48 protein-coding genes and 2 pseudogenes (1 of these 50 running past the window's edge) are annotated in these 47,451 nt (G+C 71.4%); 33 read left to right on the forward strand and 17 right to left on the reverse strand.

All coding sequences use genetic code 11. From position 1 onward, the window contains the following. From AB0K14_RS31185 to AB0K14_RS31195, 3 genes are all read left to right on the forward strand, one after another. On the forward strand, window positions 1–931 hold the 3' portion of the coding sequence (locus AB0K14_RS31185; RefSeq protein ID WP_360456777.1) for a S8 family serine peptidase. Its footprint begins 2,306 nt before the window's first position; the window shows 931 of its 3,237 coding nt (coding positions 2,307–3,237); the start codon falls outside the window, past its left edge; the stop codon is at window positions 929–931. Between the two features lie 160 nt (window positions 932–1,091). After that, a complete protein-coding gene (locus AB0K14_RS31190; protein WP_360456780.1) occupies window positions 1,092–4,322 on the forward strand; it encodes a S8 family serine peptidase in 3,231 nt (1,076 codons plus the stop codon). Window positions 4,323–4,581: 259 nt separating this feature from the next. Then, entirely contained in the window at window positions 4,582–7,839 is a 3,258-nt protein-coding gene (locus AB0K14_RS31195; RefSeq protein WP_360456783.1) for a S8 family serine peptidase, read from the forward strand. Window positions 7,840–7,887: 48 nt separating this feature from the next. Here the strand turns inward: AB0K14_RS31195 and AB0K14_RS31200 are convergent, their stop codons facing one another. After that, window positions 7,888–8,508, reverse strand: coding sequence for a YbaB/EbfC family nucleoid-associated protein (locus tag AB0K14_RS31200; protein WP_360456786.1), 621 nt, complete (start codon window positions 8,506–8,508; stop codon window positions 7,888–7,890). Between the two features lie 128 nt (window positions 8,509–8,636). Between AB0K14_RS31200 and AB0K14_RS31205 the strand changes: the two genes are divergently transcribed. Genes AB0K14_RS31205 through AB0K14_RS31215 form a run of 3 tightly spaced genes read left to right on the forward strand, consistent with a single transcriptional unit; the run spans window position 8,637 to window position 10,407 of the window. Beyond that, window positions 8,637–8,987 carry a hypothetical protein gene (locus AB0K14_RS31205; protein WP_360456789.1) on the forward strand — a complete coding sequence of 117 codons (351 nt, stop codon included), beginning with the start codon at window positions 8,637–8,639 and terminating at the stop codon, window positions 8,985–8,987. After that, window positions 8,984–9,808 (forward strand): WXG100 family type VII secretion target, encoded by an 825-nt coding sequence (locus AB0K14_RS31210; RefSeq protein ID WP_360456791.1) that lies wholly within the window; start codon window positions 8,984–8,986, stop codon window positions 9,806–9,808. The genes AB0K14_RS31205 and AB0K14_RS31210 overlap by 4 nt, the downstream gene beginning before the upstream one ends. Further along, window positions 9,808–10,407, forward strand: a complete 600-nt coding sequence (locus AB0K14_RS31215) for a hypothetical protein (protein ID WP_360456794.1) — start codon at window positions 9,808–9,810, stop codon at window positions 10,405–10,407. The genes AB0K14_RS31210 and AB0K14_RS31215 overlap by 1 nt, the downstream gene beginning before the upstream one ends. Here the strand turns inward: AB0K14_RS31215 and hemQ are convergent. From hemQ to hemE, 3 genes are read right to left on the reverse strand one after another with little or no spacing between them, the layout of a single operon-like run. Then, window positions 10,391–11,083, reverse strand: a complete 693-nt coding sequence (gene hemQ / locus AB0K14_RS31220; RefSeq protein ID WP_360456796.1) for a hydrogen peroxide-dependent heme synthase — start codon at window positions 11,081–11,083, stop codon at window positions 10,391–10,393. The two genes, AB0K14_RS31215 and hemQ, sit on opposite strands and share 17 nt — an antisense overlap. A gap of 30 nt (window positions 11,084–11,113) precedes the next feature. Beyond that, window positions 11,114–12,553 (reverse strand): protoporphyrinogen oxidase, encoded by a 1,440-nt coding sequence (gene hemG / locus AB0K14_RS31225; RefSeq protein WP_360456799.1) that lies wholly within the window; start codon window positions 12,551–12,553, stop codon window positions 11,114–11,116. Continuing rightward, window positions 12,550–13,602 (reverse strand): uroporphyrinogen decarboxylase, encoded by a 1,053-nt coding sequence (gene hemE, locus AB0K14_RS31230; protein WP_360456802.1) that lies wholly within the window; start codon window positions 13,600–13,602, stop codon window positions 12,550–12,552. The genes hemG and hemE overlap by 4 nt, the downstream gene beginning before the upstream one ends. A gap of 97 nt (window positions 13,603–13,699) precedes the next feature. Here hemE and AB0K14_RS31235 point away from each other — a divergent pair, with 97 nt between their 5' ends. Continuing rightward, window positions 13,700–14,236: a DUF3000 domain-containing protein gene (locus tag AB0K14_RS31235; RefSeq protein ID WP_360456805.1), complete on the forward strand. Its 537-nt coding sequence runs from the start codon at window positions 13,700–13,702 to the stop codon at window positions 14,234–14,236. Window positions 14,237–14,278: 42 nt separating this feature from the next. Here AB0K14_RS31235 and AB0K14_RS31240 read toward each other — a convergent pair whose 3' ends face one another. Continuing rightward, a complete protein-coding gene (locus AB0K14_RS31240; protein ID WP_360456808.1) occupies window positions 14,279–15,442 on the reverse strand; it encodes a dipeptidase in 1,164 nt (387 codons plus the stop codon). A 317-nt stretch (window positions 15,443–15,759) separates the two neighbouring features. Here AB0K14_RS31240 and AB0K14_RS31245 point away from each other — a divergent pair, with 317 nt between their 5' ends. Together AB0K14_RS31245 and AB0K14_RS31250 are read left to right on the forward strand one after the other, a co-directional pair. Continuing rightward, window positions 15,760–16,413: a response regulator transcription factor gene (locus AB0K14_RS31245; protein WP_181320591.1), complete on the forward strand. Its 654-nt coding sequence runs from the start codon at window positions 15,760–15,762 to the stop codon at window positions 16,411–16,413. Between the two features lie 67 nt (window positions 16,414–16,480). Then, the gene (locus tag AB0K14_RS31250; protein WP_360456810.1) at window positions 16,481–17,725 is read left to right on the forward strand and encodes a ribonuclease D; all 1,245 of its coding nucleotides are present in this window, start codon (window positions 16,481–16,483) and stop codon (window positions 17,723–17,725) included. 221 nt (window positions 17,726–17,946) lie between these two features. Here AB0K14_RS31250 and AB0K14_RS31255 read toward each other — a convergent pair whose 3' ends face one another. Continuing rightward, window positions 17,947–18,591 (reverse strand): MerR family transcriptional regulator, encoded by a 645-nt coding sequence (locus AB0K14_RS31255; protein ID WP_360464582.1) that lies wholly within the window; start codon window positions 18,589–18,591, stop codon window positions 17,947–17,949. 88 nt (window positions 18,592–18,679) lie between these two features. On the opposite strand from AB0K14_RS31255, the gene AB0K14_RS31260 reads away from it, so the two are divergent. The 7 genes from AB0K14_RS31260 to AB0K14_RS31290 all read left to right on the forward strand — a co-directional run bounded on the left by AB0K14_RS31260 (window position 18,680) and on the right by AB0K14_RS31290 (window position 25,440). Next, window positions 18,680–19,576: a hypothetical protein gene (locus AB0K14_RS31260; protein ID WP_360464585.1), complete on the forward strand. Its 897-nt coding sequence runs from the start codon at window positions 18,680–18,682 to the stop codon at window positions 19,574–19,576. Further along, window positions 19,573–20,022 carry an ABA4-like family protein gene (locus AB0K14_RS31265; protein WP_360464588.1) on the forward strand — a complete coding sequence of 150 codons (450 nt, stop codon included), beginning with the start codon at window positions 19,573–19,575 and terminating at the stop codon, window positions 20,020–20,022. The genes AB0K14_RS31260 and AB0K14_RS31265 overlap by 4 nt, the downstream gene beginning before the upstream one ends. Before the next feature lie 84 nt (window positions 20,023–20,106). Then, window positions 20,107–21,327 (forward strand): thiolase family protein, encoded by a 1,221-nt coding sequence (locus AB0K14_RS31270; protein WP_360464591.1) that lies wholly within the window; start codon window positions 20,107–20,109, stop codon window positions 21,325–21,327. After that, the gene (locus AB0K14_RS31275; protein ID WP_360464594.1) at window positions 21,324–23,435 is read left to right on the forward strand and encodes a 3-hydroxyacyl-CoA dehydrogenase NAD-binding domain-containing protein; all 2,112 of its coding nucleotides are present in this window, start codon (window positions 21,324–21,326) and stop codon (window positions 23,433–23,435) included. The genes AB0K14_RS31270 and AB0K14_RS31275 overlap by 4 nt, the downstream gene beginning before the upstream one ends. A gap of 127 nt (window positions 23,436–23,562) precedes the next feature. Further along, window positions 23,563–24,261, forward strand: coding sequence for a hypothetical protein (locus AB0K14_RS31280; protein WP_360464598.1), 699 nt, complete (start codon window positions 23,563–23,565; stop codon window positions 24,259–24,261). Continuing rightward, window positions 24,258–24,587, forward strand: a complete 330-nt coding sequence (locus tag AB0K14_RS31285; protein WP_360464601.1) for a hypothetical protein — start codon at window positions 24,258–24,260, stop codon at window positions 24,585–24,587. The genes AB0K14_RS31280 and AB0K14_RS31285 overlap by 4 nt, the downstream gene beginning before the upstream one ends. A 274-nt stretch (window positions 24,588–24,861) precedes the next feature. Continuing rightward, on the forward strand, window positions 24,862–25,440 hold the full coding sequence (locus AB0K14_RS31290) for a choice-of-anchor C family protein (RefSeq protein ID WP_360464604.1): 579 nt from the start codon (window positions 24,862–24,864) through the stop codon (window positions 25,438–25,440). 70 nt (window positions 25,441–25,510) lie between these two features. Here AB0K14_RS31290 and AB0K14_RS31295 read toward each other — a convergent pair whose 3' ends face one another. Next, window positions 25,511–26,785: a pentapeptide repeat-containing protein gene (locus AB0K14_RS31295; protein ID WP_360464606.1), complete on the reverse strand. Its 1,275-nt coding sequence runs from the start codon at window positions 26,783–26,785 to the stop codon at window positions 25,511–25,513. 729 nt (window positions 26,786–27,514) lie between these two features. Between AB0K14_RS31295 and AB0K14_RS31300 the strand changes: the two genes are divergently transcribed. From AB0K14_RS31300 to AB0K14_RS31335, 8 genes and pseudogenes are all read left to right on the forward strand, one after another. Further along, window positions 27,515–28,072: a hypothetical protein gene (locus AB0K14_RS31300; RefSeq protein WP_364339548.1), complete on the forward strand. Its 558-nt coding sequence runs from the start codon at window positions 27,515–27,517 to the stop codon at window positions 28,070–28,072. After that, a complete protein-coding gene (locus AB0K14_RS31305) occupies window positions 28,069–28,395 on the forward strand; it encodes a hypothetical protein (protein ID WP_360464612.1) in 327 nt (108 codons plus the stop codon). The genes AB0K14_RS31300 and AB0K14_RS31305 overlap by 4 nt, the downstream gene beginning before the upstream one ends. Then, window positions 28,392–29,156, forward strand: a complete 765-nt coding sequence (locus tag AB0K14_RS31310) for a hypothetical protein (protein WP_360464615.1) — start codon at window positions 28,392–28,394, stop codon at window positions 29,154–29,156. The genes AB0K14_RS31305 and AB0K14_RS31310 overlap by 4 nt, the downstream gene beginning before the upstream one ends. Before the next feature lie 35 nt (window positions 29,157–29,191). Next, on the forward strand, window positions 29,192–30,247 hold the full coding sequence (locus AB0K14_RS31315; RefSeq protein ID WP_360464618.1) for a hypothetical protein: 1,056 nt from the start codon (window positions 29,192–29,194) through the stop codon (window positions 30,245–30,247). A 168-nt stretch (window positions 30,248–30,415) separates the two neighbouring features. Then, complete coding sequence (locus AB0K14_RS31320) at window positions 30,416–30,766, forward strand: BREX system ATP-binding domain-containing protein (protein ID WP_360464671.1); 351 nt, start codon at window positions 30,416–30,418, stop codon at window positions 30,764–30,766. After that, window positions 30,763–31,155, forward strand: a pseudogene (locus AB0K14_RS31325) (DEAD/DEAH box helicase); the annotation flags it as partial. The gene AB0K14_RS31320 and the pseudogene AB0K14_RS31325, both read left to right, overlap by 4 nt. 445 nt (window positions 31,156–31,600) lie before the next feature. Further along, window positions 31,601–33,478, forward strand: coding sequence for a DUF2075 domain-containing protein (locus AB0K14_RS31330; protein WP_360464620.1), 1,878 nt, complete (start codon window positions 31,601–31,603; stop codon window positions 33,476–33,478). Between the two features lie 179 nt (window positions 33,479–33,657). Beyond that, window positions 33,658–34,053, forward strand: coding sequence for a hypothetical protein (locus AB0K14_RS31335; RefSeq protein ID WP_360464623.1), 396 nt, complete (start codon window positions 33,658–33,660; stop codon window positions 34,051–34,053). On the opposite strand, the gene AB0K14_RS31340 is transcribed toward AB0K14_RS31335, so the two are convergent. The 4 genes from AB0K14_RS31340 to AB0K14_RS31355 are packed head-to-tail and all read right to left on the reverse strand — an operon-like array spanning window position 34,050 to window position 36,329. Beyond that, window positions 34,050–34,274 carry a hypothetical protein gene (locus tag AB0K14_RS31340; protein ID WP_360464625.1) on the reverse strand — a complete coding sequence of 75 codons (225 nt, stop codon included), beginning with the start codon at window positions 34,272–34,274 and terminating at the stop codon, window positions 34,050–34,052. The two genes, AB0K14_RS31335 and AB0K14_RS31340, sit on opposite strands and share 4 nt — an antisense overlap. Window positions 34,275–34,283: 9 nt before the next feature. Then, window positions 34,284–35,561 carry a hypothetical protein gene (locus AB0K14_RS31345; RefSeq protein ID WP_360464628.1) on the reverse strand — a complete coding sequence of 426 codons (1,278 nt, stop codon included), beginning with the start codon at window positions 35,559–35,561 and terminating at the stop codon, window positions 34,284–34,286. Then, a complete protein-coding gene (locus AB0K14_RS31350) occupies window positions 35,558–35,860 on the reverse strand; it encodes a type VII secretion target (protein ID WP_360464630.1) in 303 nt (100 codons plus the stop codon). Before AB0K14_RS31350 ends, AB0K14_RS31345 begins: the two co-directional genes overlap by 4 nt. Window positions 35,861–35,870: 10 nt before the next feature. Next, window positions 35,871–36,329: a YbaB/EbfC family nucleoid-associated protein gene (locus AB0K14_RS31355; protein WP_360464633.1), complete on the reverse strand. Its 459-nt coding sequence runs from the start codon at window positions 36,327–36,329 to the stop codon at window positions 35,871–35,873. A 125-nt stretch (window positions 36,330–36,454) separates the two neighbouring features. Here AB0K14_RS31355 and AB0K14_RS31360 point away from each other — a divergent pair, with 125 nt between their 5' ends. Beyond that, entirely contained in the window at window positions 36,455–37,192 is a 738-nt protein-coding gene (locus AB0K14_RS31360; RefSeq protein WP_360464674.1) for a DUF72 domain-containing protein, read from the forward strand. Here the strand turns inward: AB0K14_RS31360 and AB0K14_RS31365 are convergent. Both AB0K14_RS31365 and AB0K14_RS31370 read right to left on the reverse strand, forming a co-directional pair. Beyond that, complete coding sequence (locus AB0K14_RS31365; RefSeq protein WP_360464636.1) at window positions 37,185–37,922, reverse strand: arylamine N-acetyltransferase; 738 nt, start codon at window positions 37,920–37,922, stop codon at window positions 37,185–37,187. The genes AB0K14_RS31360 and AB0K14_RS31365 overlap by 8 nt on opposite strands. Window positions 37,923–37,955: 33 nt before the next feature. Further along, on the reverse strand, window positions 37,956–38,096 hold the full coding sequence (locus AB0K14_RS31370) for a hypothetical protein (protein ID WP_360464639.1): 141 nt from the start codon (window positions 38,094–38,096) through the stop codon (window positions 37,956–37,958). Between the two features lie 146 nt (window positions 38,097–38,242). Between AB0K14_RS31370 and AB0K14_RS31375 the strand changes: the two genes are divergently transcribed. From AB0K14_RS31375 to AB0K14_RS31385, 3 genes are all read left to right on the forward strand, one after another. Further along, complete coding sequence (locus AB0K14_RS31375) at window positions 38,243–39,094, forward strand: DUF72 domain-containing protein (RefSeq protein WP_360464642.1); 852 nt, start codon at window positions 38,243–38,245, stop codon at window positions 39,092–39,094. 67 nt (window positions 39,095–39,161) lie between these two features. Continuing rightward, complete coding sequence (locus AB0K14_RS31380; protein WP_360464645.1) at window positions 39,162–39,539, forward strand: peptidase inhibitor family I36 protein; 378 nt, start codon at window positions 39,162–39,164, stop codon at window positions 39,537–39,539. A 111-nt stretch (window positions 39,540–39,650) separates the two neighbouring features. Next, the gene (locus tag AB0K14_RS31385) at window positions 39,651–40,193 is read left to right on the forward strand and encodes a hypothetical protein (protein ID WP_360464648.1); all 543 of its coding nucleotides are present in this window, start codon (window positions 39,651–39,653) and stop codon (window positions 40,191–40,193) included. A 28-nt stretch (window positions 40,194–40,221) separates the two neighbouring features. On the opposite strand, the gene AB0K14_RS31390 is transcribed toward AB0K14_RS31385, so the two are convergent. Together AB0K14_RS31390 and AB0K14_RS31395 are read right to left on the reverse strand one after the other, a co-directional pair. Continuing rightward, window positions 40,222–41,421 carry a SpoIIE family protein phosphatase gene (locus tag AB0K14_RS31390; RefSeq protein ID WP_360464678.1) on the reverse strand — a complete coding sequence of 400 codons (1,200 nt, stop codon included), beginning with the start codon at window positions 41,419–41,421 and terminating at the stop codon, window positions 40,222–40,224. After that, a complete protein-coding gene (locus AB0K14_RS31395) occupies window positions 41,421–42,224 on the reverse strand; it encodes an alpha/beta hydrolase (protein WP_360464651.1) in 804 nt (267 codons plus the stop codon). The genes AB0K14_RS31390 and AB0K14_RS31395 overlap by 1 nt, the downstream gene beginning before the upstream one ends. Between AB0K14_RS31395 and AB0K14_RS31400 the strand changes: the two genes are divergently transcribed. From AB0K14_RS31400 to AB0K14_RS31410, 3 genes are all read left to right on the forward strand, one after another. After that, window positions 42,202–42,921 carry a DUF3558 domain-containing protein gene (locus tag AB0K14_RS31400; protein ID WP_360464653.1) on the forward strand — a complete coding sequence of 240 codons (720 nt, stop codon included), beginning with the start codon at window positions 42,202–42,204 and terminating at the stop codon, window positions 42,919–42,921. The genes AB0K14_RS31395 and AB0K14_RS31400 overlap by 23 nt on opposite strands. An 87-nt stretch (window positions 42,922–43,008) precedes the next feature. Beyond that, window positions 43,009–43,653, forward strand: a complete 645-nt coding sequence (locus AB0K14_RS31405) for a hypothetical protein (RefSeq protein ID WP_360464656.1) — start codon at window positions 43,009–43,011, stop codon at window positions 43,651–43,653. A gap of 23 nt (window positions 43,654–43,676) precedes the next feature. Next, window positions 43,677–44,747, forward strand: coding sequence for an XRE family transcriptional regulator (locus AB0K14_RS31410; protein WP_360464659.1), 1,071 nt, complete (start codon window positions 43,677–43,679; stop codon window positions 44,745–44,747). A 10-nt stretch (window positions 44,748–44,757) separates the two neighbouring features. On the opposite strand, the gene AB0K14_RS31415 is transcribed toward AB0K14_RS31410, so the two are convergent. Next, window positions 44,758–45,558 (reverse strand): NAD(P)H-binding protein, encoded by an 801-nt coding sequence (locus tag AB0K14_RS31415; RefSeq protein WP_360464662.1) that lies wholly within the window; start codon window positions 45,556–45,558, stop codon window positions 44,758–44,760. Window positions 45,559–45,629: 71 nt separating this feature from the next. Here AB0K14_RS31415 and AB0K14_RS31420 point away from each other — a divergent pair, with 71 nt between their 5' ends. Together AB0K14_RS31420 and AB0K14_RS31425 are read left to right on the forward strand one after the other, a co-directional pair. Next, window positions 45,630–46,583, forward strand: a complete 954-nt coding sequence (locus AB0K14_RS31420; protein ID WP_360464665.1) for an AraC family transcriptional regulator — start codon at window positions 45,630–45,632, stop codon at window positions 46,581–46,583. Continuing rightward, a pseudogene (locus tag AB0K14_RS31425) lies at window positions 46,580–46,885 on the forward strand (nucleotide pyrophosphohydrolase); the annotation flags it as partial. The gene AB0K14_RS31420 and the pseudogene AB0K14_RS31425, both read left to right, overlap by 4 nt. Before the next feature lie 118 nt (window positions 46,886–47,003). Here AB0K14_RS31425 and AB0K14_RS31430 read toward each other — a convergent pair. Next, window positions 47,004–47,186 (reverse strand): hypothetical protein, encoded by a 183-nt coding sequence (locus AB0K14_RS31430; RefSeq protein WP_360464668.1) that lies wholly within the window; start codon window positions 47,184–47,186, stop codon window positions 47,004–47,006. Between the last annotated feature and the right edge of the window lie 265 nt (window positions 47,187–47,451).

Genomic DNA, 47,451 nt, shown 5'->3' on the forward strand with positions numbered 1-47,451 from the left:
CGCCAAGCGGGACCTCATCGAGGTGCGGTCGGAGTTCGGACCCGGACCGGCGGGCAAGTCCTACGGCTTCGCCGGCTTCCCCGTGCTGCACAACGCCGTGGGCAGTCTCGGCGTGGACGTCCCGGTGACCTCGCCGGGCAGGTCCCTCGACTACGCCACCACCTCGTCGGGCGTGGGATGGCTGTGGTCGCTCGCGCAGTTCCAGGACGGCGCGATCGAAGCCGTGCTCGACACCCCGCTGCGCACCCTCCAGCAGGGGCGCACGTACCGGGAGCGGTTCAACTTCCCGGTGTTCGGACCGGGGCTGCCCGAGAGCCCGTTCCCGTACCTGTCCCGGACCGGCGACGTGGTCGAGTTCGCCCTGCCGCTGTTCGGCGACCGGGACGGCAACTTCGGAGGGTCGCTGACGTCGTCGGCGCGGACCACGTTGTCGCGCAACGGAACCGTGGTCGGCGAGACGGCGGAGGCGGCCCGGGGCCGGTTCCCGGTGCCGCCGGGCGCGGCGAACTTCCGCGTCGAGACCGAGGCCGTGCGGGCACCGGGCGTCTCGGAGTTCTCCACCGCGATCAGCGGCGCGTGGACGTTCCGCTCGGACACCGCGCCGGGTGAGCGGCGGGCGCCACTGCCGTTGACCGCGGTCCGGTTCACCCCCGCGCTCGACGCGAACGGCGCCGCGCCGGCGGGCCGGCTGCTGCGGGTGCCGCTCGTGGTCGAGCAGCAGGAGGGCGCGGCCAACGGCCGGGTCGACCGGATCCGGGTCGAGGTGTCCTTCGACGACGGCAAGACGTGGTCGACGGCGCCGTTGGTGGGGCGCACCGCGTTCGTGCGCAACCCCGGCACCGCCGGGCACGCCTCGCTGCGCGTCAAGGGCTCCGACCGCAACGGCAACACGTTCGAGCAGACCGTGATCCGCGCGTACAGGATCCGCTAGCCGGAGAGGGGGCATTCGCACTCGCGAATGCCCCCTTTCGGATAGCTTCGAAGTCGTTGGGGGGCTTCGACAATTCCGGCACACCGCCGCGGCCGCGAGTCGGCGGCGCCTTCCGACCGCGCTCTCCACCGCGCACAACCGGATTCGGGAGGTATCTGTGTTGACCGCGAGATCACGACGAACCGCCTCGGCCGCCCTGGTCGCGGCCGGGTTCGTCGCCACCACGGCCACGGGGGCGGCCGGCGCGTCGCCCGACCCGGCGCGCCACCACGCCGTCGGATCGACCCTCACCCTGATCACGGGTGACCGGGTCGTGCTCGACGGCGCGGCGGTCGTGTCGGTCCAGGCCGGTCCCGGCCGCGACCGGATCGGCTTCCACACGTTCCACCGGGACGGCCGGTTGCACGTCGTGCCGCGCGACGCCGCCCAGCCGCTGGCGAACGGCAAGCTGGACCTGCGCCTGTTCGACGTCACCGCGCTGGTGGAGGCGGGCTACGACGACGCGCGGCGCGACACCGTGCCGCTGATCATCGCCGGCGACCAGCCGCGCGCCGGCGTCCAGGTCACCCGGGCCCTGCCCGCCGTCGGCGCGGTGGCCGCGCAGGCCCCGAAGTCCGACGCCGCCGCGACGTTCCACGCGCTGGTGGCCAACCCGGGCGTGGAGAAGGTCTGGCTGGACGGCGTCCGCAAGCCGAACCTGGACCGCTCGGTCGCCCAAATCGGGGCGCCCACCGCGTGGCAGGCCGGCTACACGGGCACGGGCGTCAAGGTCGCCGTGCTGGACAGCGGCGTCGACCAGGCCCACCCCGACCTCGTCGGCCGGGAGGTGGCGGAGCACAACTTCACCGACGACCCCGACGCCACCGACCGGATCGGTCACGGCACGCACGTCGCCGCGACCATCGCGAGCAACGGCCCCGAGTACAGGGGAGTCGCGCCCGACGCGGGGATCCTCGACGGCAAGGTCTGCTCCTTCAGCTGCTCCGAGTCCTGGATCCTCGGCGGCATGCAGTGGGCCGTCGACCAGGGCGCCGACGTGGTCAACGTCAGCCTCGGCGGCACCGACACGCCGGGTCTCGACCCGCTCGAAGAGGCCGTGAACACGCTGTCCGCCCAGAGCGGCACGCTGTTCGTGATCGCCGCGGGCAACTCCGGCCGATCCGCGAGCGTCGGCTCGCCGGGCAGCGCGGACGCCGCGCTCACCGTGGGCGCGGTCGACCGGGACGACAGCATCGCGCCCTTCTCCAGCCGCGGCCCACGCTCGGGCGACGGGGCCGTCAAGCCCGACGTCACCGCACCGGGCGTGGAGATCGTCGCCGCGAAGGCCGCCCACGGCCAGATCGGCACGCCGGTCGGTGACGGCCACGTCGCGGTGTCCGGCACCTCCATGGCCACCCCGCACGTCGCGGGCGCGGCGGCGTTGATCGCCCAACAACACCCCGACTGGACGGGCGCGCAGATCAAGGCCGTGCTCATGGCGTCGGCCAAGCACAACCCCGCCCTCACCGCGTTCGACCAGGGCACCGGCCGCGTCGACCTCACCAAGGCCATCACCACCACGGTCACCGCCGACCCGCCGTCACTCGCGCTCGGCCGCCAGTCGTGGCCGCACAGCGACGACACCCCGATCACCAAGGACATCACCTACCGCAACACCGGCGCGGACGCGGTGACGTTCGACGTGTCGGTCGACGTCAAGGGCCCGGACGGCAACCCCGCACCCGCGGGCATGTTCACCGTCTCCCCCGCGACCGTCACCGTCCCGGCGGGCGGCGAGGCCAAGGCCACCGTCACCGCGGACACCGAGGTCGGCGCGGTCGACGGCATGTTCGCCGGCGCGGTGCTCGCGGGCGACGTGCTGCGCACGCCGGTGAGCGTCGACCGCGAGGTCGAGAGCTACGACGTGACCGCCACGTTCCTGGACGCGAACGGCCAGGCGCCCACGCGGTACAGCGGGATCGTGATCGGCCTGGACAACGACACGTTCACGTTCCTGACCGACACGGACAACACCGTCACCACCCGCCTGCCCAAGGGCGAGTACATCGCCTACGGCGAGGTCACCACCGGCGACCCGCAGGACGGTCGGGTCGCCATCCTCTCGCAGCCCGGTCTCAGCGTGACCGGCCCGGCGGCACTGCCGTTCGACGCCCGCGCCACCAAGCCGCTCAAGGTCACCACGCCCGACCCGCACCCGACGCCGGTGCTCGCCGAGGTGCGGGTCACCCGCACCCACCGGGACGCGCGGGCCGGGGCGGGCTCGCTGTTCATCGGCGGGTTCACCGACGGCGCCACGATCGGCGGCCTCGGTCCGGCGCTGCCCGACGACCAACTCGACGTCATCGTCTCGACCCAGACGATCGGCACGCCCGTCGGCACGACCGCCGTCCACTACCGGTTCGCGTGGCTCGAACGCGGCCGGGTGCCCACCGGCTTCGTCCGCGCGCCCACCAAGGGTCAGCTCGCCGAGGTGCGGACGAAGTTCGGCCCCACACCGGCGGGCCACCGGTACAGCCACGGCGCCGGGCCCACCGCACCCGACGGGTCCAACCCGCTGGGCGCGCTGTTCGAGGTGCCGGAGGGCGGCGACGCGGTCGACTACCTCACCGGTGACGACTTCAGCTGGCACTGGTTGGCCTCGCAGCACGACGCCGCGGGCAGGTCCGTGGCCGACTACTCGATCGACGACACCACCTACCGCAACGGCCGCACGCACCACGAGCGGTTCGGCTTCCCGGTGTTCGGCCCCGGCCTGCCCCCGTCCCGGTACGACTACCTGGCCAGGCTCGGCGACCGGCTCGTGGTGCAGGTGCCACTGCTCAACGACGCGGAGAACCACCTGGGCGGTGCCGCGGCCGAATCGTCGCGCACCGCGCTCTACCGGGACGGGCAGAAGATCGGCGAGGTCGCGCAACCGGGCGGCCAGTTCGCCGTGCCCGCGGGTGAGGCCGGCTACCGGGTCGAGGTGGACTACGTCCGCGCGCCCGGCGTCTCCGACCTGACGTCCCGGGTGACCGGCTCGTGGACGTTCCGCTCCGGCACCGTGCCCGGTGAGCAGGCCCGCAGGCTGCCGCTGTCGGTGGTGCGGTTCACGCCGCGTCTCGACGCCGACGGCAGTACGCCCGCCGGCCGGCTGCTGCGCATCCCGCTCACCGTGGACCAGCAGCAGGGCGCGGACAACGGCCGCGTCCGCAAGGTCGAGGTCGACGTCTCGTTCGACGACGGCAAGACCTGGTCGAAGGCCCCGGTCATCGGCGGCGCCGCGCTCGTGCGCAACGCCGACCGGGCGGGCTACGCCTCGTTGCGCGCCAAGGGTTCCGACAGCAAGGGCAACACGTTCGAGCACACGGTGGTCCGCGCCTACAAGATCGACGCAGGCAAGATCGGCTGAGCGGTCATCGACAGAGAGGGGGCATTCGCTCGAACGTATGCCCCCCTCTCCCGGATTACAACGGTGAGTAATCACCCACTGGCCTGTTCGGGTGGCCAATTCCCCACTAAGAGACGCTGACCTCACCCTGACGGGTGGATAGCGTCGAAGTCGTTGGGGGGCTTCACTGTTCCGGTCACCACGCCGCCACCGGGGGTCAGCGGCGCCTTCCGACTGCGCGCTTTTCCTGCGCGACAACCAGATTCGGGAGGTATCTGTGTTGACGTCGAGATCACGAAGGCGCGGGACGCGGTGGGCAGCCGCCGTCCTCGCGACCGGACTAGCGGCAGGCACGGCAACGGGGGTTGCCGCCGCTGCGCCGGACCAGCAGGGCCGGGCCGGTGGGCACGCCGGCCACGGCGCGACCGTCACCCTGATCACGGGTGACCGCGTCGTGCTCAACGGCGCGACGTTCGGCTCGTTCCAGGCCGGTCCCGGCCGCGAACGGGTCGGCTTCCACACGTTCCACCGGGACGGCAACCTGCACGTCGTCCCGCGCGACGCGCTCGGCGCGGTCGCCAAGGACAAGCTCGACCTGCGCCTGTTCGACGTGACCGGGCTGGTCGAGTCCGGTTACGACGACGCCAAGCGCGACACCGTGCCGCTGATCGTCACGCAGCGGGGCGACGCCCGGGTGCGGGCCGCCGGCACGCACGTCACCCGCGAGCTGCCGACCGTCGGCGCGGTGGCGGCGCGGACCGCCAAGTCCGAGGCGGGCACGGCGTTCCAGGCCCTGGTGGCCGACCCGGGCGTGGAGAAGGTGTGGCTGGACGGCCTGCGCCAACCGTCGCTGGACCGCTCCACCGCGCAGATCGGCGCGCCCACCGCCTGGCAGGCCGGGTACACCGGCAAGGGCGTGAAGGTCGCCGTCCTCGACGGCGGCGTCGACGGCGCGCACCCCGACCTCGCGGGCAAGGAGGTCGCCGAGCAGAACTTCACCGAGGACCCCGACGCCACCGACGTCGACGGCCACGGCACGCACGTCGCCGCGACCGTCGCCAGCAACGGCGCCAAGTACAAGGGCGTCGCGCCGGACGCGCAGATCCTCGACGGCAAGGTGTGCGTCCTCTACGGCTGCGCGGAGTCCTGGATCCTCGGCGGCATGCAGTGGGCCGTCGACCAGGGCGCCGACGTGGTCAACCTGAGCCTCGGCGGCGGCGACCGGCCCGAGCTCGACCCGCTGGAAGAGGCGGTCAACACGCTGTCCGCCCAGAGCGGCACGCTGTTCGTCATCGCCGCGGGCAACTCCGGCCGCCCCGGCACGATCGGCTCGCCCGGCAGCGCGGATGCCGCGCTGACCGTCGGCGCGGTCGAGCGCGACGACAGCATCGCGTACTTCTCCAGCCGCGGCCCGCGCGTCGGCGACAGCGCGGTCAAGCCCGACGTGACCGCGCCCGGCGTGGACATCGTCGCCGCGAAGGCCGCCACCGGCAGCATCGGCACGCCCGTGGGCGAGCACCACGTGGCGCTGTCCGGGACGTCCATGGCCACCCCGCACGTCGCGGGCGCGGCCGCGTTGGTCGCCCAGCAACACCCCGACTGGACGGGCGCGCAGATCAAGGCCGCGCTCATGGCGTCGGCCAAGAGCAACCCGGCGCTCACCTCGTTCGACCAGGGCGCGGGTCGCGTCGACCTGGGCGAGGCCATCACCACCTCGGTCACGTCCGAGCCCGCCAGCCTGGCCATGGGCCGCCAGCTGTGGCCGCACACCGACGACACCCCGGTCACCAAGGAGCTGACCTACCGCAACGGCGGGACCGAGCCGGTCACGTTCCCGGTGTCGGTCGAGGCCAAGGGCCCGGACGGCAAGCCCGCGCCCGCGGGCATGTTCACCGTCACCCCGGCCACCGTCACCGTGCCGGCGGGCGGCGAGGCGAAGGTGACCGTCACCGCCGACACCAAGGTCGGCACGGCGGACGGCGCGTTCTCCGGCGCCGTGGTGGCCGGTGACGTGCTGCGCACCCCGGTGAGCGTGGACCGCGAGGTCGAGAGCTACGACATCACCGCCACGTTCCTCGACGACCAGGGCGGGGCGCCCACGTTCTACACGGGCGTGGTGATGGGCGTGGACAACGACACGTTCACGTTCCTGGAGGACACCGACAACACCGTGACCACCCGCCTGCCCAAGGGCGAGTACATGGTCTACGCCAACGTGGTGAGCGGCGACGAGACCGCGGGCCGGATCGCCGTGCTGCCGCAGCCGTCGCTCTCGATCACCGGGAACGCCGCGCTCACGTTCGACGCCCGCACCGCCAAGCCGGTCGACATCACCGCGCCCGATCCGGGTGCGGTGGCGATGATCGGCGACATCGGCCTCGACCGCGTCTTCGAGGGCAGGCCGATCGGGTTCGGGGTCGCGTTCCTCGACGGGTTCACCGACAACGTGACGCTCGGCCACGTCGGCCCGGCGCTGCCCGACGACGAGCTCGAAGTCACGATCGGCGCCCAGTACCAGGGCACGCCGGTCGGCGACACGCCGGTGAACTTCCGGTTCGCGTGGATCGAGCACGGCAAGGCGCCCACCGGCTTCGTCCGCGCGCCCGCCAAGCGCGAGCTGGCCGAGGTGCGGTCGGCGTTCGGCCCCGGCCCGGCCGCCGACGAGTTCGCCTTCGGCGGCAACGCCATCGGCCCCAACGGCTCCGGCGGCTGGGCGGTGCTGTTCCCGGTGAAGGCGGGCGGCGCCTCGGTCGACTACGTGAACACCGCCGACATCAAGTGGGGCTGGCGGCTCATCCAGATCCGGGGCGAGTTCGAGATCGTCGCGAACTACTTCTCACCCGACCGCGCCTACCGCCCCGGTGCGCGCGCCACGGAGCGGTTCAACTTCCCGGTGTTCGGCCCCGGCCTGCCCGCGTCCCGGTACGAGTACCTGGCCCGGTTCGGCAACCAGATCCTGGTGGAGGTGCCGCTGCTCAACGACGCCTCGAACAACCTGGGCGGCTCGGCCTACGAGTCCGGGCGCACCGCGTTGTACCGCAACGGGCAGAAGGTCGGCGAGCTCACGCAACCGGGCGGGGTGTTCACCGTGCCCGCGGGTGACGCCGGGTACAAGGTCGAGGTCGACTTCGTCCGCGCGCCGGGCATCACCGACCTGACGTCCCGGGTCTTCGGCTCGTGGACGTTCCGCTCGGACACCGCACCCGATGGCGAGATCCGCAAGCTGCCGATCTCGGTGGTGCGGTTCACGCCGCGTCTCGACGCCGACGGCGGCACGCCCGCCGGCCGGCTGCTGCGCATCCCGCTCACCGTGGACCAGCAGCAGGGCGCGGACAACGGCCGCGTCCGCAAGGTCGAGGTCGACGTCTCGTTCGACGACGGCAAGACCTGGTCGAAGGCTCCGGTCATCGGCGGCGCCGCGCTCGTGCGCAACGCCGGCGAGCCGGGCGGCTACGCCTCGCTGCGGGCCAAGGGTTCCGACAGCAAGGGCAACACGTTCGAGCACACGGTGATCCGGGCCTACCGGCTCACCAAGTAACGGCGGTCGGAGGAGGGGCGTCCGGGACCGGGCGCCCCTCCTCCCCCGTCACCACGAGTCCTTGCGGAAGATGGAGCCGCCCTCGTCCGGGTCGTCGTCCACGGGCGGGCGGCGCGCGGGCGGCGGAGGCGGTGGCGGTTGGGGACGGCCCGTCGGAGGGGGCTGCGGCGGCTGCTGCGGCTGAGGCGGGTAGTTCCGCACCGGCTGCTGGAACGTCTGCGGCGGCTGCTCGTACTGCGGCGGCTGCTGGTGCGGCGGCTGCTGGTGCGGCGGCGGCGCGCCCTGGCCGGCCGGCGCGGCCGGCACCCCCGGACCGCCCGGCAGCACGGGCGGCGTCGGACCCGGGCTCAGTTGGCTCGGGTCGATCGAGCTGTCCTCCAGCAGCGGCGCCGCGAGCGCCCGCACCTGCTCGGACGCGGCGGCCGAGGCCTGGAAGACCAGGTTCAGCAGGTTCGCCGCCAGCTCACGGCCGTTGCGCAGCGCCCGGTCCTCGATGCGCAGGTCGACCAGCTGACCGGTCGCCGTCACGGTCGCGGTCAACAACCCGTCACCGGACTTCCTGGTCACCCGCAACCCGGCCAACTGGCCCTGCAGTTCGTCGGCCTGCTGCTGCTTCTGCTCGGCGAGCTGGGTGATCCGTGCCAGCTTCTGCTCGAGATCTTCTCGCATCGCGCCCTCGATCCGCTGTACTACTGTCTGCCGCAGGCTAGTGCACCGAACGGCGGCGCAATTCGGGATCGGGCGGAACCGCGGGGGGTTCGCGACCGTCGGAGTGGTCGGTATTGGGAGGTGGCGCGATGACGGCGAAGTTCGACGTCAGGCTCGACGGCATCCTGGAGTTCGCGGGTTCGTCGGTCCGCCGCGGCGACCGGTTCGACCAGGTCATGGCCGAACTGGAGGCCGCGAAGGTCGGCCGTGAGGCGTTCGGCAAGATGCCGTCCAGCGGCGACATCCACGCGTCCTACGAGGAACGCGTGACCTCGACCATGAACGATCTGAAGGAATGCGCCGAGGCGATGCGGGACATCGCCGAATCGGTGCGCGACACGGCCGAGGACTACCAGAACGTGGACACCGGAATCGGAGAGTTCCTCACAGATATCGTCCAGGGCCTCGAAGGGCTGACGATTCCGAAGGTGGGCGGATGAGTCCCAGCACGACCGTCGAGGTCAACAACAAGATCGAGACTTTCCTGAACGGCTGCCCCGGCCCGATCCAGGGCATCATCCGGCCGTTGCTGACGCCGTTCCTGGAGGCCATCGACTGGGTCGCGGGCGACCCGGACGACCTGATCCGCGCGGCCGACGCGTGGGAGAAGGCCGCCACCGACATTCGCTCGATCGTGTCGGACGAGGCGAGCGCCCGGCAGACCGTCTCCGGTGTGTGGCAGGGCCCGGCCGCGGACAAGTTCAACGGCCGGCTGACCGAGATCGAGGAGCAGGTCGACCAGCTCGCCCAGAACGTGCAGGACACGTCCGGGATGCTGGTGGAGGCCGCCAAGGGCTGCGTCGACTCGGCGAACCTGATCATCGACCTCGTCATCGACCTGATCATGATGCTGGTGACCGACCTGCTGGTGAGCCTGGCCGCGTCGGTGATCAGCTTCGGCGCGTCGCTGGCCGCCGGTGCCGCCGCGGCCGCCGCCAAGGCCGCCGCCACCCTCGGCAAGGTCTTCAAGATCGTGAAGAAGCTGGCCGACCTGCTGATGAAGCTGTCGAACATGCTGCGCAAGCTCGCCGAGGCGGCCAAGGCCTACAAGCAGGGCCTGAAGGCGATCAAGGCGCTGAAGAAGGCCGCCGGCACGTTCAGCAAGGAAGGCATCGCGCTCGGCGTGGCGAAGTCGATCTACACCGCGCCGGTGCGCATCCCGCTGGGCCAGGTGCTGGGCGAGTCGGTGCCGGGCGGACCGGCGGGTGGCCTGTTCAACATGGGCAAGGACGTCTACGACTACGCCACCGACGACGACTGATGCCGCTGGTCGACGACCTGAAGTCGTGGGGTGACGACGCGCGTCGCGCGTTGGACCCCGGTGAGGCGCTGCTCGCGCTCACGTCCGCCGCCGTGGCCTACGGCGCGCGCGGCGGCGCCGAGCCGGACTTCTGGACCACGCCCGCGGGCCGTGCCGTCGACCGGGTCGCCCGGGCCGTGCCGGAGCCCAAGGGCTGGGTCGGCAGGGCGTTGGCCGGCGTCGGCGGGGTCGCGTTCGCGTCGCCGTCGGTGGACCTGCCCGCCGACTTCCCGGAGAGCTGGATCGGCGGGCGCACCTGCTTCGGCCCGGCCGGTTCACAGGCCAGGCAGCTCGAAGCGGTCCTCACCGGGCACAGCTTCCTCGCCGTGACGCCCCGGCGGTTGGTCGCCCTGGTCAACCGGGACGACCGGATGACCGTGACGTGGGCGATGCCGCGCAACCTCCTGGTGGCCGCCGAACGCCGTCCCCGGCTGCTCGCGCGGGGACGGTTCGGCCTGGTCTTCCGAGACGGCTCGTGGATCGTGCTCGGCACGTTCGGCGCGCACGTCGGCAGCCATCACGCCAAGCGGGTCGTCGCCGCCCTCACGGCAGGTTCGTGACCAGCTCCGCGGCCGGGACCCTCGTGCCGGTGTAGAACGGGATCTCCTCGCGCACGTGGCGGCGGGCCTCGGTGCCGCGCAGGTGGCGCATCAGGTCCACGATGCGGTGCAGCTCGTCGGCCTCGAAGGCGAGCATCCACTCGTAGTCGCCCAGCGCGAACGACGCGACCGTGTTCGCCCGCACGTCCGGGTAGTCCCGCGCTTCCTTGCCGTGGTCGGCGAGCATGCGGCGGCGGTCCTCCTCCGGCAGCAGGTACCACTCGTAGGACCGCACGAACGGGTACACGCACACGAACTTGCGGGCTTCCTCGCCCGCCAGGAACGCCGGGATGTGGCTGCGGTTGAACTCCGCGGGCCGGTGCAGCGCGACCTGGCTCCACACCGGGGTGGACACGCGGCCCACGGCGGTGCGGCGGAACCCGGTGTAGGCCTGCTGGACCTGCTCGATCTCCTCGGCGTGCCACCAGATCATGTAGTCGGCGTCCGCGCGCAGGCCCGCGACGTCGTACACGCCGCGCACCACGACGCCCTTGGCCTCCAGGCCGTCCAGGTACTCCTGCGCCTCGGACGCGGCCGGACCGCGGTCGTCGGGCAGGCGACCGGGCTCCACCCGGAAGACCGACCACATGGTGTAGCGGATGGTGTCGTTGAGTTCGTTGTAGTTCAGGCGGGCCATGGCTCCGATTCTCTCACTGCGCTCGCCCGACTACCCCGGCGGACGCTGTGTCGAATCTCCTCCGCCGAGCACGTGGGCGGCGACGCGCGCGGCCGCGGCGTCCGCTGTCGCGATGCACGCGGGGATGCCGACTCCGTGCAGCGTCGCGCCCGCGACCGCCAGGCCGGGCGCCTCGGCGACCGCGTCCTCGATGCCGCGCACGACGTCCAGGTGGCCGACGCCGTACTGCGGCAGGCCGCCGCCCCAGCGGGTGACCGCGGTGTCGATCGGCTCGGCCGTGACGCCGGTCAGCCGGCGCAGGTCGTGCCGGACCGCCGCGACCAGCTCGTCGTCGTCGCGCTGCAACAGGTGCGCCTCGCCGTGCCTGCCGACGCTGCCGCGCACGAGCACCGGCTCACCGGCCAGGTGCGCCCACTTGCGGCTGGAGAAGGTGAACGCCTTGGCGGTGAACGGCCCGCCGTCGGCGGCGCGCTCCCCCTCGGCCAGCAGCACGCCGGACCGCTCGGGCAGCTCGGTGCCGGGCGGCAGGGCCAGCGCCACCACCGCCATCGACGCCAGCTCGACCTCGGCGTAGCGGCGGGACGCGGCGGGCGCCACGTCGGCCAGCAGTTTGCGCGCGGCGGGCGCGGGCACGGCCAGCACCACGCCGTCCACGTCCAGGTGCCGCGGCTCGGCGGCGGAGCCGATCTCCAGCCGCCAGCCGTGCTCGCGGCGGATCAGGGCGCGCACCGGCAGGCCGAGCCTGATCTCGGCGGCGGCCGCCTCGGCCAGCCGTGCCACCAACGTCGACAGGCCGTCGCGCAGAGTGCCGAAGACCGGCGGTCGAGGGACCCCCGGTCGGGGTGGCGCGGGCACGGTGGTCGCGGCGGCGGCCAGCAGCGAGCCCACCCCGGAGTCCAGGGCGGTGGCCAGTTGCGGCATGGTCGCGCGCAGGCCGAGCACGTCGGTGCGGCCCGCGTAGACGCCGCCGAGCAGCGGCCCGACCAGCCGGTCGCCCACCTCGGGGCCGAACCGCTCGCGCAGCAGGGCGCCCACGGACACGTCCGCGCCGTCCAGCCGGATCGGCGGCAGGGCCGGTTCGGCGGCGACCCGGCGCAGGCCCTCGTGCGACAACACCCGGCGCACGGCCTCGACCGATGCGGGGACACCCATCAGGGTGTGCGCGGGGATGGGCCGGGTGTCGCCGGCGGCGTGGATGCTCGCCGCGGCCTTCGTCGGGTGGACCAGCCGGTCGGTCAGGCCCAGTTCGGCGATCAGCCCGGTGGCCTCGGGGCGGCGGTGCAGGAACGCCTCCGCGCCCACGTCGTAGGCGCGCCCGCCGACCTCGGCGGTGCGCAGCTTGCCGCCCAGCACGCCGGACTGCTCGACCACGGTGATCTCGGCGTGCGGCCCGAGCAGCCTGCGCAGCCGGTGTGCGGCGACGAGGCCGGAGATCCCGCCGCCGACCACCGCCACTCGCCGCGTGCTCATCCGACCCGGTGCACCATCTCGACGGCCCGGGTGATGACGTCCGGATCGGTGTCGGGCAGCACGCCGTGACCGAGGTTGAAGATGTGCCCGGCGGCGGCCCGGCCCTCGTGCTTGATCCGCTCGACCTCGCGTTCCAGCGCGGGCAGGCCCGCGAACAGCAGCGCCGGGTCGAGGTTGCCCTGGACCACCGGTTTCGGCAGGTGCGGAGCCGCTTGTTCGAGCCGCCGCACGGCCACGTCCAGCGGCGTGCGCCAGTCGACGCCCACCACGTCCGCGCCCGCCTCGCGCATCGCGGGCAGCAGCTCGCCCGTGCCGACGCCGAAGTGGATGCGCGGCACGCCGCTGACGCTGCTCAGCACCCTGGTCGAGTGCGGCAGGACGAACTCGCGGTAGTCGCGCTCGGACAGCGCGCCCGCCCACGAGTCGAACAGCTGGACCGCCTTGACGCCCGCGGCGACCTGCACCCGCAGGAACTCGGAGGTGATGCCCGCGAGCCGGTCCAGCAGCGCGTGCCACAGGTCGGGGTCGCCGTGCATGAGCGCCTTGGTGCGCTCGTGGTGCTTGCTCGGGCCACCCTCGACCAGGTACGAGGCCAGGGTGAACGGCGCGCCCGCGAACCCGATCAGCGGCACGTCGCCGAGTCGGGCGTTGAGCAGCCCGATCGCGTCGACCACCGGCCGCACCTGCTCCTCGTGCAGCTCGGGGATGGCCTTGACGTCGGACTCGGTCGCGATCGGCTTGGCGACCACCGGCCCCGTGCCCGGCACGATGTCCAGGTCGACGCCCGCGGCCTTGAGCGGCACGACGATGTCGGAGAACAGGATCGCGGCGTCCACGTCGTGGCGGCGCACCGGCTGCAAGGTGATCTCGCAGACCATCTCCGGGTCCATGCAGGCGTCCAGCATCGCGGTGCCTTCGCGCAGCTTGCGGTACTCCGGCAGGGAGCGGCCCGCCTGGCGCATGAACCAGACCGGGGTGCGTGACGGCCGGCCGCCGCGCGCGGCGACGAGCAACGGGGCTTCGGTGATGTCGTTCATCTCGCCGTCCATCGTCCCATGGGCTGGGCGGCGGGCGTCTTCGGGCGGCGGCTGCGGACCCGGCGTGCCGCGCTCACGTTCCGAGGTTTAGGGGCCTACAGTCCGTGGTGTGACGGAGCCCGAACTGTTCCAGCGGGCGGTGGCGACGCTCCGGTCGGTGCGAACCCGACCCGAACTGGAGTTGACCGAGGTGCGCCCGCCGCAGCGGCTTGCGCCTTGGTCCTTCGCGTTGACCGCGGAGGTGACCGGGCCCGCCGACGAGCTGTCCACGGGACGGCTGGTGCTGCTGCACGACCCGGACGGGGTCGAGGCGTGGTCGGGCGTGTTCCGGCTGGTCGCGTACGTGCGGGTGGAGCTGGACGCGGAGCTGGCCGCCGACCCGCTGCTGCCCGAGGTCGGCTGGTCGTGGCTGGTGGAGGCGCTGGAGGTGTCCGGGGCGGAGTTCCTGGCGCTGGGAGGCACCGTCACCCAGACCTCGTCGGCCAGGTTCGGCGACATCGCCGGCCCGGCCCGCACCGACGACCTGGAACTGCGCGCCTCCTGGACCGCCCGGACCGCCGAGCTGGCCGCCCACGGCACCGCGTTCTTCGACGTCATGGCCACCGCCGTGGGCCTGCCCCCGGTGGGCGTGTCGACCCTGCGCTGACCTGCGCGGTCGCCGCCGTTCAGCGCCGCGGGTGGGGCCCGGTCAGTCGTTGGCCCGCAGCACGCGCAGCGCGTTGAGGCCGACCAGCTTGGCGCAGTCGTCCTCGCTCCACCCCCGGTCCAGCAGGGTGCCGACCAGGTCCGGGTAGCACGAGACGTCCTCCATGCCCTCCGGCAGGCTGCGCGTCCCGTCGTAGTCGCCGCCGAGGCCGATGTGGTCGATGCCGGCCACCTCACGGGCGTGCTCCACGTGGGCGACCACGTCGTCCATCGTCACGCGAGGGGTCGGGCCGCCGTCGGTCCACGAGTCGACGAAGCGGTGGCGCGTGTCGAGGTCGTTGTGGTTCTCCCCAGCCGCCTCCATCGCGGCCTTGAGGCGGGCGTCCCAGTCGACGTGGGCCTGCGACAGGAAGTGCGGCACGAACGTCACCATGCACACCCCGTCGTTGTCCCTGAGCCGCGCCAGCACGTCGTCGGGCACGTTGCGGGGGTGGTCGGCGACCGCGCGGCACGACGAGTGGCTGAACAGGACCGGCCGCGTCGACACCTCCAGGGCGTCCCACATCGTGGATGGCGCCACGTGCGACAGGTCGACCAGCATCCCGATGCGGTTCATCTCCCGCACCACATCGCGCCCGAAGTCGGTCAACCCGCCGTGCACCGGCTCATCGGTGGCCGAGTCGGCCCACTCGGTGTTCTCGTTGTGGGTGAGCGTCATGTACCGCACGCCGAGCCGCCGCAGCGCGCGCAGCACGCCCAACGAGCCGTTGATGCTGTGTCCGCCCTCCGCGCCGATCAGCGAGGCTATCCGCCCGTCCCGGAAGGCCCGTTCGGCCTCGTCGGCCGTGGTCGCGACGCGGAGGTGGTCGGGGTAGCGCGCGGCGAGCCCGTGCACCAACTCCACTTGCTCCAGCACGGCGGTCACGGCTGCGTCGCCCGCCAGTCGGCAGGGGACCCAGACGGACCAGAACTGCATGCCCAACCGGCCGTCGCGCGCCCGGACCAGGTCTGTCTGCAACGCGGGCTGGCGGACGGTCAGGTCGACGATCGAGACGCACGGGGTCGCGTCACCGGCCGTTGACTTTTCACCGATTTGCCCGGTGGCGGCGAGGTCGCGCAGCGCCCACGGCAGGTCGTTGTGCCCGTCGACCAGTGGCACCCGGGCCAGCAGTTCCTCGGCCCGGCCTCGACCTGTGGTGCTCGCCACCCGCAACTCCTTGATGTCGTCGTGAGAACCGCTCGCGTTACGTGCCCGATCGAGTTGTCAGCCGATCGTGTGACAACGGGGGCCATCAGTGACAACTCATTCGGGATAGATACCCGATTGATCGTCCCGTAGACCCGCTTGGGCGGCTACGCTGCCCCAGACGACACCACTTTCGGTCGATCAGTGGCGCGGCTGATTGGACGAAAGTCCCGGTGCCGGTCGGGGGGCACGACCGACTCCAGGGAGGTAGTGACGTGGCTGCCGTCGGCTTAGGTCAGGCCGTTCGTACCACGCCAGCCGGCACGTTGCCGGCGAACATGGTCCCGCACCCGCGGGAGGAGCTTTTTTCAGTGCTGGTGGTCGACGACCACCCACTGCTGAGGGAGGCGATATCGGCTCGGCTCACCCAGATGGGAGCCGGGACAGTGCATGAGGCGGCTTCGGTCGCGGAGGCTCGGGCGCGGGCACTCGCCACCGGACCGTGCGACCTCGCGATCCTCGATCTGGGTCTGCCGGATGGCACCGGCATCGACCTGGTCACGGAACTCCGTGCCCAGGGCTGGCCCCGCATCGTGGTCCTCGCGTCCTCCGACGACCCCTACGCGGTCAGGTCGGCCTTCCAGGCAGGCGCTCAGGCGTACCTGCTGAAGTCCGCCTCGCCGATGGTGGTCACCGACGGGGTGCGCAGGGTCCTCGACGGCGGCGTCTACGCAGACCCGAGCGTCGCGCCCGTGCTTGCCGCGGGCACGAGGGTGCCGGGCACCGACAACACGCCGCGGGAACTCTCCGCGCGTGAGGTCGAGGTCCTCCAGCTGGTCGCCGATGGCCAGAGCAACAAGGAAATCGGCGAAGCGCTCAGCCTTTCCGCGTTGACGGTGAAGTCTCACCTGTCGCGGATCGGGCGCAAGCTGGGCACCGGGGATCGGGCTCAGATGGTCGCGCTGGCCATGCGTGCCGGCGTGATCCGCTAGCCAGGTCGGCACACTGAACCGGCCGAACACACCCGCGAGTGGTGCGTTCGTCGTAGGGTCTTCCGCCGTGGACGTACCCTCCGACGAGCCAACCGAACCAACCGGTGCTGATCCGGTGCCGCTGGTGGAACCCGCTGACGGCGTTCCGCCTGTCGTCGCCGACGCACCGTCGCTCCGGCGTGCCGCTGATGCGCTCGCCGGAGCGACGGGTCCGGTTGCGGTGGACACCGAGCGAGCCTCGGGATACCGCTACTCGCAACGCGCTTACCTGGTGCAACTGCGCCGGGCAGGTGCCGGGACCGTGCTGGTCGACCCGATCGCCCTGGGCGGTCGAATCGACCCGCTGGTCGAGGCGCTGGACGGGACCGAGTGGGTGTTGCACGCGGCGTCGCAAGACCTGCCGTGCCTCGCCGAACTCGGCTTGCGTCCGAGCGCGTTGTTCGACACCGAGCTGGCGGGCAGGCTGGCCGGGTTCGAGCGGGTGGCGCTGGGCACGCTCGTCGAGCGGCTGTTGGGCTACCGGTTGGAGAAGGGGCACGGTGCGGCCGACTGGTCGCGCCGCCCCCTTCCCGCCGATTGGCTGAACTACGCCGCCCTCGACGTCGAACTGCTGGTCGAGCTGCGTGACGTGCTCGAACAGGAGCTCAAGCGGCAGGGGAAGCTGGAGTGGGCGCTCGAAGAGTTCGAGGCCGCCCGCACGGCCCCCCTGCCGCGTCCGCGCGCGGAACCGTGGCGCCGCACTTCCGGAATCCACCGGATCCGCAGCCCCAAGCAGCTGGCCGCGGTGCGGGCGCTGTGGGAGGCGCGGGACGCGCTGGCCCGTGAACGCGACATCGCGCCGGGCCGCGTGCTGCCGGACTCCGCTCTGGTCGAGGCCGCCGTGCGCGCTCCGGCCGACGAGGCGGCGCTGTCGGCGCTGCCCGTGTTCCGCGGTCGGGCGCAACGACGCATGGTCGGCGTGTGGCTGGGTGCGCTGCAACGCGCCGCGGCCCTCCCCCGAGCCGAGCTCCCGGAGGCCTCACAGCAACACGACGGCCCGCCGCCGGCCAACCGGTGGGCGGACAAGGACCCGGCCGCCGCGGCCCGCCTGGCGGCCGCCAGGACCGCTCTGACGGCCGTGGCCGAGGCGAACACCCTGCCGGTCGAGAACCTGCTCCTGCCCGACCTCGTGCGGCGCACGTGCTGGCAGCCACCGGAGGACGTCTCCCCCGAGGGCGTGGCCGCGGCCCTGCGCGAGGGCGGCGCCCGCAACTGGCAGATCACCCTGACCGCCGACGCCCTCTCCGCCGCCCTGACCGAACCCCCCGCCTAACCCCCAACCCCCGCGAGTCGAACCTTCAGCCCTCGCGAGTCGAACCCTCAAGTCGCGCGTGTCCTACGTCCAGGTCCCGCGTGTCCTACGTTCGCGTACCCCGAGTTCAACGCTCAGAACAGTCGATCTTGTTCTGAGTGTTCAACTCGGGGGTCCTGAACGTAGGACACGCGCGACGCGAACGTAGGACACGCGGGACCTGGAGGTTCGACTCGCGCGGGTCAGGGGTCGCAGGGTTGGGAGGGCGTTTCCTCGGCTTGGCGCACGCCCGACAGCTCACGGCGGGCCAACGCGCGCACGGCCGCCATCGCCGCGTCACCCAGCACGGTCCCCACGACGACGCCCTCCAGCGCCTCGTCCTTGGACCCACCGCCGAGCACGTAGGCCAGGTCGGCCTCGGCCAACGGCCGGGCGGCGTCGGCGAACCCGTCGAGCATCTCCGCGAACCGCTCGTGCCCCACCTCCCGCGCCGTCGCCAGCACGCCCACCAGCGCCTGGTACGCGTACGACTGGGGCCGGTACACCCAACCCTGCCGCTCCACGAACGCCCGGGCCTGCTCGTGCGCCGCCTCGTCGTCGCTGCCGAGGTCCGGCGGCGCCACCGCGGCCGAGATCGTGCCCATCGCCTTGTGCAGTGACTTCTCCGGGTCGTCCAACGCCCCGAGCACCTCCCGCACGGCCGCGATCGACAGCCCGCCGAGCTCGACCATCGCCCGCACGAGCCGCAGCCGGTGCACGTGGTCCTCGGAGTACCTGGCCTGGTTGCGGCTGGTCAGCTCACCGGCCGGGAGCAGCCCTTCCCGCAGGTAGTACTTGATCGTCGGCACCGGCACACCGCTGCGACGGCTCAACTCGGCGATGCGCACGGCAGGCCCCTTCCTGAGACGGTTCTCAGTATGGATACTGTAACTATCCGATAGTAGAAAGCGCTGCTATCCATACTAGGAGCCGTCCATGACCCGCTTCCTTCGCTGGCATCCGCCGCTGATGCTGTTCTCCCTGCTCATGGCCGCCCTCACGGTCGTCTCCCTCGGCGGCTTGATCGTCGACGACCGGATTCTGGTCGGGTCGCCGATCTGGTTCAAGCCGTTCAAGTTCGCCATCTCGCTCGCCCTCTACGGCGTCACGCTCGCCTGGATGCTCACCCTCACCACCCGCCTGCGCCGCGTCGGCTGGTGGGCCGGCACGGTCATCGCGCTCGCCGGCACCGTCGAGATGGTCGTCGTCGTGGGGCAGGTGGTGCGCGGCAGGCGCAGCCACTTCAACGTCGCCACACCGTTCGACGACCTGCTGTGGGACGTCATGACCTACAGCATCCTCACGCTCTGGATCATGCACACGGTGATCGCGGTCGCGCTGGTCTTCACCCGGTTCGCGGATCGTCCCGCGGGCCTCGCGATCAGGCTCGGCCTGGTCCTCTCCCTGGTCGGCCTCGCCCTCGGCATCCTGATGACCAGGCAGCGGAACGAGGAGGACGCCACCGCCGGGATCGTGGGCGCGCACAGCGTCGGCGTGCCCGACGGCGGCCCGTACATGGCGTTGACGGGCTGGAGCACGACCGGCGGCGACCTGCGCGTCCCGCACTTCGTCGGCATCCACGCGCTCCAAATCCTCCCGCTGGCCGTGCTCCTGTTCCGCCGGCGCGCGACCCCGAAGCTGGCCTGGGGTCTCGCGATCGGCTACGCGGGCCTGATGGCCCTGGTCACGTGGCAGGCGCTGCGCGGGCAACCGCTGCTGCGCCCGGACCTGCTCACCGCCCTGGGCGCGCTGGCCGTGGCGACGTGGACCGCCGCCGTGGTCGCGAGGACCCTCCGCACGACCGACAGCCCGAAAGAGGCGGTGCCGGCATGACCGGGTTCCTGTTCCAGATCACGTTCTGGCTGACCGTCCCGTTCTGGGGCCTGATGATCTTCGCGCCGAAGTCGCCGGTGACCGCACGGGTCGCGTCGTCGCCGTTGATCGCGGTGCCGCCGCTGGTCGTCTACGTGACCCTGGTCGCCGGGCACCTCCCGCGGTTGTGGGCGACGATGAGCAGTCCGGACCTGGACACGCTGCGGGAGTTCCTGGCCACCTCCTGGGGCGCCTCGGCGGTGTGGGCGCAGGTGATCGCGTGGGACCTGCTGATCGGCGCGTGGATGTACCGGGAGGGCCGCCGCCTGGGGCTGCACCCGCTGTTCATGGGCCCGCTGCTGGTGTTCACGATCATCCTGTCCCCGCTCGGGTTCGGGCTGTTCCTGGCCATCCGCGCGTTCTGTGACCGACCCGACAGGGCGACCAAGGTGGTTACCGACCAGTAACAGGGGCTAGAGTTGTGTTACCGATCGGTAGGAGTCGCGCCCCGACCGCTCGGGCGAATCGTCACCACAAGTGGAGGAGACGCCGTGGCCGCACCAGTAGCGCCGGCACGCGTTCGAAACGTGGTCTTCGTCGACGGCGTGCGCACGCCGTTCGGCAAGGCCGGCCCCAAGGGAATCTTCGCGGAGACCCGTGCCGACGACCTGGTCGTCAAGGTGATCCGCGAGCTGCTGCGGCGCCACCCCGAGCTGCCCCCGGAGCGGGTCGACGAGGTGGCCATCGCGGCCACCACCCAGATCGGCGACCAGGGTCTGACCATCGGCCGCACGGCGGCGCTGCTCGCGGGCCTGCCGAAGTCGGTGCCCGGCTACGCCGTCGACCGCATGTGCGCGGGCGCGATGACGGCCGTGACGACGTCGGCCAGCGGCATCGCGTTCGGCGCGTACGACGTGGTGATCGCGGGCGGCGTCGAGCACATGGGCCGCCACCCGATGGGCGAGGGCGTCGACCCCAACCCGCGGTTCCTGTCCGACAAGATCGTGGACCCGTCCGCGCTCGTCATGGGCTCGACGGCGGAGAACCTGCACGACCGGTTCCCCCACATCACCAAGGACCGCACGGACGCGTACGCGGCGGCCTCGCAGGCCAAGTACGCCGACGCGCTGAAGAACGGCAAGATCGGCCCGGAGCTCGTGCCGGTCGCGACCCGTTCGGCGGACAACGGCTGGGGCCTGGCCACCGCCGACGAGCCGCCCCGCCCCGGCACGACGGTCGAGGACCTGGCGAAGCTGAAGACGCCGTTCCGCCCGCACGGCCGGGTCACCGCGGGCAACGCGGCCGGCCTGAACGACGGCGCGACCGGCTGCATCCTGGCCGAGGAGGAGACCGCCCGCGAGCTGGGCCTGCCGGTCGGCATGCGCCTGGTGGGCTACTCGTTCCTGGGCGTCGAACCGGACGTCATGGGCATCGGCCCGGTGCCGGCCACGGAGAAGGCCCTCAAGCGCGCGGGCCTGACCATCGAGGACATCGGCCTGTTCGAGATCAACGAGGCGTTCGCCGTGCAGGTGCTCGCCTTCCTCGACCACTTCGGCATCGCCGACGACGACCCGCGGGTCAACCAGTGGGGCGGCGCGATCGCCGTCGGCCACCCGCTGGCGTCCTCCGGCGTGCGCCTGATGACCCAGCTGTCGCGGCAGTTCGCCGAGCGCCCCGACGTGCGCTACGGGATCACCACCATGTGCATCGGCATCGGCATGGGCGGCACCGTGATCTGGGAGAACCCCCATTGGAACGGAGAGTCGAAGTGACCGCGTTGACCGCTGACGAGGCCAAGGCCCTGTTCCCCGACGAGGTCGTGACCCACGCCCGCACCCGGCTCGTCTCCGTGCCCGGGTTGGCCGGCCAGGTCGCCCTCATCACCATCGACAACGGCCACGACCACACCCGGCCGTCCACGTTCGGCCCGCAGTCGCTGGTCAGCCTGAGCGCGGCGTTCGACGAGGCCGCGGCGGCGTCCCCGGTCGCGATCGCGGTCACCGGCAAGCCGTTCATCTTCGCCGTCGGCGCGGACCTGACCGCCGTCGAGGGCGCCTCCGAGCGCTCGCAGGCCGTGACGATCGGTCGGCTCGGGCACGACGTGTTCCGCAAGTTCACCGAGTCGTCCGTGCCGACCTTCGCGTTCGTCAACGGCGCGGTGATGGGCGGTGGCCTGGAGCTGGCGCTGTCGTGCCACTACCGGACGCTGGCGTCCAACGCGGCGGCCATCGCGCTGCCCGAGGTGTTCCTCGGCCTGTTCCCGGGCTGGGGCGGCACGCAGCTGCTGCCGAACCTGATCGGCGCGAACGACGCGGTCACCGTGATCTTCGAGAACGCGTTGAACCAGAACAAGATGCTCAACCCGAAGCAGGCGCTCGACCTGGGCATCGCGGACGTGCTGTTCGACTCCGCGGACTACCTGGAGCAGTCGCTGCTGTGGCTGGCTTCCGTGGTGCGCGGCGAAGTCGTGCCCGCTCGCCGTGAGATCGACCGCGGTGAGGGCTGGGACGCCGCCGTGGCGCGGGCGCGGGCCATCGTCGAGGGCAAGACCAAGGGCGCGGCGCCCGGTGCGCTCAAGGCGTTGGAGCTGCTGGAGCTGGCTCGTGCCAACGACCTGGACGCCGGGTACGCGGCCGAGACCGAGGCACTGGCGGACGTCGTGATGAGCGACGAGCTGCGGGCCGGGCTGTACTCGTTCAACCTGGTGCAGAAGCGGGCCAAGCGACCGGCCGGCGCGCCGGACAAGTCGTTGGCGCGCAAGGTGACCAAGGTCGGCATCGTCGGCGCGGGCCTGATGGCCTCGCAGATGGCGCTGCTGTTCGCGCGGCGGCTGGAGGTGCCGGTGGTGCTCACCGACATCGACCAGGCGCGCGTGGACAAGGGCGTCGGGTACGTGCACGCCGAGGTCGACAAGCTGCTGGCGAAGAAGCGCGTGTCGGCGGACAAGGCGAACCGGCTCAAGGCGCTGGTGAGCGGTTCGTTGGACAAGGCGGCGTTCTCGGACGCGGACTTCGTCATCGAGGCCGTGTTCGAGGACCTGGGCGTGAAGCAGAAGGTGTTCGCCGAGGTCGAGGAGTTCGTCTCGGCCGAGGCCGTGCTGGCGACCAACACGTCGTCGCTGTCGATCACCGAGATGGCGGCGGGCCTCAAGCACCCCGAGCGGGTCGTCGGCTTCCACTTCTTCAACCCGGTCGCGATCATGCCGCTGCTGGAGATCGTGCGGGCCGGGCAGACCGACGACGCGACGCTCGCCACCGCGTTCGCGGTGGGCAAGCAGCTGAAGAAGTCGTCGGTGCTGGTGAAGGACGCCCCGGCGTTCGTGGTGAACCGGCTGCTGACGCGGTTCATGGGCGAGGTCGTGAAGTCGATCGACGAGGGCACCCCGTTCGAGGTGGCGGACAAGGCCACCGAGCCGCTGGGCCTGCCGATGTCGCCCTTGGTGCTGCTCCAGCTCGTCGGCCCCGCCGTCGCGCTGCACGTGGCCGGCACGATGCACGGTGCGTTCCCCGACCGGTTCGGCGTGTCGGAGAACATGAAGAAGTTCGTCGCCGCCGGCAAGACCGCGGTGTACCAGTGGGATTCGACGGGCAAGCCGTCCGTCGACCCCGAGGTGCAGGAGCTGTGGTCGTTCGGCGACAAGCCGTTGACCGGTGACGAGGTCTTCGCGCGTGCGCTGGAGGCGTTGGCCGAGGAGATCCGGATCATGCTCGACGAGGGCGTGGTGGCGGAGGCGCAGGACATCGACCTGTGCATGCTCCTGGGCGCCGGCTGGCCGTTCTGGCTGGGCGGCATCACCCCGTACCTGGACCGTTCGGGCATCTCGGAGAAGGTGACGGGCAAGCGCTTCCTCGCCCCCGGCGTCGCCTCCGTTCCCGCCTGACCACCAGTCCCCCGCGCCCCGGCCGTCGTGCGACGGCCGGGGCGCGGTGCTTTTCCCTGACACGGCGCGCGTCGGGACCTATGGTCGACACCTGCACTATCAGGTGACAACCGGTGGGAACCCATCCATGACCCTCGCGCTGCTCGCACCGTGCTACGGCAACCCCGATACGAGGAAGCGCTTCCACGAGACGATCGCGGGGGCGATCCCGTTCAGCCGGGAGCCCTACCGCTCGCTGCTGGCCGGAGCGGACCTGGCGAGGCTGGAGGAATTGCACCCGTCGGGTGAAGCGCACTTCTGGGGCGCGATCCCCCTGCACGACAAGCCCATGGAGCGGCTCCGATCGGGCGGGGTCGTGCTGTTCGTCGGCGAGAAGAAGATCAAGGCCGTCGGCGAGGTGGGCCACTTGTTCCGCAACAACCCCTTGGCCGACCTGCTCTGGAACCAGCACGCCAACAGTTCCAGCTTCACCAACGTGTACAGCGTGCTGAACGTCCGGCTGACCGACTACCCGGTCACCGACCTCTGGAGCATCGAGGGCTTCACCACCGGCGACTACGTGTACGGGCAACGCATCGTCGACGAACCGCGGTCGTCTCGCCTGATCAGCGCGTTCGGCATCAGTCCGAGCACGGTGGAAGCGGAGGCCGACGCCCGGCTGAACGCCACCGCCGATCTGGTGGGGCTGGGCAGCCGGGTCGTGCCGGTGGAGCGCAGCACGTCGACACCGTGTGGCACAGGGTCGCCGAACGGCAGACCGCGCACGACCGGATCGAGGCGCGACTGGTCGCCTACTACCGGACGTTCCGCTCCGACGTCGAGATGACCAGCTTCGTGACGCCGGGCGGCAAGCGGGCCGACCTGTACTACCGCGATGGCGCCGAGGTCGCGGTCATCGAGGCGAAGAGCCTGGCCACCCACGGCAAGGTGCGCGAGGCAGTTGCCCAACTGCTCGACTACGCGGCGGACAGCCCGGACCCGGTCACCCGACTGATGGCGCTCTTCCCCGAACGCCCTGCCGACGACGGCCTCACGTTCCTGCACCGGCTCGGCATCGACTGCGTCTACCGGAGCACCAACGACCACTTCGTCACCGAAGAAGCACCCGACCAGCGCCGCCGGTACATGCACCCGGTCTGGCGCGGCCGTTGACCACGGCGCAGGGCGGTGCGACGTTCGCCGGCACGACTGGCGCCAGGCACGGACCGGTCATCGAGGCCGTGCGGGTGGAACGCGGTCTGCTGATCCTCTGCCTCTGACGGCGGCGGGTCCGGCGGTCTGCCTGCTCCTTGCGTCGGCGATCGTGCCCGTGGACTGCGCAGATGTGCGGACCCGTCCGGGCTTCCCCGGCCTACGGTTCGGGGGATCGGTCATCATCGAGCCGACAACTCGGGACACCGGTCGTCCGGACCGAAAGGTGATCCCCATGCGCTCCTGGCGAAGCACCGCGCTCTGCGCCACCCTGGCCACGCTCATGACCGTCGCCCTCGCACCCCCTGCCGGCGCTTCCGTCGACGACGGCGGTTTCGAGTCGCCCACCGTGCCCGCCAACACGTTCACCCGGTACGGCGTCGGCGCGTCACTGGGCGCCTGGACGGTCACCGCGAACGACGTCGACCTGTCAGGCGCGGGCTTCTGGCAGACCGCCGAGGGCAACCAGTCCCTCGACCTGGACGGCGGCGCGGCGCCGGGCGCGGTCAGCCAGACCATCGACACCGTCCCGCTGTTCGCCTACCGCATCAGCTACCGGCTGGCCGGCAACACCGGCGCCCCGCCGACCCTCAAGACCGGCCGGATCCTGGTCGACGGCAACGTCCTCCAGGACTTCTCGTTCGACATCACCGGCAAGTCGAAGACGAACATGGGCTACGTCGGTCGGCAGGCGGTCTTCGTGGCCACCGGCTTCACCACCACGATCACGTTCGCCAGCACCACGGGCTCGGGCTGGGGACCGGTGATCGACAAGGTGGGCGTCGACAACTGCCTGCCCCTGCTCTGCCTCTGACCACCCGCTTGGTGCCCGCCGTCCGGGGGCGGGCGGTGGAGGAGCACTGCCGGCGGCTCGAGAACGCTGCTCAGAGCCGGGGGAAACGGCTGATCGTCCGGATCAGCTCCACCAGGACGTCGCGGTGGTGGTAGAGCCGTTCCTCGGAGTCCTGGAAGTGCATCTTGACGTAGGTGATCTCGCTGGCGGTTGAGCCTTGATCGTTGCTTTCGCCCACCGTCTCGGTGTGCCAGGTGAACGTCACCGCGCCAGCTTCCGAGTAGGGGATCTTGAGCTCCTGACCGACGTGCATGCGCCGGTCGGTGAACGCGATCGGCTCCAGGTAGCCGATCAGCTCCTCCTGGTCGGGTATCGCCTGCTTCTTCCGCACCGCCACGGCCCGCTTGCCCGGCGCGGCCGTGTCGACCCGGACGACGGACGGGTGTCTGAGCACGGCGCGCAGCAGTTGGTCGAAGGGCGGCAGCAGGACCACCGAGCCCACCTCCTCCAGATCCAGCACCGGCGCGAGTCGCCACTGGTCCGGCTTCGAGAGGTCGACCGTGCCGGAGCGGAAGTCCGCGCCGCGCAACGACACCCGTCCACCGGCGAACGCGACCCCGGTGAGCGATACGTCCGCGCCGTCGAACACCGCGCCGTCGAAGGAGACCTCGACGCCTTCCGCGAACACGACGTCGCGGAAGGAGACGTCACCGACGAACCGCGCGGACCGGAACGACACCGTGCCGCCGTCGAACACCGCGCCGCTGAAGTCGCCACCGTCGAAGACCGCTGACGTGAAGTCGAAGTCGTGCCCGTTCCAGCCGACCGCCGCCCCGGACCGCAGGTGGTCCCGGATCAGCCGGATGACGGTGTGGCGCACCTGCCGTTCCTCCTGCGCCGCGCGGTCGTCGTCGGACTCGTCGCCTCCCGGCGGCCGGTAGGGCAGCCTTAGATACCCGCAGAACACGTCGATGCAGACCTGACGGCGGATCGCCCAGTCGTCGGCCAGGTCCGCCATCGCGTACACGCCGGCGAGCCGCACCGCGGCCTTGTCGGAGCCCAGTTGCTCGGCGACGCGGGCGTAGCGCTCGTGGAACAGCCTGGTGTCCTCGCGCGCGTGGTCCGCCTCGCCGAGGCGCTGCTTGCGGTAGGCGATGACCAGCGCGGTGACCCCGCCGATGCCACCGGTGACCGTCAACGCGATGGTCATGAGCCGGTAGCGGTTCTCGGCGTTGAAGTCGATCGGGACGCCGGGACGCAGCGGGGGGTGATCGAGGAGCCACCACCACATGGCCACCGCGGAGCCGCCCGCGATGACCAACCCGATCAGGACCGCCACCGCGACGTGCAGGGGCAGCAACGACATTCCCAGCGGACGCGAGGCGGATGGGCGACCCCTCCGGGCGCCGCTCCTCTTGATCACGCATAGAGGCTACGCCCGGATCCCGCGCCGACGACGCGAGTTCGGTCGAAGTGCCGCCGACACCGGCGGTTCCCGGTTCCAAGCGCGGCCGCCCGGCGGTTCCCGATTCCAAGCGCGGCCGCCCGGCGGTTCCCGGTTCCAGGCGCGGCGCCCGGCCTTTCCGCGCGCCGCGCACCCGCTCGGACGTCGTGCGGCCGCCGGGGCGCGGTGCTTCCCTGGTAGTCGATGCCCGACCCGACCGCCGCCCGCGACCGCGCCACCCGCCTCGCCGAGGCCATCCTCGACAACCAACCCGAGCCCGCCCCTACCTGCCTTCCCAACTCCGCCGCCTGACGGACACGGCCAGTGGGGACGTGCACGCGAACCCGTCGGGTTCAGCTGAACCACCCGGCCCGTGCCGATCGCCATCCGGCGTGGCCCGACCACCGGTTGCTGGGCGGGATACGAGGTGCCGGCCAGCGCGTAGTTCCGGGTTCGGCTGCGGCTCGCTCCGGCCGCCCGCTACAGTCCGAAGTCGATTGACTACGGATCGCAGGGGGCGACGTGGGCGAGACATTCAGTTTCGGCTTTGAAGAAGGTGACGAAGAGGACCGTCGGCCACGTCGGAAGCAGGCGGCTGCTCCCGGCGTGGTCGACGGTCTGCGGGGGAAGGACTCCGACGGCGTCGTGACCGTGACGGTCGACGACTCGGCCGACGTGCTGTCGGTGGCGCTGGCGGCGCACTGGAAGCAGGTCGTCGATCCCAGGGCTTTGGGCTCAACCGTCACGTCCGCGATGAACGCGGCCACCATGCAGGCGCTGGCCGAGCATGTCGAGCGGCCGGTGGCCGAAGAACCACCCGCGTCGTCAATCCCGCCGCAGGACGGCTCCCGCATCACGCCGGCAGAGGCGACGCGCCTCATGGACGCCGTCACGGCCGACCTGGAGCGCTTCAAGCAGCAGGTCGCCGAGGTGATCGACCGGTCGGTGACCGCAGAGAGCCGGGGCGGGCACGTGCGTGGCACCGCGCAACGCGGACAGGTGCTCGACATCGCCATCGACCCGGCCTGGGCGCACACGGCCCGCAACAGCGAGTTGGAGCAGGAACTCCTGGAAGTGCTCCGGGCACTTCGAGCCCGCAGCGCTCCCACCGACCTCGCACAGGGGCCGCAGAGCCCTGCCATCGCCGAACTCGTCGCACTGGTGAGTGATCCGAACACGCTGCTGCGCCGAGTGGGGTTGCTGCCATGACCGACATCTCCGTCGCGCTCGAAGCCATGCGCTCCGACGCCGCCCTCTGGACCGCCGCCTCGGAAAGCCTGGAGACACCTCGTTCCGCGATCGGTGGGCTCGTGGTCACCGACACCGACATGTCGAAATGGGCGGCCGACCGGGGTTTGCACCGCACCTACGACAACGCGCGCCTCGCCCTGGAGGACATGCTCGCCCAGGCGATCCAAGCGTTCCGCGGTTTGGGCGAGAGCCTGCACGCCGCGGCGAACACCTACGAGAGCGAAGAAGAAGCCAACCGGCTGGCGATGGACCGCATCCACAACCAGGAGGGCGGACGGTGAACCCGCTCGCACAGCAGGTCGAGCAGGAGAGGCAGGACGCCCAGCAGGACGTCAAGGCGTTCTTCGACCAGGTCGAGAGCGTCCTGAAGTGGGTGCCGCCCCCGCTGGAACACATGATCGACCCCATCGTCCAGGGCATGCGGCTGCTGGCGGAGAAGGTGGCGGAACTCTGGGACCACGTCGGCCACCTGATCGACCAATGGGGTGATCCGGACCGGCTCAAACAGGTGGGCGAGCAGTGGGTGGCCCAGGTCGGCGACGTGCTGGGCGACATCGCGGGCACCGTCGGGCTCGACAAGCTCCGGACGACGGTCGAGTGGGAAGGGCGCGCGGCCCGGGCCTACCACTCCGCAGTACCGCCCCAAGCGGCCGGGTTGAACTCGGTCAAGGACATCGCCAACCAGATGCGCAGCTCGCTCACCGCTCTGGCGAACGCGATCGAGGGCTTCCAGCTCACCATGTGGTTCGCCTTGGGTTCGTTCGTGATCGGCGCCGCCGGCGCGGTCGCGAGCGCGTGCTCGGTCGTGGGCATCCCGATCGGGATCGCCGCGTTGAGCGCCGCCTGCGGTGCTGCCATCGCACTCATCGGCACGGGAGTGCTGGCGATGCAGTCGCAGGTCAACACGATCGAGACCGAGCAGACGACGATCAGGCAGAAGATCCACGACCTCGGTTCGGACTGGTCGATGCCCGACACCGGGGCGATGAGGGACGCCAGCGCCACCGATGGCGACGGGTCGGACTGGCGGCCTGGGTCGTGATCCACCCGGCACCGGGGCCACCGCCGTCGCCGCACGTGTGGATCTCTGAGTCGCACGCCCGGCACGTCCACGCCGCCTGCGGTTCGACGGGCAGGCTGTTCGCCGTCGTGAGCGTCGCGCTCGCGGCGGCGACCGTGGTGCTCGGCCTGCGCCTCCCGATCGCCTACCACTTCTTCGGCCCGGTGGTGTGGATCATCGGCGGGGCTTCGGCGCTCAACGTGCTCTACGCCGCGCTCGGCTTGTCAGGAGTCCGCTCCTACATCCAGGGCGGCTACCTCGACGTCAACGGCGCACGGAGGACCCGGCGGCTGTTGGCCGCGATGTGGGTCACCTCGATCGTCTTCTCGTCCTTCGCCTGCCTCCTGCTGCTGGCCACCGTCGCGGCCGAAGCGGACAACCCCCGCCACCCGGACGTGCGCTTCACGGTCGGCGTCTGGGCATACCTGTGCTTACTGGCCTCGCCCCCGGTGCTGACCGGTGTCCTGTTCTTCGTCGGACGTCGTCTCCTGGTTCCGGCTCCGCCTGCCGTCCGCCAGGACTCGGCTGTGACCCCGACCGGGTTCACGGCCTACCCGCCGCCCCCACCGCAGCGTCAGGTGTGGATCTCCGCGGCGCGTGCGCACGAGGTCCGCGTGGCGTGCGGGCGGCTCGGCACCGTGCTGCTCACCGCCGGGGTCCTGCCGGCGCCGGCAATCGTGCTGATCGGCGGTCGGCTACCCCCGATCTACCCGGCGCTGGGCTCCCTGAGCTGGACCTTCGCGGCCTTCGGTGTGGTGCAGGTGTTCGTCGCGGCCACCGTTCTGCGTGGAGGCCGCCGGTACGTGACGGGCGAGCACCTGGACGTGGACGGGGCGCTGACGACGCGCAAGTCCCTCGGCGTCGTCTGGGGACTGGGGCTGGGCAGCGCGGTGATCTCCGGCGCCGGACTGTCGTTGGGGCTCTCCCTGTCCGGCGGTCCGGCCGAACAGGTCGTTCACCACCCGGTGCTCGTGGGCGCGGTGCTGTCGCTCATGGCCACCCCCGCCCTGCTCACCGGAGTCGCGTACTTCGTCGGCCGGCGGCTGTTCACGCCACCGGCCCCCGCAGGATGATGAGGCGCAGGTGTTGAGCCGAACGGGTGACGCCTGAAACGCGAGAGGCCGTCGGTCCTATAACGACAATCAGGGCCGCCCGCAGTTCTTCGACGGTCAGCAGGGCGTGCAGCGGCTGGCCACGGATTTCACGACCGACCCGCGCTTCGACTCCCCCAGGCGGTTCAGCTGCGGCTCTCGGGGTTCGAGCTGACCCGGCTGGGCGAACTCGGCCGGGCGGTGCGCGACCTGTACGCGGGCGTCGCACGCCACCCGGAACGGGTTTCGTCGGTAGTCGATGACGCCTATGTCGCTCAGCTCGCCGATGCGGTCACCGGGGGTCTTGGTGGCCAGGTCGGGGTGGCACCGAGGATCTTCCTGCGGAAGCTGGTCGCCGACGTGCTGGACCGCGTGGACGAGCACGACGACTTCGACTCGCGCAGGCACTACGCCCTCACCCTGGCGCAGTCGGAGCTGACGGAGGTCGAGCGGAACGCCGCGGCGCGCTCCGCCGACGACATCGAGCTGGGCCTGCCGTGACCACCGGCCTCGACGGTCCGCGCCCGGTTCTCGTGCACCACATCGTGAACACACTCGGGTGGAGTTCGTTGCGGCCGTTGCAGGCGGAGGCGGTGGGTCCGCTGGTTGACGGCGATGACGCGATCCTGCTGGCGCCCACGGCCGGGGGCAAGACGGAGGCTGCCTGCTTCCCGCTGCTCAACGCGATGGAGCGGCACAAGTGGACCGGTCTCTCGGTCATCTACGTGTGTCCCCTCAGGGCACTGCTGAACAACCTGCACCCCCGGCTGGAGGGCTACGCCTCGTGGCTGGGGCGCAGGGTCGGTCTGTGGCACGGCGACATCAGCCAGGCCACTCGCCAGAAGATCCTCCGCGATCCACCGGAGGTCCTGCTGACCACGCCGAAGTCCTTCGTTTCCAGTCGATCCAGCCGACCTTCCAGCTCCGGCCACCGAGGAGCAGCACACGAGGTCGAGGTCACCCACGTCGAAACCCAGGGCCCTCAAGTTCAGCGAAACGCTGCCGCACGCACTGGCGACGGCGACGCTGGCCGCACGCTTGGCCGATCCGGACGGGGCAGCGGCGGTGTTGGCCGAACCGAGCCGCTTCGTGGTCACCGCCGGAGAAGCGCGGTAACGCGCGATCCGCACTCTGGTGCCGATGTTCTGATGCGAGCAACCGACGAAAGCGCTTGCGCGCATACCCACTCGGACTCCGACCGAACCGGCGGCCGGTCGGCGCGGAAGGGCGCTAACCTGATCACGCGGCCCGCCGGGCACCGGGATCACTTCCGTCGCTGCCCCCACCCGCACGTGTATTCCGCGTGCCCAGGTGGGGGATCAACCGGTGGCTCTCGTGCGCCGCAGCGCAAAGAACCTGCTCGACATGGCCGATCGACTGCACACCGTGCTGGAGGAGCAGGCCCGCATCCAGTTCGAGTCGGGTGTGGGCGCGGCCGAGGTGCGGTCGTGGCAGAACAGCCTGCCCGCGTTCCTGACCGACGTGGTCGAGGCCGGTCTCGGGCACGTCGAAGTGCTGCTCGAGCACAAGCTCCCGCACAACCCCAAGCGGGTCGACGTCATCCTGTGCGGTACGCACCCGCGGCGGGGCACGCCGTCCTTCGTGCTGGTGGAGCTGAAGCAGTGGTCGAGCGCCGAATCCGTGGGCGACGACCTGGTCACGGTGCCGCACTACCCGGAGCCGGTCCTGCACCCCGTGGAGCAGGTGCGCCGGTACTGCGAGTACCTCGTCGACTCCACACCCGCGTTGGCGGAACAGCCCGGCGCGGTGCACGGTCTCGCCTACCTGCACAACGCCTTGGAGTCCGGTGTCTGGCAGCTGACCCAGTACGGGATGGACGACTACGGCCGCCTCTACACGATGGACACCCGGTCGCGGATGACCGACCGGTTGAGGGTGTTGCTCGACCCCGACCCGGCGACCGGGGACGCGGCGGGCCGAGCCGCCGAGTACCTGCTGAACGCGAGGCACGCGCCGTCGAAGCCGCTGCTCGACCTGGCCGCTCGGGAGATCCAGGACCGTGAGCAGTTCGTGCTGCTCGACGAGCAGCAGGTGGCCTACAGCTTGGTGATGCAGGCGGTCGAGCGCGCGCGGACCAGCCGAACCCAGACAGTGGTGATCGTGCTCGGCGGTCCGGGCTCGGGCAAGAGCGTCATCGCGCTGAGCCTGCTCGGCGAGCTGGCCCGGCTGGGCCGCCGCGTCTACCACGCCACCGGCTCCAGCGCCTTCACGAGCACGCTGCGCAAGCTGGCGGGGAAACGCGCGCCTCGGGTGCAGAGCATGTTCAAGTACTTCAACAGCTTCATGGACGCCGAGCCGCGCGGTCTGGATGTGTTGATCTGCGATGAGGCGCACCGCGTCCGCGAGACCAGCGTCAACCGGTACACCAAGGCCGCGGCCCGACAGCGGGCGCGGCGACAGGTGGCCGAGTTGATCGACGCGGCGTCGGTGCCGGTCTTCCTGCTGGACGAACACCAGATCGTGCGTCCGGGCGAGATGGGCTCGCGACAGCAGATCGAGGCGGCCGCGCGTTCGCTCGGGTGTGCGGTGGAGATCGTTCACCTGGCGGGCCAGTACCGGTGCGGCGGGTCGGAGTTCTTCGACGCGTGGAGCGGAGGGCTGCTCGACATCGGTCGACGCCGCGCCACCGCTTGGTCGGATCTCGTCACCCGCGACGACGAGGACTTCGTCGTGCGTGCCGCCGGCACACCCGGCGGAGTCGAGGAGTGGCTGCTGGCGCAGCAGGCGCGGTTCGGTGGCACGGCACGCCTCGCGGCCGGTTACTGCTGGAAGTGGAGCGACCCGGTCACGGTGGACGGCACGAAGGTGCTCGTGCCCGACGTCCGGATCGGTGACTGGGAACGCCCGTGGAACGCGAAGCCCGGGAAACGGGTTCCCGACGCACCCGAATCCCACTACTGGGCGAGCGACGAACGCGGTTTCGGCCAGGTCGGCTGCGTCTACACGGCACAGGGCTTCGAGTACGACTGGGCGGGTGTGATCTTCGGGCCCGACTTCGTCCGGCGGGATGGCCGGTGGGTCGCCCGCAGTGAGCACTCCCGCGATCCGGCGGTGAAGAGCGCCGCGGACGCGAACTTCCACGACCTGATCAGGAACACCTACCGGGTGCTGCTCACCCGGGGCATGCGCGGGGTGTGCGTCTGCTCGACCGACCCGGAGACGCAGGAGTACCTGGAGGAGATGACCCGTTGATCCGCTCCACCGGCGGGTGACGGTGTCTCTGGGTGTCGAGTCGCTAGTGCGCGCGGGTGCTTTCGCGACGCAGGTGGGTGAGGGGTGCTCACAACGGTTTGCGACACCGGATGTTGAGTGTCATGACGTCACGACGACGAAGAACGCGCGCGCGCCGTCCCCGGCCCGATCCCGTCCGCGTGGAGGAGTTGGTCGCCTACCTCCGCGCCGACCGGGTGTGGCGGGACGAGGTGGCGAAGCGGCTGGTGGCCCGGTTGGACCAGAGGCTCGTGCGGTCGGCCCGGACGTACGGGTGTCGGCCCATCGCGCACGTGGCGGAGGAGTTGGACAGCCAGGCGTGCGTGGACCTCGGCCCCGGTGTGCCGTACCAGTTGGCCAAGGCGGTGTACGGGCAGGTGCGGTTGCGGGGTGCGGCGCGGTTGCGGCAGACGGCGCGCAGCCTGCGGGTGCTCGGCGTGTACCTGTGCGGCAGCGACCTGGCCGGGTGCCCGTGCACGGAGGCGTTGGCCCGCGATCCGCAGCAGGCCAGGGTCGACCGGGTGGTGAGCGGGGCGTTGGACGGCGCGGGGTTCTAGCTCTGGTGCACCAGCCGTTCCGGGGCCTCGTGGGTGCTCAACCACGCCTTGGCGAGCTTGCCCGCCGCCGCGCGGAACACGCCGTCGCGGTTGCCGTCGTCCGGCTGGATGGTCTCGGACGCCTTGTCCAGCACCAGGAACCGCTCCGTGCCGCCGTCGGTGTGGAACCGGTAGCGCACGCTGGCCGCGGTCTCCTCTTCCTTGTGCAAGTACACGAGCATGGCCACGGCCTACCTCCAGGGCTTGCTGTAGTCCTCGTTGGACGGCGGAGGGATCCGGGTCTCCCACTGCGACACCGCGTTCGCCGCGGCGTGTGCGTCCTTGTACGAGGCGTTGGGGTTCTGCTGCCAGTATCGGGCTTCGGCCAGTTCGTGTTCGAGCAGGGCCACGTCCTCCGGCAGCGCCCGGCCCGACCGCAGCCGCAGCCACGCCTCGGCCATGTCGGGGCTCGGGTCGAACCGCGCCATCACGGTACCGCCGTTCTGCCCCTCCAACGGGTGCAGGTCCTCGAAGACGTGGTTCTTGATCTGCTCGATCTCCGCCCGGCTGAACCCGGTGCTGCCGTCGGCCCGCTGGACACCGCTCACGTGCCCGGCGACGTCGTCGACGTCGTCGGAGCCGCGGATCGACTGGTAGGCGTTCTCCGACCAGCGCTCCATCCGGTCGTACGCGCGCAGCGACCCGTCGTCCACCGGCCGGGCGCCGCCGGTCTGCCCCGGCCTGGGCGCCTCGTCGGCCTGCCGGGCGGGCGACTTCAGGTCGTCCAGCACCTTGCGGACCTTGTCGAACACGTCGCCGAGCTTGCGCAGCAACGGGATCAGCTTGCCGATCGTGCGGATCAGCTTCTTGAGGATGTCGCCGATCTTCGCGCCCCACCGGGCGACCGCCGCCGCCGCTTGCGCCGCCACCACCGGCGTGGCCAGGCCGAGCGTGAAGGCCACCTCCAACGCCCACGAGATGAGCCGGCCGACGAGGTCGGCGATCAGGTCGCGGACGACCTCGCGGACCACGGCGACCACCACGCCGGCCATCTCCACGGCCGAGCCGAAGCCGTCGGCCGCGGTGGACCCGCCGCCCAGCACGTCGGCGGTGCGCGCGGCGGCGGCCCGGTAGGCGTCACCGGCCGCTCCCTGCCAGCCGGCCGTGTCGGCGGCGACGTCACGCGTGTAGTCGTCGCGCACCTCGCCGACGGCCTTGGCGACGTTCTTCCAGGTCTGGGCGTGCGAGGCGACCAGGTCGGCGTTGCCCGCGAGCCAGTCCAGCGCGTCCGACAGCGGCTTGACGTGCTCGATCAGCCACGACACCCCGGCCGAGAACAGCGAGCCCAACGGGTCGACGACGAAGCTCAGCGCCTCCAGGCCGACCCCGGCGACGCCCAGCCCGATGTCGACCCAGCTGCCGCTCTCGATGCCGGACTTGACGTCGGCGGCGGACTCGGCGACGCCGATCCCGGAGTACCAGCGGGTGCTGTCCTGCACCGGCGCGATGAGCGGGTTGCCGCCGGTCATCGCAGGCCGCCGAACGTCACGGCGGCGTCGTCCTCGCGCTGTTCGTACTCGTCGGCGGTGTAGCGGACGTTGGTCGAGATGTCCGCCATGCCCTTCGCGCCCGCGGTCAGCGCGGCGCCCGCCTGCTCCTCGATACCGCGCATCACGGCCGGCAGGAACTGGCAGAGCTGCCCGTACGCGCCGTCGGCCATGCTCACCGCGCGGGCCGCGTGCACGGCCTCGCCTAGCCGTTCGGCCAACGCGTCGAGCTTGCCCGCGTGCGCGCGCAGCTCGGTCGGCAGGACGTCGTAGCCGGTCATGGTCGCCCCCTCAAGCCAGGTACGAATCGTCGCCGAAGTCGTCGTCGTGCCTGGTCCGGGTCGGCGGCGGGGCCGCTTCACCGAACCGCTCGCGATAGCTGTCCACCAGCATCCGGCGGGTGTCGGGCAGGTCGCCGCCCATGTTCGCCTCGGCCGCGTCGCGGACCTGCGCGGTGATGCGGGCGCGCGCCGTGCGCAGGCAGCCCATCACCAGCGGTCCCAGGTCCTCCGGCCGCACCGCGCCCGCCCGGTCGGTGAACCGGATGTCGACCGGTGAGCCGCTGGAGTCGACGGTCACCACCACGGCGCCGTTCGCGCTGGTCTCGGTGACCTGGATGCGTTCCACCTCGGCGCGCAGCGCCTGCAGCTTGTCGGCACGCTGCCGCATGCCCTCGACCCAGTCGTCGACGCTGCGCTCGGCCTGGCCCGGGTCACCGCTGAGCAGACCGTCCCACCGTGGCTCCGACATGCACACCGTTATAGCGCACCGTGACCGCCGGCCGGTCGATGTTGGACCGAGTGGACGGCGATCACTACGACGATCCGGTGCACTCCACCCGTCGTCACGTTTCAGCGATCACTCACATGGGCAACATCGTCACCGTGGGTGAAATCCGAATCGGCACCTCCGGCTGGCGTTATCCCGAGTGGCGCGGCGACTTCTACCCGCGCGGGTTGCAACAGCGGTTGGAATTGCAGTTCCTGTCACGGCGACTCGACACGGTCGAGATCAACGGCTCGTTCTACGGGCTGCGCAAACCGACGGACTACAAGTCGTGGTTCGAGCGCACGCCCGACGACTTCGTGTTCGCCGTGAAGGCGCACCGCGAGATCACCCACGACAAGCGATTACGGGACGTCGGGAAGGACGTGGAGGCGTTCTTCGACTCCGGTGTCCTCGACCTCGGGCCGAAGCTCGGACCGGTCCTGTGGCAACTGCCGCCGATGCTGCCGTGGCGGCCGGAACGACTCGCCCCGTTCCTGGACCTGCTACCAGGCCCGCCGGTCCGGCACGCGCTCGAAGTGCGGCACCCGAGCTGGGACACGCCCGAACTGGCGGAGTTGTTGGCACGGCACAACGTCTCCTTCGTCGTCGCCGAGTCCGCCGGCCGCTTCCCCGAGCTCCACGAGCTGACCGCCGACTTCGTGTACGTCCGGCTGCACGGCGACGAGGAGCTGTACGTCAGCGCGTACTCCGACGACGCCCTCGACCGCTGGGCCTCCCGGGTCCGCGAGTGGTCGGCCCAGCGGGACGTCTACGTGTACTTCGACAACACCATGCGCGGCGCGGCGCCGTTCGACGCCCTCGCCCTGGCCGAGCGGGTCAGCTGAGCCGTGGCACGCGGTCCAGCACGATGCCGAAGTGCTTGGCGTAGGCGTCGAGCAGCGCGTCGTCGTCCAACTCCTCGGTCACCTTCCCGTCGCCGGTCGTGGTGATCAGCTTGTTGCCGGCGATGGTGATGCGCCCGTCCGCCGTGGGCAGCGAGCACGTCGCACCGCGCCGGAACGGCGACCGCGGCCACGTCTGCTGGTACCAGCACGTGGCGCGGAACTCCTCCAGCGCACGCGGGCGCAGTTCGAGCCGGTACTGGGGCACGCCGTCGAACAGCACGTCCACGTCGCCCTCGGGCGTGTCGACCACCCGGAACACACCGGCGGGGTCGCGCTGCTCGTCCCGGCTGACGAGGTCCAACGGCCGCAGGCTGAACCGCCCGAAACCGACGTCCACGAGCAGATCACCCACGCGCAACGCCATGTGGTCGAACGGCGGCCCGTACACGCCGTCGACCCACACCTTGGCCGACAAGAGCCGCACATCGTGCCCCAACGCCCGCAACAGCGCCGCGAACGCCCCGTTCAGTTCGTAGCAGAACCCACCGCGCCGCCGGTTGACGACCTTGTCCACGAGCAGGCCCTCGTCGAGCACGACCTCCTCGCCGAGGTGGATGGAGAGGTTCTCGAAGGGCACCGCGGCAACGTGCCGTTCGTGCAGATCGACGAGGGTGCTGGTGCGCGTCGCGCCGATCCTGGCGAGGTAGGCGTCGAGTGTCCGGTCGTCCATGGCACCAACTTGCACCTTCGAGTGCGCTGGAGGTCAAGACCGCGCCTCCCACCACGCCTCGACCGAACCGTCGTCGCGGACGAAGAACACCGACAGGCGCATCGTTGCCACCGCCATCTCGATCGTGCGGACCAACGAGCGGTAGGTCGGCACATCCGGGAACGCGAACGCCACCTCGTCGTCCGGGTGCTCCTGCCTGAGCTGTCGCTGAGCCCTTCCGGATGCTCAGCCAACAGCCGGAGCAGGCGGTCGGCGAACCTCACACCGGCATGGTCCCACCAGTCCGCGTGGTACGCCGGAGATCATCCGGGTACCCCTCGGTGGTGACGGGTGAGGTTCGGATCGGGACGTCGGGTTGGGTGTACCCGACGTGGCGTGGTGCGTTCTACCCGCGGGGCCTGGTGCAACGGCGGGAGTTGGAGCACATCTCCCGGCTGATGACGTCGGTGGAGCTGAACGGCTCGTTCTACTCGCTGCAACGCCCGTCGAGCTACCGGGCGTGGGCCGAGCAGACGCCGGACGACTTCCTGTTCGCGGTGAAGGGCGGCCGGTTCATCACGCACCTGAAGCAGTTGCGCGACGTGGAGACGCCGCTGGCCAACTTCTTCGCCTCCGGCGTGCTCGCACTCGGCGCCAAGCTCGGACCGTTCCTGTGGCAGCTGCCGCCCAAGCTGCCGTTCGACCCGGACCGCCTGGCCACCTTCTTCGACCTCCTCCCCCGCACCACCGCGGCGGCGGCCGACCTCGCCGAGCGGCACGACGCCCGTCTGCCCGGAGAACGCGCCTGGACCACCACCGATGCCGACCGACCCCTGCGGCACGCCCTGGAGGTCCGGCACCCGACGTTCCTGGTCCCGGAGTTCCACGACCTCCTCCGCGCGCACGGCATCGCGCTGGTCGTGTCCCACTCCGCCGGCCGGTTCCCCTACCTCGAAGACGTCACGGCGGACTTCGCCTACGTGCGGCTGCACGGCAACCAGGCCCTGTACGTGGGCAGCTACTCCGACGACGAGCTCGACGCCTGGTCGGCCAAGGTCCGCGGCTGGGCCGCCGACCACGACGTCTACGTGTACTTCGACAACGACACCGACGCGGTCGCACCGCACGACGCCCTCCGACTCGCCGAACGCCTCGCGCTGCCGACACCGGGACCGGCCCACACAATCAGGTGAACGACGGCCGACCCGCCCCCACGCCGACGCCGGCCGCAGCACTCTGGAGTGCGTGGAGGTGACCCGAATGACCACCCGCGGCCTCGTGACAGCCCTCGCCCTCACCGCCGGCGCCCTGGCGTCCGGCGGCACGGCGGTGGCGCGGCAACAGGACCCGCGACCCGGCCCGCAGTGCGACCGCGGCGAGTTCTGCGTGTGGTCGGCCGCCGACTACACCGGCGACTCCCACCGCCTCGACCTGGAGACCGCGAACCCGCGCGAGTGCATCCCCCTGCCGGACGGCTTCGTGGCGCGGTCCTTCGCCAACCGCCTGAACAGGGACGTGTCGGTCTACCAGGGCGCCACGTGCTCAACCGAGGCGGAGTTCACCACCTACCCGGGCAAGGGCACGTACGTGCCGGACGCCCCCTTCGTCGTGCGGGCCATCCAGGTCTGGGAGCCCTGAGCCGCCCCGGATTCCGACTACTTTCCGAACCTGGTTGACTACGCACCGCAATAGCGTGAGCGGACCCGGTGCTCGAACCGGCCCACCACGACGAGCCGGATTGGCAGCACCGTGAGCTACCCGCCACCACCCGTGCCACCGCGGTACCTGTGGATCCCGGCGCCGCACGCGCACCGGATCCGCACGACGTGCCGAAGGGTCTCCCTGCTGCTGATCATCGCCTGCCTCGTGCTGATCCCGCTCCTCGCGCTGTTCGGCGGGCGACTGCCTCCCGTGTACCCGGCGCTCGGCGTCTTCAGCTGGTCGCTGGTCGGCGGCAGCGTGGTCATGGTGGTCCTGGCGGGTGTCTTGCTCTTCGCCGCCCGCCGGCACGTGTCGGCCCAGCACCTCGATCTGCAGAGGGTCGGCGAGCTGCGTTCGGGGATCGTCGTGGCGTGGACGTCGTCGCTCTTCATGACCATGTTCGCCTTCGTCGGCCTGTCGCTCGGGATGTCGTCGGCACCGCTCGGCCAGGACGGCCCGGACGTCCGCACCATCTCCTGGCCCGCCGTGTGGACGCTCATGCTGCTGCTGGCCATGCCCCTGGTGCTCACCAGCATCGCGTTGGTCACGGGCCGACGGCTGCTCGGCCTACCGGTCGGACGGCCGCGATGAGCGGCCCGCTCGTGCACCGCGGGGAGTCCTAACGGGCCGGCACGCCGATCGCCAACACGGCGGTGTCGTCCTCCACGCCCTTGCCCAGCCGGTCGAGCAGGCCGACGAGGGCGCTGACCGCGCCGGACGCGGACACCGGGGGCAGGGTGGCCGCGAACTCCAGCAGGTCCTCCTCGCTGTACCGGGTGTCGCGACCGGTCCGGGCTTCGGTCAGGCCGTCGGTGTACAGCACGAACGTGTCCCCCGGCGAGAGGTGGACGGTCGTGGTGACGACGCGGGCGTCGGGCAGGATGCCGATCAGCTGACCGCCCGGCATCTCCACGTACTCGGCGGTGCCGTCGGCCCGCAGCAGCAGACCGGGTGGGTGGCCGCCGGCGGCGAGGGTGAGGGTGCAGCGGTCCGGTTCGACGGCGAGCACGCCGAACGTCACCGTGCAGAACCGCGAGTGCCCGCCGTTCTGCTCCTGGTTGAGCACGGTGTTGAGGTTGGTCAGCACGGTGGCCGGGTCCGGGTCGTAGACGGCCGCCGAACGCAGCGTGTACCGGGTCAGCGACGTCACCGCCGCCGCGTTGGCGCCCTTGCCGCACACGTCGCCCAAGAACAACGCCCACCGGCCGTCCGCCAGCGGGAACAGGTCGTAGAAGTCGCCGCCGACCTCGAACGGCGAGGCGTGGTGGTAGTGCGTGGCCGTCTCCAAGCCCGGCACGGCGGGCAGCACCGGCGGCAGCAGGGTGCGCTGGAGGGTCGTGGCGAGCCGCCGGATCTCGTCGCGCTCCCGCTCGGCCACCTGCCGGGCGCGCAGCAACTCCCGTTCGTACGCACGGCGGTCGCTCGCGTCGAACACCGTGGTGCGGATCAGCAACGGCTGATCGTCACCGCCCGTCTTCACCGTGGAGTGCACCAGCACCGGCAACCGGGTGCCGTCGGCCGCGACCATCTCCAACGCCACCCCGCCGACGTGGCCCTGCATCCGCAGCAACGGCGCGAAGTGGGTCTCGTGGTACAGCTTGCCGCCCACGCTGAGCAGGTCGGCGAACCGCAGCCGACCCACCAGCTGCTCCCGCTCGTACCCCAACCAGCGCAGCAGCGTCCCGTTCACCTTCGCGATGTGCCCGTCCAGCATGGTGGACAGGTAGCCGCACGGCGCGTTCTCGTACAGGTCCTCCGCGCTGTCCTCCAACAGCGCGGAGAACAGCTCGCGGTCGTGATCCGGCTCGCTCCCGCACATCACCGCAGGTCCGCCACGAAGCTCGCGATCGCCGCCGCGGTCGCCTCCGGGGCGCTGAGCTGGGGGCAGTGGCCGGTCGCGTCGAGCGTGACGAGCGTGCTGCCGGGGATCCGCGCGTGCACGAACGCACCGACCTCGGGCGGCGCGATCACGTCGTGGCTGCACTCCAGCACCAACGTCGGCACGGTCACCCGGTCCAGGTCCGCGCGGTTGTCCGACAGGAACGTCGTGCGGGCGAACACCCGGGCCACCTCCGGGTCGGTGCGGCAGAAGCTGTTGGTCAGCTCCTCGCCCAGCTCCGGCCGGTCGGGGTTGCCCATGATGGCCGGCGCCATCACGGCCGACCAGCCCAGGTAGTTGCTCTCCAGCGAGTCGAGCAGCTCGTCGATGTCGGCGGCGCTGAACCCGCCCCGGTAGTCGCCGTCGTCGATGTACCGCGGCGACGGCGTGACCAGCACCAGCTTGGCGAACGTCGCCGGCTCCGCGACCGCGGCCAGCACCCCGACCATCGCCGACACCGAGTGCCCGACGAACACCACGTCGCGCAGCTCCAACTCGTGACAGATGTCCAGCACGTCCCGGGTGTACCCGTCGAGCGTCGAATAACGCCGCTCGCTCCACGCGTAGAGGTCGGACTTCCCGGCGCCCACGTGGTCGAACAGCACGACGCGGCACGTCTCGGCCAGCGCGGGCACGACCAGCCGCCACATGGTCTGGTCGCAGCCGAACCCGTGCGCGAGCATGACCACGGGACCGTCGGCGTTGCCGGTCACCGTCACGTTGTTCCTGCTGCGCACGTCCATCGGCTCATCCTGTCACCTCCACCACGCCCATACCGCTCGGGAACCGGGCGGCGGACACCGACGTCTCACCGCCACGGCAAGCCACACGCGGCAGAACAGGGACACCATGCGGCGACTTCCAGTCGGTGGGCCGGCGGTACTGGTGCTGGCACTGGCGCTGATGACGGCGACGGCATGCGGTGCAACGCCCGGAACCCCCACCACCGAGACGCCCGCCGGCACATCGGCCGGATCGGCGGCAGGGTCGGCGACCGCGGCACCGCCGACGCGACCGCGTGAGGTGAGGCTCGACGGCGAGGATCCGTGCGCGCTCCTGACCGCCGGGCAACTGGCCGAGTTCGGGATCGCCGGCGCGGGCAAACCGATACCCGTCAAGGTGTACGAGACCACCGGCTGCTCGTGGACCGCGACCGGTGCGGGCTACCGCCTGATCCCGGTGCCCACCGAGGGCATCGAGGCCTGGACCGGCGGCGAGCGGGCCGCCAAGCCGACCGAAACCGGACCGGTCCTCGGCTTCCCTGCCATCACGGTCACGGTGCCGTCCGACACCGCCTCCTGCGACGTGATGGTCGACATGGCGGAAGGGCAGTACCTCGTCGCGTCGTTCACCGGCGCGGGTGCCGGTGACCAGGGCACCGAACCGTGTGACGGGGCGCGGCGACTGGCGGAGGCCGCCGTGCACAACCTGCTGGGGTGACCCGGCCGGATCCCCGGCGGCCAGATCGTCACAGCGGCCGGATCGTCGGCGGCCGGACTGTCGGTGGTCGGGGTTACCGTGCCGGTCATGAGGATGTCGAACGCCACCGAGCTGACCGCCGAGCACCACGCCCAACTGGCCGAGCTCGGGCTGCGCACGGACCACTTGGACGAGGCGATCTGGGCCGGGGTCGACGCCCGGGCCTCCGCGCCACCGCTGGGCCCGACCAACGGCGCCGGCCTGTTGGACTGGATCCACCGGGTCGGCAGACTCCGCGAGGTCCTCGTCGCCGAGGGCTGGACGCGGGTCGACAAGTGGAACGCGGGCCTCGTCCAGCACCCCACCAAACCGGTCGTGCTCGGCACCCTCCAGGGCAACCGCCACACCGGTACCCCCGGCGCCCCGCTGCGCAGCGACTACGCCAAGGGACCGGCCATAGCGGCCATGATGCGCGGCAACGACCGCGACCAGTTCACGCTCTTCGACTCGCTGCACACGCACGAGTGGAAGCTGTGGTTCCTCGTCACCTACCCCCACCAGGAAGGCGAGCGGCTGGTCGTGCTGCGCGAGGTGGCGCAGCCGGAGCCCACGCCGCAGGGCCAGGTCGTGGACCGGTGGGCACGCCGGATCACGTTGCCGCCCTTGGTGTTCGGCCCGCTGCCCGCACCACGCGACCCGCACGGCCACCACGGTCCCGAGGACGTCGACGTGACCGTCACGCCACGCCCGTAGGCGGGTGCGAGAATGGCGCGATCATGCTCACGCCCTCCCGCCTCGTCCTGGCCCGGACCCGTCGCGGTCTGACCGCGGTGGAACTGGCGCGCAAGGCGGGCACCAGCCCGGCGAGCATCGGTGACTACGAGCACGGCCGCCGCCGACCACGACCCGACACCGCCGCGAGGCTCACCGAGGCACTCGGCTTCCCGCCGGGCTTCCTCGAAGCCGACGACGTGCCGGAGGTCGAGGTGGCGTTCGACGGCACCCGAGCCCAGCCGTCCCAGCGGCAACGGGACGCCGCGGTCAGCGCCGCACGCCTGGCCGTCGACTTCGACGGCTGGCTGAGCCGAGCCTTCACCTTCCCGGAGCCGGACGTGCCGACGTGGGAGCACCCCGACCCGGAGACCGCGGCCGAGGTGGTGCGCGCCCGCTGGGGCATCCCCCACCGCCCGGCGCCCAACATGGTCCACCTGCTGGAAGCACACGGCGTCCGCGTCTTCTCCCTGCCGCCGGACTGCGCCGCCGCCGGACCGTTCTCCTGCCACCACGACGGCACCCCGTACGTCTTCCTCGACCCGACCGCGGCACCCGGCCAGGCCCGCTTCGACACCGCCCGCGAGCTCGGCCACCTGACCGGGAACGTCGACGCGCACGCGTTCGCCACCGCGTTCCTGCTGCCCCGGGCCGGCGTGCTGGCCGCCATCCCGCGCGGCCCGCTCACCGAGCACGTCGTCGCGCACAGCGCCACCTGGCACGTGTCGCCGCTGACCCTGGCGCACCGCCTGCACGCCCTCGGCCTGCTCACCCGGACCCAGCACGCGACGGTGTGCGCCCAACTGGCCCGGCGCTCGGCCGGCACGGATCGCCGCACCGCGGGCATGGACCGCGGCACCGCCGGCATGGACCGGCGCGAGACGTCCCAGCGGCTCACCAAGGTCTTCCGCGCCCTGCGCGCCAGGGGCACGACGCCGCACGGCATAGCCCGCGAACTGCTGCTGGACGTGGAAGAGCTGAACGGGCTCGTGTTCGGCCTGGTGCTCACCGCCCTGCCGGGCCAGGGCGACACCGGCCGCCCCACCCGACCGAACCTCACCGTCGTCCCGAGGTAGCCGTCCGGCTTCAGGCCCAGGCGCCGGCCGCGTCCTTGACGTAGTCGCCGAACAGCCGTCCGTCGTGGCCCAGCACGGACGGCACACCGTCGGACAGCGCGGCGTCGTGGCCGTCGCGGATCGCGGTCAGCGACATCGTCAGCACCTCCGCGTACGCCTCGTCGATGCCGGCCTGCACCAACCTGCGGGTGTAGTCGGCCGCGGGCACGTCCACCACGCGGATCGAACGCCCCGACACCTCGCCGATCCGCGCCAACGCCTCGCCGAACGTCAACGCCTCCGGCCCCGACACCTCGTACTCCACCCCCGAGTGCCCGTCCTGCGTCAACGCCGCCACGGCCACGTCGGCGATGTCCTGCGCGTCGATGAACGGGTGCGCGCCGTCACCGCCCTCGGGCAGCACGACCTCGCCCGCCAGCACCTCCGGCAGGAAGTAGTCCTCGCTGAAGTTCTGCGCGAACCACGTCGGCCGCACGACCGTCCAGTCCACCCCCGACTCCCGCACGGCGCGCTCACGGCCGTCGTCCGACGAGAGCCCGCGCGCCGACAGCAGAACGATCCGCCCCACACCCGCCTCCACCGCCTGCGGCACGAACGCCGCCACCTCGGTGTCGTCCAGGTTGAGCGCGAGCGGCACGAGGTAGACGGCGGTGGCGCCGTCGAGGGCGGGTGCCCAGGTGGACTGGTCCGACCAGTCGAAGCGGATGTCCGTGCTGCGGGACACGGGGCGGTGGGCGACACCGCGGGCGTCGAGGGCGGAGGTGACGCGACGGCCGGTCTTGCCGGTGGCTCCGATAACCAGGATTGTCATGCCACCAGACAATCAAGATCGTGCTGGGCGGAACATGGCTCACCGTCCCGGATGCATGTTCAATCGTCTACGTGGACCCTCTCACCGATCTCCTGCGCGGGGTGCACGCGCAGCACGCCGACGTGTGCCGCTCGTTGGCCTCACCACCGTGGTCCCTGGCGTTCCCGGTGACGGCGCCGTTCACCCTCGTCACGGCCGTGCGCGGCGACACCTGGCTGCTGGTCGAGGACGGCACCAGCATCCTCATGCGCCCCGGTGACGTCGGCCTGGTCCGCGGCCCGTTGCGGTTCGTGCTGGCCGACGACCCGTCCACGTCCCCGCAGCTGGAGATCACCGCGGCGGACTGCGAGCAGTGGCGCGTGGGCCCCCGCACGTACGGCTTCGCCGACGAGGGTGCCGACGAGAGCGCCGGCGAGCACGACACGGTGGTGATCACCGCCGCCTACGACGTCGAGAGCCGCATGGCCCGTCGGCTGCTCAACGCCCTGCCGGCGGCGTTCGTGGTGTCGTGCGAGGACGAGCACTGCCCGACCTTGGACGTGCTGTCCGCGGAGATCTCCAAGGAGCAGGCCGGGCAGGACATCATTCTCGAACGGTTGCTGGACCTCCTGCTGGCGTACACGCTGCGTGAGTGGTTCGACGGATCCGAGACGAACACGCCGGCGTGGTACCGGGCGTTGAGCGACGAGATCGTCGGCCCCGCGCTGCACGCCATGCACGACTCGCCGGAGCGCGCCTGGACCGTCGCGGAACTCGCAGCGCGCGCCGGGGCGTCACGGACGGCGTTGGCGCGCCGGTTCACCGCGCTGGTCGGAGTGCCGCCGCTGACCTACCTGACCGAGTGGCGCATGGACGTGGCCGCGGACCTGCTGCGCAGACCGGATGCGACGGTGAGGTCGGTGGCACGTGCCGTCGGGTACGCGGACGGGTTCACGTTCAGCACGGCGTTCAAGCGGGTGCGCGGCGTGCGGCCGAGCGACCACCGCCGGCCTGGCGACCACCGTGTGGTAGCTCTGCGGGCATGAACTTGGAAGACCTGCGGGACGCCCTGCGCCGCTTCGCCGCCGCGCGTGACTGGGACCAGTACCACACCCCGAAGAACCTCGTGATGGCGTTGTCCGGGGAGGTCGGCGAGCTGACCGACCTGTTCCAGTGGCTCACGCCGGAGCAGGCCGCGCGGGCCATGGACGACCCCGAGTTGGCGTGGCACGTGCGGGACGAGCTGGCGGACGTCGTGCACTACCTCGTGCGGTTGGCCGACAAGCTCGACGTGGACCTCATCGAGGCGGCGTTCGCCAAGATCGAGCGCAACGAACGGCGCTTCCCGACCGGTGGCCTCAAGCCGGTGGACCTCAAGCCCGTGGACGTCGAGCCGGTCGAGTCGGTGGATGTCGGGCCCGGGGATCTCAAGGCCGGCGGCGCTGAGCCCGTCGAGTGAGGTGCCGCTACAGGTAGGTCAGCAGGAGCAGGATCAGGCATACGAGGACGACCAGGCCCAGGACGACCGAGGCCCACATCGGTGTCTCGGAGGACGGCAGGCTGGCACGGGAGTGCCGGCCTCTTCGGCTGATTCGTCTGCGTGCGCGCCACGGCACCGGCGCCTCCCCTGTCCACTCTCCGCTGCTCATGCCGGCTACGGTATGGACGATCAAAGGCGGCGATCCGTGCGTCACCCGCTCGCGCGAGGTGCGTCGCCCGAATAGCGGTGGAAGCCACCGGAAAGTGACGGGTCGCCGTCGCGTGGAAAGCCGGACCGGAACTTGCACTGAACGCAAAAAGCCTTCAGGGGCACCCGTATCCACGGATGCCCCTGAAGGCTGAAGAATTGTTCGGCGGCGTCCTACTCTCCCACACCCTCACGAGTGCAGTACCATCGGCGCTGGAAGGCTTAAC

Origin of the sequence: Actinosynnema sp. NPDC050801, assembly GCF_040673975.1 — a bacterium.
GTDB lineage: Bacteria > Actinomycetota > Actinomycetes > Mycobacteriales > Pseudonocardiaceae > Actinosynnema.

Bases quoted from the DNA above. Each gene is read 5' to 3' on its own strand.
- AB0K14_RS31200 (WP_360456786.1), bottom strand. From the start codon at position 8,508: ATGCGAGAAGATCTCGAGCAGAAGCTGGCACGGATCACCCAGCTCGCC.
- AB0K14_RS31205 (WP_360456789.1), top strand. From the start codon at position 8,637: ATGACGGCGAAGTTCGACGTCAGGCTCGACGGCATCCTGGAGTTCGCG.
- AB0K14_RS31210 (WP_360456791.1), top strand. From the start codon at position 8,984: ATGAGTCCCAGCACGACCGTCGAGGTCAACAACAAGATCGAGACTTTC.
- AB0K14_RS31215 (WP_360456794.1), top strand. From the start codon at position 9,808: ATGCCGCTGGTCGACGACCTGAAGTCGTGGGGTGACGACGCGCGTCGC.
- hemQ (WP_360456796.1), bottom strand. From the start codon at position 11,083: ATGGCCCGCCTGAACTACAACGAACTCAACGACACCATCCGCTACACC.
- hemG (WP_360456799.1), bottom strand. From the start codon at position 12,553: ATGAGCACGCGGCGAGTGGCGGTGGTCGGCGGCGGGATCTCCGGCCTC.
- hemE (WP_360456802.1), bottom strand. From the start codon at position 13,602: ATGGACGGCGAGATGAACGACATCACCGAAGCCCCGTTGCTCGTCGCC.
- AB0K14_RS31245 (WP_181320591.1), top strand. From the start codon at position 15,760: ATGGTCCCGCACCCGCGGGAGGAGCTTTTTTCAGTGCTGGTGGTCGAC.
- AB0K14_RS31260 (WP_360464585.1), top strand. From the start codon at position 18,680: ATGACCCGCTTCCTTCGCTGGCATCCGCCGCTGATGCTGTTCTCCCTG.
- AB0K14_RS31265 (WP_360464588.1), top strand. From the start codon at position 19,573: ATGACCGGGTTCCTGTTCCAGATCACGTTCTGGCTGACCGTCCCGTTC.
- AB0K14_RS31280 (WP_360464598.1), top strand. From the start codon at position 23,563: ATGACCCTCGCGCTGCTCGCACCGTGCTACGGCAACCCCGATACGAGG.
- AB0K14_RS31285 (WP_360464601.1), top strand. From the start codon at position 24,258: ATGACCAGCTTCGTGACGCCGGGCGGCAAGCGGGCCGACCTGTACTAC.
- AB0K14_RS31290 (WP_360464604.1), top strand. From the start codon at position 24,862: ATGCGCTCCTGGCGAAGCACCGCGCTCTGCGCCACCCTGGCCACGCTC.
- AB0K14_RS31295 (WP_360464606.1), bottom strand. From the start codon at position 26,785: ATGTCGTTGCTGCCCCTGCACGTCGCGGTGGCGGTCCTGATCGGGTTG.
- AB0K14_RS31305 (WP_360464612.1), top strand. From the start codon at position 28,069: ATGACCGACATCTCCGTCGCGCTCGAAGCCATGCGCTCCGACGCCGCC.
- AB0K14_RS31340 (WP_360464625.1), bottom strand. From the start codon at position 34,274: ATGCTCGTGTACTTGCACAAGGAAGAGGAGACCGCGGCCAGCGTGCGC.
- AB0K14_RS31345 (WP_360464628.1), bottom strand. From the start codon at position 35,561: ATGACCGGCGGCAACCCGCTCATCGCGCCGGTGCAGGACAGCACCCGC.
- AB0K14_RS31350 (WP_360464630.1), bottom strand. From the start codon at position 35,860: ATGACCGGCTACGACGTCCTGCCGACCGAGCTGCGCGCGCACGCGGGC.
- AB0K14_RS31355 (WP_360464633.1), bottom strand. From the start codon at position 36,329: ATGTCGGAGCCACGGTGGGACGGTCTGCTCAGCGGTGACCCGGGCCAG.
- AB0K14_RS31365 (WP_360464636.1), bottom strand. From the start codon at position 37,922: ATGGACGACCGGACACTCGACGCCTACCTCGCCAGGATCGGCGCGACG.
- AB0K14_RS31380 (WP_360464645.1), top strand. From the start codon at position 39,162: ATGACCACCCGCGGCCTCGTGACAGCCCTCGCCCTCACCGCCGGCGCC.
- AB0K14_RS31390 (WP_360464678.1), bottom strand. From the start codon at position 41,421: ATGTGCGGGAGCGAGCCGGATCACGACCGCGAGCTGTTCTCCGCGCTG.
- AB0K14_RS31395 (WP_360464651.1), bottom strand. From the start codon at position 42,224: ATGGACGTGCGCAGCAGGAACAACGTGACGGTGACCGGCAACGCCGAC.
- AB0K14_RS31405 (WP_360464656.1), top strand. From the start codon at position 43,009: ATGAGGATGTCGAACGCCACCGAGCTGACCGCCGAGCACCACGCCCAA.
- AB0K14_RS31410 (WP_360464659.1), top strand. From the start codon at position 43,677: ATGCTCACGCCCTCCCGCCTCGTCCTGGCCCGGACCCGTCGCGGTCTG.
- AB0K14_RS31415 (WP_360464662.1), bottom strand. From the start codon at position 45,558: ATGACAATCCTGGTTATCGGAGCCACCGGCAAGACCGGCCGTCGCGTC.
- AB0K14_RS31430 (WP_360464668.1), bottom strand. From the start codon at position 47,186: ATGAGCAGCGGAGAGTGGACAGGGGAGGCGCCGGTGCCGTGGCGCGCA.